This is a genomic window from Pseudomonas sp. PA-7-1E (genome assembly GCF_021605325.1).
In the GTDB taxonomy this organism is placed as follows: domain Bacteria; phylum Pseudomonadota; class Gammaproteobacteria; order Pseudomonadales; family Pseudomonadaceae; genus Aquipseudomonas; species Aquipseudomonas fluorescens_BV.
In genome coordinates, this window is sequence record NZ_WKFA01000003.1 from 171,106 (window position 1) to 228,319 (window position 57,214).

At 59.3% G+C, this 57,214-nt stretch carries 53 protein-coding genes (2 of these 53 running past the window's edge); 21 read left to right on the plus strand and 32 right to left on the minus strand.

Annotated features, from left to right (window positions below):
• Window positions 1–1,835, minus strand: partial view of a putative bifunctional diguanylate cyclase/phosphodiesterase gene (locus tag GIW79_RS03335; RefSeq protein ID WP_054896080.1) — the 5' portion only. It extends 1,039 nt beyond the left edge of the window; 1,835 of the gene's 2,874 nt are visible here — the first part of the coding sequence; its start codon is at window positions 1,833–1,835; its stop codon lies off the left edge, out of view.
• A 277-nt stretch (window positions 1,836–2,112) separates the two neighbouring features.
• On the opposite strand from GIW79_RS03335, the gene uvrD reads away from it, so the two are divergent.
• The 3 genes from uvrD (at window position 2,113) to GIW79_RS03350 (ending at window position 6,012) form a co-directional block, all read left to right on the plus strand.
• Window positions 2,113–4,296 (plus strand): DNA helicase II, encoded by a 2,184-nt coding sequence (gene uvrD / locus GIW79_RS03340; protein WP_236453498.1) that lies wholly within the window; start codon window positions 2,113–2,115, stop codon window positions 4,294–4,296.
• Between the two features lie 306 nt (window positions 4,297–4,602).
• The gene (locus tag GIW79_RS03345) at window positions 4,603–5,469 is read left to right on the plus strand and encodes a Tim44 domain-containing protein (RefSeq protein WP_003195740.1); all 867 of its coding nucleotides are present in this window, start codon (window positions 4,603–4,605) and stop codon (window positions 5,467–5,469) included.
• A gap of 135 nt (window positions 5,470–5,604) precedes the next feature.
• Entirely contained in the window at window positions 5,605–6,012 is a 408-nt protein-coding gene (locus tag GIW79_RS03350) for an SMI1/KNR4 family protein (protein ID WP_034129154.1), read from the plus strand.
• Window positions 6,013–6,094: 82 nt separating this feature from the next.
• On the opposite strand, the gene GIW79_RS03355 is transcribed toward GIW79_RS03350, so the two are convergent.
• Window positions 6,095–7,855 carry a cation:proton antiporter gene (locus tag GIW79_RS03355; protein WP_054896081.1) on the minus strand — a complete coding sequence of 587 codons (1,761 nt, stop codon included), beginning with the start codon at window positions 7,853–7,855 and terminating at the stop codon, window positions 6,095–6,097.
• Window positions 7,856–8,137: 282 nt separating this feature from the next.
• On the opposite strand from GIW79_RS03355, the gene GIW79_RS03360 reads away from it, so the two are divergent.
• Window positions 8,138–8,623 (plus strand): acyl-CoA thioesterase, encoded by a 486-nt coding sequence (locus GIW79_RS03360; protein ID WP_003195747.1) that lies wholly within the window; start codon window positions 8,138–8,140, stop codon window positions 8,621–8,623.
• Between the two features lie 133 nt (window positions 8,624–8,756).
• Here GIW79_RS03360 and pdxY read toward each other — a convergent pair whose 3' ends face one another.
• The gene (gene pdxY / locus GIW79_RS03365) at window positions 8,757–9,629 is read right to left on the minus strand and encodes a pyridoxal kinase PdxY (protein ID WP_003195749.1); all 873 of its coding nucleotides are present in this window, start codon (window positions 9,627–9,629) and stop codon (window positions 8,757–8,759) included.
• A gap of 117 nt (window positions 9,630–9,746) precedes the next feature.
• Between pdxY and GIW79_RS03370 the strand changes: the two genes are divergently transcribed.
• Window positions 9,747–10,142, plus strand: a complete 396-nt coding sequence (locus GIW79_RS03370) for a DUF3301 domain-containing protein (RefSeq protein ID WP_003195752.1) — start codon at window positions 9,747–9,749, stop codon at window positions 10,140–10,142.
• Here GIW79_RS03370 and GIW79_RS03375 read toward each other — a convergent pair.
• The 4 genes from GIW79_RS03375 to dksA are packed head-to-tail and all read right to left on the minus strand — an operon-like array spanning window position 10,136 to window position 13,424.
• Complete coding sequence (locus GIW79_RS03375) at window positions 10,136–11,098, minus strand: CobW family GTP-binding protein (RefSeq protein ID WP_236453496.1); 963 nt, start codon at window positions 11,096–11,098, stop codon at window positions 10,136–10,138. The two genes, GIW79_RS03370 and GIW79_RS03375, sit on opposite strands and share 7 nt — an antisense overlap.
• Window positions 11,099–11,142: 44 nt before the next feature.
• Window positions 11,143–11,787 carry a DUF1826 domain-containing protein gene (locus GIW79_RS03380; protein WP_236453494.1) on the minus strand — a complete coding sequence of 215 codons (645 nt, stop codon included), beginning with the start codon at window positions 11,785–11,787 and terminating at the stop codon, window positions 11,143–11,145.
• On the minus strand, window positions 11,787–12,992 hold the full coding sequence (gene zigA / locus GIW79_RS03385; RefSeq protein ID WP_197880277.1) for a zinc metallochaperone GTPase ZigA: 1,206 nt from the start codon (window positions 12,990–12,992) through the stop codon (window positions 11,787–11,789). Before zigA ends, GIW79_RS03380 begins: the two co-directional genes overlap by 1 nt.
• Before the next feature lie 27 nt (window positions 12,993–13,019).
• Window positions 13,020–13,424, minus strand: coding sequence for an RNA polymerase-binding protein DksA (gene dksA / locus GIW79_RS03390; protein ID WP_034129158.1), 405 nt, complete (start codon window positions 13,422–13,424; stop codon window positions 13,020–13,022).
• Between the two features lie 125 nt (window positions 13,425–13,549).
• On the opposite strand from dksA, the gene GIW79_RS03395 reads away from it, so the two are divergent.
• On the plus strand, window positions 13,550–13,918 hold the full coding sequence (locus tag GIW79_RS03395) for a hypothetical protein (protein WP_034129159.1): 369 nt from the start codon (window positions 13,550–13,552) through the stop codon (window positions 13,916–13,918).
• Here GIW79_RS03395 and GIW79_RS03400 read toward each other — a convergent pair.
• On the minus strand, window positions 13,915–15,126 hold the full coding sequence (locus tag GIW79_RS03400; RefSeq protein ID WP_236453491.1) for an N-acetylmuramoyl-L-alanine amidase: 1,212 nt from the start codon (window positions 15,124–15,126) through the stop codon (window positions 13,915–13,917). The genes GIW79_RS03395 and GIW79_RS03400 overlap by 4 nt on opposite strands.
• Before the next feature lie 128 nt (window positions 15,127–15,254).
• On the opposite strand from GIW79_RS03400, the gene folE2 reads away from it, so the two are divergent.
• From folE2 to GIW79_RS03430, 6 genes are read left to right on the plus strand one after another with little or no spacing between them, the layout of a single operon-like run.
• The gene (gene folE2 / locus GIW79_RS03405; RefSeq protein WP_236453488.1) at window positions 15,255–16,145 is read left to right on the plus strand and encodes a GTP cyclohydrolase FolE2; all 891 of its coding nucleotides are present in this window, start codon (window positions 15,255–15,257) and stop codon (window positions 16,143–16,145) included.
• A complete protein-coding gene (locus GIW79_RS03410) occupies window positions 16,142–16,810 on the plus strand; it encodes a metal ABC transporter ATP-binding protein (protein ID WP_054916966.1) in 669 nt (222 codons plus the stop codon). Before folE2 ends, GIW79_RS03410 begins: the two co-directional genes overlap by 4 nt.
• Complete coding sequence (locus GIW79_RS03415) at window positions 16,811–17,677, plus strand: metal ABC transporter permease (protein ID WP_054916968.1); 867 nt, start codon at window positions 16,811–16,813, stop codon at window positions 17,675–17,677. It begins immediately after the preceding gene.
• An 11-nt stretch (window positions 17,678–17,688) separates the two neighbouring features.
• Complete coding sequence (locus GIW79_RS03420; protein ID WP_034129164.1) at window positions 17,689–18,567, plus strand: metal ABC transporter substrate-binding protein; 879 nt, start codon at window positions 17,689–17,691, stop codon at window positions 18,565–18,567.
• Complete coding sequence (locus tag GIW79_RS03425; RefSeq protein WP_057975216.1) at window positions 18,564–19,124, plus strand: gamma carbonic anhydrase family protein; 561 nt, start codon at window positions 18,564–18,566, stop codon at window positions 19,122–19,124. Before GIW79_RS03420 ends, GIW79_RS03425 begins: the two co-directional genes overlap by 4 nt.
• A gap of 3 nt (window positions 19,125–19,127) precedes the next feature.
• On the plus strand, window positions 19,128–20,465 hold the full coding sequence (locus GIW79_RS03430) for a dihydroorotase (protein ID WP_236453485.1): 1,338 nt from the start codon (window positions 19,128–19,130) through the stop codon (window positions 20,463–20,465).
• Here GIW79_RS03430 and GIW79_RS03435 read toward each other — a convergent pair.
• Window positions 20,462–20,983 (minus strand): DUF3617 domain-containing protein, encoded by a 522-nt coding sequence (locus GIW79_RS03435; protein ID WP_014720569.1) that lies wholly within the window; start codon window positions 20,981–20,983, stop codon window positions 20,462–20,464. The two genes, GIW79_RS03430 and GIW79_RS03435, sit on opposite strands and share 4 nt — an antisense overlap.
• A 130-nt stretch (window positions 20,984–21,113) precedes the next feature.
• Between GIW79_RS03435 and cls the strand changes: the two genes are divergently transcribed.
• Window positions 21,114–22,553: a cardiolipin synthase gene (cls, locus tag GIW79_RS03440; RefSeq protein ID WP_236453483.1), complete on the plus strand. Its 1,440-nt coding sequence runs from the start codon at window positions 21,114–21,116 to the stop codon at window positions 22,551–22,553.
• A gap of 134 nt (window positions 22,554–22,687) precedes the next feature.
• On the opposite strand, the gene cfaB is transcribed toward cls, so the two are convergent.
• The 9 genes from cfaB to GIW79_RS03485 all read right to left on the minus strand — a co-directional run bounded on the left by cfaB (window position 22,688) and on the right by GIW79_RS03485 (window position 34,527).
• Window positions 22,688–23,872 (minus strand): C17 cyclopropane fatty acid synthase CfaB, encoded by a 1,185-nt coding sequence (gene cfaB / locus GIW79_RS03445; RefSeq protein WP_014720571.1) that lies wholly within the window; start codon window positions 23,870–23,872, stop codon window positions 22,688–22,690.
• Between the two features lie 87 nt (window positions 23,873–23,959).
• Window positions 23,960–24,748 carry an HvfC/BufC N-terminal domain-containing protein gene (locus tag GIW79_RS03450; protein WP_054896093.1) on the minus strand — a complete coding sequence of 263 codons (789 nt, stop codon included), beginning with the start codon at window positions 24,746–24,748 and terminating at the stop codon, window positions 23,960–23,962.
• The gene (gene bufB, locus GIW79_RS03455; RefSeq protein WP_236453479.1) at window positions 24,739–25,584 is read right to left on the minus strand and encodes an MNIO family bufferin maturase; all 846 of its coding nucleotides are present in this window, start codon (window positions 25,582–25,584) and stop codon (window positions 24,739–24,741) included. The genes GIW79_RS03450 and bufB overlap by 10 nt, the downstream gene beginning before the upstream one ends.
• A gap of 67 nt (window positions 25,585–25,651) precedes the next feature.
• Entirely contained in the window at window positions 25,652–25,903 is a 252-nt protein-coding gene (bufA2, locus tag GIW79_RS03460; RefSeq protein ID WP_003195792.1) for a BufA2 family periplasmic bufferin-type metallophore, read from the minus strand.
• A gap of 116 nt (window positions 25,904–26,019) precedes the next feature.
• Window positions 26,020–27,906 carry a cation-translocating P-type ATPase gene (locus GIW79_RS03465; RefSeq protein ID WP_236453476.1) on the minus strand — a complete coding sequence of 629 codons (1,887 nt, stop codon included), beginning with the start codon at window positions 27,904–27,906 and terminating at the stop codon, window positions 26,020–26,022.
• A complete protein-coding gene (gene hflK / locus GIW79_RS03470; RefSeq protein ID WP_003195796.1) occupies window positions 27,903–28,937 on the minus strand; it encodes a protease modulator HflK in 1,035 nt (344 codons plus the stop codon). Before hflK (GIW79_RS03470) ends, GIW79_RS03465 begins: the two co-directional genes overlap by 4 nt.
• Complete coding sequence (gene hflC / locus GIW79_RS03475) at window positions 28,934–29,935, minus strand: protease modulator HflC (RefSeq protein ID WP_161793234.1); 1,002 nt, start codon at window positions 29,933–29,935, stop codon at window positions 28,934–28,936. Before hflC ends, hflK (GIW79_RS03470) begins: the two co-directional genes overlap by 4 nt.
• 9 nt (window positions 29,936–29,944) lie before the next feature.
• A complete protein-coding gene (gene hflK, locus GIW79_RS03480; protein WP_054896112.1) occupies window positions 29,945–31,870 on the minus strand; it encodes a protease modulator HflK in 1,926 nt (641 codons plus the stop codon).
• Window positions 31,871–32,004: 134 nt separating this feature from the next.
• On the minus strand, window positions 32,005–34,527 hold the full coding sequence (locus GIW79_RS03485; RefSeq protein ID WP_236453473.1) for an RHS repeat-associated core domain-containing protein: 2,523 nt from the start codon (window positions 34,525–34,527) through the stop codon (window positions 32,005–32,007).
• Between the two features lie 430 nt (window positions 34,528–34,957).
• On the opposite strand from GIW79_RS03485, the gene GIW79_RS03490 reads away from it, so the two are divergent.
• From GIW79_RS03490 to GIW79_RS03515, 6 genes are read left to right on the plus strand one after another with little or no spacing between them, the layout of a single operon-like run.
• A complete protein-coding gene (locus GIW79_RS03490; protein ID WP_014720578.1) occupies window positions 34,958–35,578 on the plus strand; it encodes a CDP-alcohol phosphatidyltransferase family protein in 621 nt (206 codons plus the stop codon).
• A gap of 10 nt (window positions 35,579–35,588) precedes the next feature.
• Window positions 35,589–37,337 (plus strand): bifunctional alpha/beta hydrolase/class I SAM-dependent methyltransferase, encoded by a 1,749-nt coding sequence (locus GIW79_RS03495; RefSeq protein ID WP_198790692.1) that lies wholly within the window; start codon window positions 35,589–35,591, stop codon window positions 37,335–37,337.
• A gap of 2 nt (window positions 37,338–37,339) precedes the next feature.
• Window positions 37,340–38,638 (plus strand): phosphatase PAP2/dual specificity phosphatase family protein, encoded by a 1,299-nt coding sequence (locus GIW79_RS03500; RefSeq protein ID WP_089041557.1) that lies wholly within the window; start codon window positions 37,340–37,342, stop codon window positions 38,636–38,638.
• Entirely contained in the window at window positions 38,628–39,071 is a 444-nt protein-coding gene (locus tag GIW79_RS03505; RefSeq protein WP_054896098.1) for a hypothetical protein, read from the plus strand. The genes GIW79_RS03500 and GIW79_RS03505 overlap by 11 nt, the downstream gene beginning before the upstream one ends.
• A 9-nt stretch (window positions 39,072–39,080) precedes the next feature.
• Window positions 39,081–39,701 carry a lysophospholipid acyltransferase family protein gene (locus GIW79_RS03510; RefSeq protein WP_034129175.1) on the plus strand — a complete coding sequence of 207 codons (621 nt, stop codon included), beginning with the start codon at window positions 39,081–39,083 and terminating at the stop codon, window positions 39,699–39,701.
• Window position 39,702: 1 nt separating this feature from the next.
• A complete protein-coding gene (locus GIW79_RS03515; RefSeq protein ID WP_034129176.1) occupies window positions 39,703–40,635 on the plus strand; it encodes a phosphatidate cytidylyltransferase in 933 nt (310 codons plus the stop codon).
• A 168-nt stretch (window positions 40,636–40,803) separates the two neighbouring features.
• Here the strand turns inward: GIW79_RS03515 and GIW79_RS03520 are convergent, their stop codons facing one another.
• From GIW79_RS03520 to GIW79_RS03560, 9 genes are all read right to left on the minus strand, one after another.
• Window positions 40,804–41,169 carry a hypothetical protein gene (locus tag GIW79_RS03520; RefSeq protein WP_054916983.1) on the minus strand — a complete coding sequence of 122 codons (366 nt, stop codon included), beginning with the start codon at window positions 41,167–41,169 and terminating at the stop codon, window positions 40,804–40,806.
• A gap of 262 nt (window positions 41,170–41,431) precedes the next feature.
• Window positions 41,432–41,824 carry a DUF6957 family protein gene (locus GIW79_RS03525; RefSeq protein ID WP_062386179.1) on the minus strand — a complete coding sequence of 131 codons (393 nt, stop codon included), beginning with the start codon at window positions 41,822–41,824 and terminating at the stop codon, window positions 41,432–41,434.
• Between the two features lie 120 nt (window positions 41,825–41,944).
• Window positions 41,945–42,490, minus strand: a complete 546-nt coding sequence (locus GIW79_RS03530) for an arsinothricin resistance N-acetyltransferase ArsN1 family B (protein ID WP_062386180.1) — start codon at window positions 42,488–42,490, stop codon at window positions 41,945–41,947.
• Window positions 42,491–42,647: 157 nt separating this feature from the next.
• Window positions 42,648–42,998 (minus strand): copper-binding protein, encoded by a 351-nt coding sequence (locus tag GIW79_RS03535; RefSeq protein ID WP_062386181.1) that lies wholly within the window; start codon window positions 42,996–42,998, stop codon window positions 42,648–42,650.
• Complete coding sequence (locus GIW79_RS03540; protein ID WP_062386182.1) at window positions 42,995–46,153, minus strand: efflux RND transporter permease subunit; 3,159 nt, start codon at window positions 46,151–46,153, stop codon at window positions 42,995–42,997. The genes GIW79_RS03535 and GIW79_RS03540 overlap by 4 nt, the downstream gene beginning before the upstream one ends.
• Entirely contained in the window at window positions 46,150–47,631 is a 1,482-nt protein-coding gene (locus GIW79_RS03545; RefSeq protein WP_054916987.1) for an efflux RND transporter periplasmic adaptor subunit, read from the minus strand. The genes GIW79_RS03540 and GIW79_RS03545 overlap by 4 nt, the downstream gene beginning before the upstream one ends.
• Window positions 47,628–48,884 carry a TolC family protein gene (locus tag GIW79_RS03550; protein WP_054916989.1) on the minus strand — a complete coding sequence of 419 codons (1,257 nt, stop codon included), beginning with the start codon at window positions 48,882–48,884 and terminating at the stop codon, window positions 47,628–47,630. Before GIW79_RS03550 ends, GIW79_RS03545 begins: the two co-directional genes overlap by 4 nt.
• 100 nt (window positions 48,885–48,984) lie before the next feature.
• The gene (locus GIW79_RS03555; RefSeq protein ID WP_054916990.1) at window positions 48,985–49,326 is read right to left on the minus strand and encodes a hypothetical protein; all 342 of its coding nucleotides are present in this window, start codon (window positions 49,324–49,326) and stop codon (window positions 48,985–48,987) included.
• Between the two features lie 287 nt (window positions 49,327–49,613).
• A complete protein-coding gene (locus GIW79_RS03560; RefSeq protein WP_082060922.1) occupies window positions 49,614–50,252 on the minus strand; it encodes an antitoxin Xre/MbcA/ParS toxin-binding domain-containing protein in 639 nt (212 codons plus the stop codon).
• A gap of 127 nt (window positions 50,253–50,379) precedes the next feature.
• Here GIW79_RS03560 and GIW79_RS03565 point away from each other — a divergent pair, with 127 nt between their 5' ends.
• The gene (locus GIW79_RS03565) at window positions 50,380–50,928 is read left to right on the plus strand and encodes a 3'-5' exonuclease (RefSeq protein ID WP_054916991.1); all 549 of its coding nucleotides are present in this window, start codon (window positions 50,380–50,382) and stop codon (window positions 50,926–50,928) included.
• A 28-nt stretch (window positions 50,929–50,956) separates the two neighbouring features.
• Here GIW79_RS03565 and GIW79_RS03570 read toward each other — a convergent pair whose 3' ends face one another.
• The 5 genes from GIW79_RS03570 to GIW79_RS03590 form a co-directional block, all read right to left on the minus strand.
• A complete protein-coding gene (locus tag GIW79_RS03570; RefSeq protein ID WP_019816998.1) occupies window positions 50,957–51,439 on the minus strand; it encodes a Mov34/MPN/PAD-1 family protein in 483 nt (160 codons plus the stop codon).
• Window positions 51,436–53,220, minus strand: a complete 1,785-nt coding sequence (locus GIW79_RS03575; protein ID WP_019816997.1) for a HesA/MoeB/ThiF family protein — start codon at window positions 53,218–53,220, stop codon at window positions 51,436–51,438. The genes GIW79_RS03570 and GIW79_RS03575 overlap by 4 nt, the downstream gene beginning before the upstream one ends.
• Window positions 53,204–54,454, minus strand: a complete 1,251-nt coding sequence (locus GIW79_RS03580; RefSeq protein ID WP_019816996.1) for a nucleotidyltransferase domain-containing protein — start codon at window positions 54,452–54,454, stop codon at window positions 53,204–53,206. The genes GIW79_RS03575 and GIW79_RS03580 overlap by 17 nt, the downstream gene beginning before the upstream one ends.
• Window positions 54,455–55,621 (minus strand): SAVED domain-containing protein, encoded by a 1,167-nt coding sequence (locus GIW79_RS03585; RefSeq protein ID WP_019816995.1) that lies wholly within the window; start codon window positions 55,619–55,621, stop codon window positions 54,455–54,457. It abuts the gene before it with no gap.
• Between the two features lie 356 nt (window positions 55,622–55,977).
• The gene (locus GIW79_RS03590) at window positions 55,978–56,850 is read right to left on the minus strand and encodes a sterol desaturase family protein (RefSeq protein ID WP_019816994.1); all 873 of its coding nucleotides are present in this window, start codon (window positions 56,848–56,850) and stop codon (window positions 55,978–55,980) included.
• 158 nt (window positions 56,851–57,008) lie between these two features.
• On the opposite strand from GIW79_RS03590, the gene GIW79_RS03595 reads away from it, so the two are divergent.
• Window positions 57,009–57,214, plus strand: partial view of a cation transporter gene (locus tag GIW79_RS03595; protein ID WP_032872266.1) — the 5' end (the start) only. Its footprint extends 688 nt past the window's final position; only the first 206 of its 894 coding nucleotides appear in the window; its start codon is at window positions 57,009–57,011; the stop codon falls past the right edge of the window.

Genomic DNA, 57,214 nt, shown 5'->3' on the forward strand with positions numbered 1-57,214 from the left:
GCGAACTCATCACCGGACAGGCGCGCAATGGTGTCGGCCTCCGGCAGCGCGTTGATCAAGCGCCGCGCCATTTTCTGCAGCAGTTGGTCGGCCACTTCATGGCCCAGGCTGTCATTGAGCAATTTGAAGCGGTCGAGGTTGATATGCAGCAGCGCGAGGCTGCGACCGCCTTGGCGCACCCGCTGGTGAGCTTCGCGCAGCCGTTCGCGAAACAGCGAGCGGTTGGCCAGGCCGGTCAACTCGTCGTAGTGGGTGAGGTAGCGCATGCGCTCTTCCGACTCGCGCCGGGCGGACAGATCGGCGAAGAATCCTACGATATGACTGACGTTCCCCCGTACATCACGCACCACATTCAGCTGTAGCCATTGCGGGTACAGTTCGCCGTTCTTGCGCGTCTCCACCAATTCGCCCTGCCAGGTGCCGTGGCTGAGCAATGCCTGGCGGATCAGCGGGAAGTGGCGCCGCGCATCGCGACTGCTGGGCAGTTCCACGACGTTGCGGCCAAGCATGTCGTCGATGTCGAAACCGGTGACGCGGCTGAACGCCTGGTTCACGGCGATCAGCGCGTAGTTCGGGTCGAGGATCACAATGCCTTCGCTGGCCGCCTCGAACACCGTCGAAGCCAGGCGTTGCTGCTCCTCCACCGCCTTGCCGGCGCTGATGTCGCGGCGCGTGCCCAGCATACGGACGACGCGGCCACTGGGTGTGCGCTCCACGGCGCGCCCGCGGTCTTCGATCCACACCCAATGCCCATCGCCATGACGTATCCGGTACTCCACCTGATAGTCCTCGCTGCGGCCTTTGAGATGCTCTACCAGTGCGTGCTTGAGCAGTGGCAGATCGTCGGGGTGCAGGCGCGGTTTGAGGTGGCTGAGCATCGCCGTGACGTATTCGGGCTCCAGGCCAAACAACTCCTTGAGTTGCGTGTGGTGGACCTCGTCGGTTTGCAGGTTCCAGTCCCACAGGCCCAGTTCACTGGCTTGCAGGGCCATAGCCAGGCGCGCTTCGCTTTTACTCAAGGCGAGGCTGGCAGCATCCAATTGCTGGCTGCGTTGCGCCACACGATCTTGCAGACCGACCTGGGCTTCACGCAAGTTCTGCTCCACCTCGCGGCGCTGTTCGACTTCGCGCACCAGGTCCTGGTTCAACTGCTCACTGCGTTGCTGCGCCTGCTGTAAATGCTCGATCAGGGCCTGGTTCTGGAAACGGCGCAACAACCCGCGCTGGATCAGGCGGTTGACCTGCCACGCGACCAGGCTCAGGGACGCCAGCAGGATCAGCCCGAGCACGCCCCAGCCTTGTTGCTGCGGTGTGCCATTCCAGAACAGGTAGACGATGGCCGGCACCAGGCACGGCAAGGCAAACGACAGGTAGGCCCAAAAGCTCACGGCATAGGCCACGCTGGCCGACAAGGTGGCGGCGCCAATCAGGCCAAACACCCAAGCCTGATGCATGAAGCTGTCCGTGGGCACCAGGGCAATAGCCGCAACCGAGAGGGTCAGGCCACTGACCGCCGAGCCGAGCATGAACATACGGCGCCACACGGGCTGGGCCTGCCGGCTGGGCATGGCCGAATCAAAGGCCGCCACTTGAATCACGCGCATCGCCACCAGGGCGAGCAACCAGAGCAGCCAGACGCTGTCCAGCAGGTACTGATTGGGGTTCCACAGTAACCAGGCGCAGACCAGGCCGTTGACCAGCATCAGCAGCGTCGGCAGCAACGAGCCCTGATAGAGCAGGCGCGTGCGCTCAACCGCGATTTCGGTTGCATAGTGTTTACGGATGACCTGTGCCGGGGCCGGCGAGGGGCCAAACAGGTCGGTGCTAAGGGTCATAGGCGGTGTTCTTATAATGGTGAGCCCGAAACGTCGACGGAGCATACACAAGCAAGCGCCTGGGCCAAACTGCTACAAGTCATAAAAAACCTCCTGCGATTGGCCGCAAACCTTTGGCCCAGACCGCTTGAGCAAGACACGGCATGGGCTGCGGGCGATGACCAACCGGTCATCACCCCCGTCAGAATGTTCGCCCGTCGATAGCTTGCAGGCGTTTTGCATCGACCATCCGGCATTGGGATTTGCCCAGGCCCCCCAAGGCCCATAGAATGCGTCGATGCGCGATGATCTCTCTCTTTTGCTGAACTCTCTCAACGATGCCCAACGCCAGGCCGTAGCGGCCCCCGTTGGCCGTCAGTTGGTCCTGGCCGGTGCTGGCTCCGGTAAAACCCGAGTGCTGGTGCACCGTATCGCCTGGTTGATCCAGGTCGAAAACGCGTCCCCGCATTCCATCCTGTCGGTGACCTTCACCAACAAGGCCGCTGCCGAGATGCGTCATCGCATCGAGCAGTTGATGGGCATCAGCCCGGCGGGCATGTGGGTGGGCACCTTCCACGGCCTGGCGCACCGCCTGTTGCGGGCGCATTGGCAGGAAGCCGGCCTGAGCCAGACCTTCCAGATTCTCGACAGCGACGACCAGCAACGCCTGGTCAAGCGCGTGATCCGCGAACTGGGCCTGGACGAACAACGCTGGCCGGCGCGCCAGGCACAGTGGTTTATCAACGGCCAGAAAGACGAGGGCCTGCGCCCGCAACATATCCAAGCCAGCGGCGACCTGTTCCTGGCCACAATGCGCAGCATTTATGAGGCCTATGAAGCGGCCTGCGTGCGCGCTGGCGTCATCGACTTCTCCGAACTGCTGCTGCGTGCCCTCGACCTGTGGCGCGACAACCCCGGTTTGCTGGCCCATTACCAGAAACGCTTCCGCCATATCCTGGTGGACGAGTTCCAGGACACCAACGCCGTGCAGTACGCCTGGTTGCGTCTACTGGCCAAGGGCGGTGACAGCCTGATGGTGGTGGGCGATGACGACCAGTCGATCTACGGCTGGCGTGGCGCGAAAATCGAGAACATCTACCAGTATTCCGAAGACTTCCCGGACGCGGTGACCATCCGCCTGGAGCAGAATTACCGCTCCACCGCCGGGATCCTCAAGGCGGCCAACGCCTTGATCGCCAACAACACCGGGCGCCTGGGCAAAGAGCTGTGGACCGACGGCGGCGAAGGCGAGGCGATCAACCTGTACGCGGCGTTCAATGAGCACGATGAAGCGCGCTACGTGGTCGAAACCATCGAAAGCGCACTGAAAACCGGCCTGGCCCGCAGCGATATCGCGATTCTGTACCGTTCCAACGCCCAATCGCGGGTGCTGGAAGAGGCCTTGCTGCGCGAACGCATCCCGTACCGCATCTATGGCGGCCAGCGCTTCTTCGAGCGCGCCGAAATCAAGAACGCCATGGCCTACCTGCGTTTGCTTGAAGGCCGGGGTAACGATGCAGCGCTGGAGCGGGTGATCAACATCCCGGCGCGTGGCATTGGCGAGAAAACCGTCGAAGCGATCCGCGACCATGCGCGCCATGCCGATGTGTCGATGTGGGAAGCCATGCGCTTGCTGATCGCCAACAAAGGCCTGACTGGCCGTGCGGCGGGGGCGTTGGGGGTGTTTGTCGAGCTGATCGAGAACCTGGCCGCCAAGTGCGCAGAGATGCCGCTGCACCTGATGACTCAGACCGTGATCGAGCAGTCCGGGCTGATCGCCTATCACGAAGCGGAAAAAGGCGAGAAAGGCCAGGCCCGGGTAGAAAACCTTGAGGAACTGGTCAGCGCCGCCCGCGCGTTCGAAAACACCGAGGACGACGAAGAGCTGACGCCGCTCGCCGCCTTCCTGGGCCACGCCTCGCTGGAAGCCGGCGATACCCAGGCCGACGAGCATGAAGACAGTATCCAGCTGATGACCTTGCACAGCGCCAAAGGCCTGGAATTCCCTTATGTGTTCCTGGTGGGCATGGAAGAAGGCCTGTTCCCTCACAAGATGAGCCTGGAAGAGCCCGGCCGCCTTGAAGAAGAACGCCGCCTGGCCTACGTGGGCATCACCCGGGCGATGCAGAACCTGGTGATGACCTACGCCGAGACCCGACGCCTGTACGGCAGCGAAACCTACAACAAGGTGTCGCGCTTCGTACGTGAGGTGCCGAAGGGGCTGATCCAGGAAGTACGCTTGTCCAACAGCGTCAGCCGCCCGTTCGGCGGTGGCCAGCAACAGAACTCCAGCAGCATGTTTGCCGGTTCCGAAATACCGGAAACCCCGTTCAGCCTGGGCCAGCAGGTCAAGCATGCGATCTTCGGCGAAGGCGTGATCCTCAACTTCGAAGGCGTAGGCGCCCAGGCGCGGGTGCAGGTGAACTTCGCCGAGGGCAGCAAGTGGCTGATGATGGGTTACGCCAAGCTCGAAGCGGTCTGAGCTGATCACCTGTGGTCATAGATTGCTTCCGCTGGCGTGCGCAGCGCGCCCGTTTTTTGGGGCTGCTGCGCAGCCCAGCGGGAGCAATCTCTGGCCACAATAAGCCCACCATCATGAAACACTGCGTAACATGAAGATTATTGGCCCAGCCTTGTTTTAGAGGCGTGCGGGCCAATATCTGTAATTGGTCCTACAGACCCTTCGGATTTGGTCTTACGCAAAAGCCCGAAACATTATGCCGCTAGCCTCTGCCACGACACCTGTGCAACATGGCGCGCGTGCAATCCACAAATGGGAATTCCCTATATGAAACGTTTTCTTAGCATCGCCATGGCGTTGTGCATCGGCCTGACGATGAGCCTCGACGCCAACGCCAAACGCTTCGGTGGCGGCAAAAGCTCGGGCGCGGCACCGACTCACCAGACCAGCCAAATGGCTCCATCCGCCGGTGCCGGCGGTGCTGCGGCTACTGCAGGCGCAGCCGGTGCCGCTGGCGCTGCTGCCAAGGCCGGCGGTGCTTCGCGTTGGCTGGGCCCACTGGCCGGCATCGCCGCCGGTGGCCTGCTTGCGTCCATGTTCATGGGCGACGGCTTCCAGGGCATGCAGATCTTCGACATCCTGATCATGGGCGTCATCGCCTTCCTGGTCTTCCGCTTTATCGCCGCCCGTCGCCGCAAGCAGCAGGAGCACCTGGCTCCAGCCGGCGCGCCGATGCAGCGTGAAGCGTTCGAACAGAAGCCTGCCATGGGTTCGATCTTCGGTGGTTCGGCAGCCCCTGCCGCCCGTCCGGTGATCAACGCACCGGCTTGGTTCAACGAAGAGCGTTTCGTCGAAGCGGCCCGCAGCCACTTCCAGTCCCTGCAACAGCACTGGGACGCCAACGAAATGGACAAGATCTCCGAGTTCGTGACCCCGCAGTTGCTGGAGTTCCTCAAGCGCGAACGTGCCGAGATCGGTGACGCCTTCCAGTCGACCTACATCGACGACCTGCGCGTACAGCTCGATGGCGTGGATGATCGTGCCGACAAGACTATCGCCACCCTGACCTTCAGCGGCGTGTCGAAGTCCTCGCGCTTCGACCAGGGCGAAGTGTTCAGCGAAAGCTGGAATATGGAACGCGCCCAGGGCGACGACCAGCCATGGCTGGTCGCCGGTATCCGCCAGAACGGCTAATACCTGCGCGTTTGAGCAAGCGGTAACAAAAACCCCGGACATGTCCGGGGTTTTCTATTTCACGGTTGCACTTATAGCGAGCTACTGTATAAAACGCCCCTATAAACCGCGCCATCTAGCAAGAGGATCCCGGCCGTGGAAGAAATCATCGAACAACTGCGTGAAGCCAACGAACCGGTCCCGGTTCCTTTGGAGCTGCCTGACGAAGACCTGCTGGTGGAAATCGAGGAACAACTGTTCATCGACATCCCCTTTGTCTTCCGTGAATTCCTGCTGACCGTCAGTGACGTGGTCTACGGCAGCCTGGAGCCGGTGACCGTCACCGACCCACAGTCCCACACTTACCTGCCAGACGTTGCGGCCAACGCCTGGGATGCCGGTGTTGACCGCAGCCTGATCCCTATCTGCCAGGACGGCGACGACTACTATTGCGTCGAAGAAGACGGCACCGTCGTGCTGTGGTCCGGTGAGGAAGAACTGGTTACTGAAGAAACCTGGGAATCGGTGTGGCACTGGGCACGGGACGTCTGGCTGGAAAGCTGAGTCCCCTGACCTCTGGCAACCGGCTTTTGTGGCGAGGGAGCTTGCTCCCGCTGGGCTGCAAAGCAGCCCCCGCCAACGCCAGTCAGTGTTCCGTATCCTTGTGGTTATCCAGCGTCTCCAGCAACGCAACCTGCATCCGCGTATGCACACGGATAAACCAGCGCCAGAGCACTGCAGCCACCGCCGCCGTGACCACGGCAATCAACACCAGCAACTTGTTGGTCGGCAGAATACTGGCCGACAAGGCTGCCAATAGCAGGAAGATCACCAGCAGCGACAAGAGGGGGATCAGCTCCGCAATCACCCTTCGCACACGTTGGGTATGCCTCCCGGCCATTTCTGGTTTCACGCTCATCTCCGCCAGCAGCATCGACAGCGCCTTGAGCTTGCGATACGCCGCAATCAGAAACGGCAACGACACCAGCAGCGCCCCGCCCCAGATCAACGCCTTCTGCCAACTCTGATCGCTGACCCAGCCCTCCAGATACCCACCGATGCGCCCTGCGAAAAAGCTGCCGGCAAAGAAGATTGCGATCACCAATGCCAGGTTTACCCCGACTTGCAGGATGATCTTGCGGATCATCGCGGCCAACATCGCCCCCTCGCCCTGGGGCTGAATGCTGCGCAGCCATTCGCCATACATGCCGAACACTCGGCTCATACGCTTGGGCATCACCGCCGCGATCTTCAATGACAGTGGGTCCGCGCCACGAATCAGGTAGGGCGTCAGCAGCGTGGTGATCGCCGAAACGGCCACCGCCACGGGATACAGAAAGTCGCTGGTGACCTGCAGGGTCATCCCCAGCGCCGCGATGATGAAAGAAAATTCGCCAATTTGTGACAGCCCCATACCCACCCGCAGCGAGGTGCGACCATCGTTGCCGGCGATAAACGCACCCAGCCCGCAAGACAGCATCTTGCCCAGCACCACGGCCACAGTGATCACCGCAATGGGCCAGGCGTATTGCAGCAGGATCTGCGGATCGATCATCAAGCCAATCGCCACGAAGAAAATCGCGCTGAACATGTCGCGAACGGGTTCGATCAGGCGTTCGATCTTAATCAACTGCCGGGATTCAGCCATGATCGCGCCGATCAAAAAGGCCCCGAGCACCATGCTGTATTCCAACTTCACCACCAGCAGGCAGAAACCAAAGCACAGCCCCAATACCGTGATCAGCAGCATCTCGTTGCTTTCAAACTTGGCCACATAAGCCAGCAGGCGCGGCACCAGCAAAATACCAATCACCAGCGCAACGATCATGAACAGCGAGAGCTTGCCGACTGTGGAGAACACCTCGCCGGAGCTGACCGTGCCACTCACGGCGATGCTCGACAGCAAGGCAATGATGCCGATACCCAGGATGTCCTCGACAATCAGCACACCGAAAATCAGCTGGGCGAACCGCTGGTCTTTCATCTTCAGGTCGTTGAGAGCCTTGACGATAATGGTGGTCGAGGAGATTGCCAGGATCGCGCCGAGGAACAGCGAGTCCATGGTGCTCCAGTCGAACCAGCGGCCGATCTCGTAGCCGATCCAGATCATCAGCACGATTTCCAGGAACGCCGCGATAAACGCCGTGGCCCCGACTTTGAATAGCTTGCGCAGGCTGAATTCCAGGCCCAGGCAGAACATCAGGAAGATGACCCCCAGCTCCGCCAGGGTCTTGATCGTGTCTTCATCGTGGATCAGGCCAAACGGCGGAGTGTGGGGGCCGATAATGAAGCCGGCGACGATGTAGCCCAACACCACCGGCTGCTTGAAGCGGTGAAACAGGATGGTGACCACCCCTGCCACCAGCATGATCACGGCCAAGTCCTGGATAAAGCTGATGGCGTGCATGGCGAGGGGCTCCTTGAGGGTGCCGGCGCTTTTCCCACTTCCGGCCTCGCCTTTGAAGGGTCGGAAAAGTCTGCCTTGATCGTAAGAAAAGCCCTGAGAAGGGCTTTTGAAGGGTAACACCGCGACTTCTGCTGGAAAGCCGGTGCAATATATGGAAACAGATCGCTGCGCGCGTGACGGCGAGCCGCCTGACGGCGTCCCGTTAGGGATGGCGCTGCAAAGACTTTGAGTACCCGCAGAGGTGCCTCCCCCCAACCAATGCCTACAACCCGTGAGTGTGCTATGGAACCCGGAAACGCCCAGCTGTCGATGACGGTACTGATGACCCCTGACATGGCCAACTTCTCTGGCAATGTGCACGGCGGCACGCTGCTCAAGTACCTCGACGAAGTGGCCTATGCCTGCGCCAGCCGTTATGCCGGTCGTTATGTGGTCACGCTGTCAGTAGATCAGGTAATCTTTCGCGAGCCGATTCATGTCGGTGAGCTGGTGACCTTCCTGGCGTCAGTCAACTACACCGGCAATACGTCGATGGAAGTGGGCATCAAGGTGGTGACCGAGAATATCCGTGAACGCTCGGTGCGCCATACCAACAGCTGCTTCTTCACCATGGTGGCCGTGGACGACCAGCGCAAACCTGCCGCCGTACCGCCGTTGCAGCCGCAGAACAGCGAAGACAAGCGCCGCTTTGTGCAGGCTCAGCAGCGTCGGCAGATTCGTCAGGAACTGGAAAAGCGCTACCGGGAGATCAAAGCCGACGCGCCGTAAACTACAAGCGGCGACTCAACTCAAAAACGTGTGGGAGCGGGCTTGCCCGCGATAGCAGTGGTTCAGTCGACATCGCTTTGACCGAGACTCCGCCATCGCGGGCAAGCCCGCTCCCACATTGGGTTCTGTGTCATTACAGGCTGATCGGTGTGGCTTCGAAGCGCACACGAGGGTGGGCAATACGGTCCTGGGCCCGCACCAGTTCCAGTTCATAACTGGCGCAAGCCTGGGTTTCCAGCAGCACTTCATGCACGGCCGCGGCGGTGAATTCAAAGGCAGCCACCAGGCTATCACCCAACAGCACCCGCGCCAGAAACAGGCCCGACGTCAGGTCGCCCACGCCCACTGGCTGACGCGGAAACGCCAGCAGGGGCCGGCGTAAGTGCCAACTGCCGTCGGCCGTCACCAACAGCATTTCAAACCCTTCTGGCAGTTTGCCTGGGTAATCCAGGTGCTTGACCAACACCGCTTTGGGTCCGCGCGCCAGCAATGCTTTGGCCATCGCCAGGCAATCGAACAGCGATTGCGGCTTGCGCCCGGCAAAACTATCCAGCTCCAGTTGGTTGGGGCACAGGAAGTCCGCCATGGCGGCGGCTTCATCCAAGAGGAAATCGCTGACCTCCTGCGGCACGATGCAACCCTTTTCCGGGTGGCCCATCACCGGGTCGCACAGGTACAGCGCCTTGGGGTTGATCGCCTTGATGCGCGCCACACCGCTGAGGATGGCGCGGCCCTGGTCGGCACTGCCCAGGTAACCGGACAGCACCGCATCACAGTTGCCCAGCTCGCCAATCGCGGCAATACCCTCTACCAGCGCAGGAATTTGCTGCGGCGCCAACACTTCGCCCGCCCACTGTCCATACTGTGTGTGGTTGGAGAACTGCACCGTGTTGAGCGGCCAGACGTTCACCCCGACCCGCTGCATAGGGAACACGGCGGCGCTGTTTCCGGCGTGGCCGAAGACCACATGAGACTGGATCGCAAGCAGGTGAGGTGTACGTTTCATGCGGGAGATTTCCGTAAAACCGTTAAATTTCTGGCCGAGCAGTATGCGACTAAACGCAGCCTGTACGACAGACCGGCGACACAGTTAAGCTGCGCTCACTTTGTTGGAGTTCATGTAATGCTGACCCTGGGAAACATCTTCGTTTTGATGCTGCTGGCCACCGGCGCCGCCTGGGTTTGGCACAACCACGGCCTGCGTGAACGGGCGCTGGCGCGGGTCAAGCAGCATTGCGCCAAGCTCGATATCGAGCTGCTTGACGGTGCCGTGGCGCTCAAACGCATCGGTTTCGTCAAGGATGCCAATGGCCGCCGACGCCTGGCGCGTATCTATAATTTCGAGTTCACGGTGACCGGCGAAACTCGGCATGCCGGGGTCATCACCCAATTCGGCGCCCACAGCGCGCAGATCGAACTGGCGCCCTACCCGTTCGAAACCAAGGAGCCGCTGCCCAGCGCCGAGATCATCGAATTGAGCCAGTGGCGCCAGGACCACGCCAGCAAGAAACATCAGTAACGGCAGGCTGCCAGGGCGCTTTGCAATGCGGCCACGTTCTGTGGTGCGCTGAAGATCAACTCAACACGTGAATCGCGCCGCCAAGCGCTGGGTTGCCAGTGCAGTGGGCTGTTATCCACAGCGTTGGCAGACACCCAACCCTCAACGCTGTGGATAACCAATTTGGCACGGCGCCAGTCGATACTCGATAGCCACTGATGCAGACGGCTGACATCGAATCGCTGGCTTGGGTGCCAGCGCCAGCCGATGCTCCAGCCGCCCTCCTGGCTCTGACTCAGACAGATCGGCAGCCCCGGGTCGCTCCAGATCGCCGGCATTTGCCCCACCGCTTCAGGCACGCCGAGATTATCCACCGCTACTTGGGCCTGCGCTTTCAAACCGGGCAACCGGTCGAGTGGCAGTTGCGCCTGGCGTGTCCAATGGAGCGGGCAATCGGGTAATTGCGCTTCAATCGCCTGACGTTGCACCGCAGTCAGCGTCTCGTCCTTGTTCAACACCAGCAGACCGGCACTGGCTAACGCCTCCTGTTGTGCCTGCGGCAACGGCCTGCCCGCCGCCAACGCCTGGGCATCGAGTACCAGCACGCAAGGCTGCACGGCCAGCACGTCTTGCCATGGTGCGTGCCGCAGTTGCTTGAGCAATTGCGCCGGATGGCCCAAGCCTGAGGGCTCGATAAACAACCGGTCCGGCTTAGCCTTACGCAACAAGCGGCCCAGCCCTACCTGGAACGGTGCACCGTTCACACAGCACAAACAGCCGCCAGCCACCTCGCCCAAGGCGATGCCGTCATCGTCTTGTGTGAGTAGGGCTGCGTCCAGGCCGATCTGGCCGAACTCGTTGATCAGCACCGCCCAGCGCTCGTTGGCCGGGCGCTGGGCAAGCAGGTGCTTGATCAGGCTGGTCTTGCCGGCGCCCAAGGGCCCTGCAATCACATGGGTAGGAATGTTCTGCAACATGAGAGGCATCGTTCAGGCCGTGTAGAGCGTTTGATCCTACGCGGTTATGCCAGCCAATCCAGCGTCAGGATCAACCGTCGCTCATCGGCCTTGAGCGCTGGCGAGCGGTGGATCAGCCCATGTCCTTCATTGCCGTGCCATTTGGTGCCTTTAAGCAGCGCCACTTCACCGCAATGGATCTGCTCGATGCGCTCAGTGGGCTCGGCATCCGCCTGGCTCAATGTGCGCCGGTCCATAACGCCTTCGCGCAACCATTGGCTACCGATACCGGCGTAGGTGGTGATCAGCCGAACCGGCACGTGATCGACGTGAAAACGCGGACACATGGCCTTGTCCAATAGCCGTAAACGCACGCCGATGCGCTTGGCGCCCAGCAGGCAGGCGAATGCACTGACCAGCCACGACACATCGGCGATAAACCCATCGTAGCCTTCAAGATCGCGACAACTGGACGCCAAACCCTGCAAGTTCGGCACGGAGTCTTCGCTAACCAATTCGACCACCATGGACTCGGCCAACGGTTCATTGAGCGCCACCAGCAAAGCGCCAAACTCAGCGATATGCAGGGGCAGTTGGCGCTGCCAGATTGCCAGGTTGACGCCATCATTGAGGATGTCGGACAGCGCCAGCGGCGTTTCTCCACAGCTTTGGCGGATGACAGGGCGTAGGGGAATGACCGGGGCCAGCATCAGGCGACCTGCTCGTACCAAGGGCCAAACGGGTCGGGTAGCTGGCGCCAACCTTCGACACCCAGGGCCATTTCTTCATCAGTGAGCAAGCAGGCGTCCAACTCGGTACGCATCTGGGCAAAGTCGATGTTTTGCCCGATAAACACCAGTTCCTGACGGCAGTCACCCGTGCTCAACTGCCAGTTAGCCATGATCGCCGCCACGCTTTCTTCGTCCTGAGGCCACTGGCTTTTCGGCACAAAGCGCCACCAACGCCCGGCAAACCCATGGCGCATCAACCCGCCCGCCTGGGACCAACTGCCCGCATCCTGATGTTTGCTGGCCAACCAGAAGAAACCCTTGGAGCGCAACAGCTTGCCGTTGACCCAGGGGCGGTCGATAAAGTCGAAAAACCGCTGTGGATGGAATGGCCGGCGCGCACGGTAAGCAGTGGACGCTATGCCGTATTCTTCGGTTTCCGGCACATGCTCACCGCGCAATTCCTGCAACCAGCCCGGGGCCTGGGCGGCGCGTTCGAAGTCGAAACGGCCAGTGTTGAGGATTTTGTTCAGCGGCACTTCGCCCATAACCATCGGGATGATTTCCGCCTGGGCGTTGAGGCGCTCGAGGATGGCCATCAGTTCTTCGCGCTCACGGCTGCTGATCAGGTCGATCTTGCTGATCAGGATGACGTCGGCGAATTCGATCTGTTCGATCAACAGGTCGGTGATGGAACGTTCATCCTCCTCACCGAGGGTTTCGCCCCGTGAAGCCAGGCTTTCGGCGGCCTGGTAGTCGAGCAGGAAATTCATACCGTCGACCACAGTAACCATCGTGTCCAGGCGTGCAATGTCGGCCAGGCTTTGCTCGTTTTCATCGCGAAAAGTGAAGGTTTCGGCCACGGGCAAAGGTTCGGAAATACCGGTGGATTCGATCAGCAGGTAATCGAAACGACCTTCTTTGGCGAGTTTTCCCACCTCTTCAAGCAAGTCTTCACGCAAGGTGCAGCAGATGCAGCCATTGCTCATCTCCACCAGCTTTTCTTCCGAACGATTGAGCGTGACATCACGCTGCACCTCGCTGCCGTCGATATTGATTTCGCTCATGTCGTTGACGATCACCGCCACCCGCAGGTTTTCGCGGTTGCGCAGGACATAGTTGAGCAGCGTGCTTTTACCGGCACCGAGAAAGCCGGACAACACGGTCACAGGGAGACGATTGGGCATCAGGTATTCCTCATCAAGGTTGGCCGGTCAAACTGCCCGTCTATGGCGTTCGCGCAGCTCTTCACGTTCTTTGGCTTCGATACATAAGGTGGCGGTGGGACGCAGCAGCAGGCGTTGCAGGCCGATGGGTTCGCCGGTTTCACGGCACCAGCCGTATTCGCCACGAGCCAGCAACTCCAAGGCGTCGTCGATCTTGTCCAATAGCTTCTTTTCACGCTCCAGCAGGCGCAGTTGCCATTGGCGTTGCTCTTCGGCACTGCCGATATCCGCCAGATCGCTGTTGGTTTCCTGCTCGCGCAGCGCCTGGAACTCTGCGTCGATACGGGCTTGCAGGTCATCGCGCTGAGCCAGCAGCAGTTCGCGGAAGAAGCGCTGCTGGGCCTCATTCATGTAGTCGGCCGCTGGTTGGGCCAAAAGGTCGTGTTCGGTCATGGAAGCGGTTCGCGGGTCGGGCTGTGCATTTATGTTATAGTATAACAATACAAATAAGCCAATCCCTCTTGCTCGCCGCGACGAAGGGCGCAATGCTGGGTCACCTGCCTATGTTGAGAACCTCGATGAAATACCTGCTGTGCGCGCTGCTATTGGCAGTCGCCGGGCCTGCCTGCGCCCAGGCACCCAGCCTGTTGGCCAACTGCACACGCAGCGCCAACCTGCTGGCGTGTGTGGACCCGTTGGGCAATGCCTATAGCGTGGCAACCGTCGGCAGCACTACGTATCTGCGCGGTTTCGAAGTGATCGGCAAACGCTATTGGGCGCAGACCAACAGCCGTTATGGGCAACTGACGTTTTTTACCGGGTTGGCATCGGATGGCGAGGCGTGGGTCGGCTACACGCGGCGCGTGGGCTGGACCACCATCAACCGGTTTTCCAGCTCAGGGGGCGCCAGCGCCAAGTTCACTTGCAGCCGAATGACCGGCTGTTAGACCTGGCTGTTTTTCTGCGCCTGCACCCAGGCCATGTAGCTGTTCATGGGTGGGTTCTTCTGGAAGTAACGCTTGAGTCCTTCGAAAAGGCCATCCGCCACCGCCTGTTGATGGCGCGCCGTCACCAGCCGCTGGGCATCCCGAGGGTTGGAAATGAAACCCGTCTCCACCAGGATTGAAGGCACGTCCGGTGACTTGAGCACGGCGAACCCCGCCTGCTCCACACGTTTCTGATGCAGGCTGGTGATGTTTTGCAGGCTGCCCAATACCGAGCTACCCAGTTGCAGGCTGGAGGCGATGGTCGCATTCATCGACATGTCGAGAATGACCCCGGCCAGCATCGGGTCCTTGTCCTTCAGATTGAGCAAGGTGGTGGCGCCCAGCAAGTCGGCGCCATTTTCGCGTTGGGCCATGAAGCGGGCCGTGGCGGAGGTGGCGCCCCCTTCAGACAACGCATACACCGAAGCGCCCGACGCGGTCAGCCGTGGCGCGGCGTCGGCATGTACCGAAATAAACATATCGGCCTTGTGCTGACGGGCGATGTCCACGCGCTTGCGCAGCGGCACGAAGAAGTCGTCGTTGCGCACCAGTTTTACGTCAAAACCCTTTTCGCGCTTCAAGCGTTTAGCCAACAACTGGGCAATCGACAGCACCACATCTTTTTCGCGCTGGCCCTTGGAGCCAATGGCACCTGGGTCTTTGCCGCCATGGCCAGGGTCGACCACCACGATTATGTCGCGCTTGGGATGCGCCTTGTCTACCGGCGTCACCAAGAGTGCCGGCTCTGCGGCGATTTGACGGGGCGCACGGGTCGCGTTGGTCAAATCCAACACCAGGCGATGGCCTTGGCCATCCTGGGGCGGCAGCACGAAGCTGTTGAGCTGCATGGGCTCGACCAGGTCCAGCACGATGCGCGTATCGCTCTTGCCGAAATGCCCGGAACGGATCGAGATAATCCCACTGTTCTTCAACGCCAATTGGGAAAAGTCGCCGCTGAGACCGGCGCCACTCAAGTCGATGATCAAGCGGTCCGGTGAGGCCAGGGAAAAGGTCTTGTATTGCACCGGGCCGCTGAGGTCGAACACCAGGCGCAGCTTGTCGTTTGAGCGCCACAGGCGTGCATTGCGAATCTGCGTGGCGTAAGCCCCCAAAGGCAAGGCAAACAAGGGGCTGACCAGCAGCAGGTTGAGGAGCTGACGTCGGTGCATGGCATATACCGCAGATAAAGGAGTGTCCCTACTCGATATGACTGAACAAAGGCTGGAGCAGAAAATTCATCGTAGCTCGTATTGTTATACTATAACATGTCGAATTATTTCCAACGATGGACCTGCTTATGAATGCGCTGACTCTGCCGGACATTGCCGCGCAGGCTTCACGCCAAGCCTTGCCACTCGACTGGGTGGGTATGTGCGGCATCGCCTTGCCGATCCTGATTGACGGTCAACGCCTGGCCGCCACCGCTGATGCGGGCGTAAGCCTGGACGACGGCACGGCCCGTGGCATTCATATGTCACGCCTGTACCTGGCTCTGGAAATGCTCGATCAACACCCGCTGACACCTGCACTGCTGCGTAATGTACTGCAGCGTTTTCTCGACACACATGAAGGTTTATCTAAGAACGCTTACTTGCGCATCAACACCCAGTTGCTGCTTAAACGACCCGCCCTGGTCAGTCCGCTAGCCGGCTGGAAGAGCTACCCGGTGAGCATCGAAGCGCGTCTGGAAAACCAGATGTTCCACGTGGAACTAAAAATTGACGTTACTTATTCCTCAACCTGCCCTTGCTCCGCCGCACTCGCCAGGCAGTTGATTCAGCAGCAATTTGTGGATGATTTCGCCAACACGCCGTTGCAGCACGAAGCGCTGCTGGCCTGGCTCGGCAGTGCCAACGGCATCGTCGCCACACCCCATAGCCAACGCAGCAGCGCGCAGTTGCACGTTCAGTTGCAAGGTACTGACCTGCCGATAATCGACTTGATCAACGCTGCCGAAGCCGCGCTCGGTACCGCCGTACAAACCGCGGTGAAACGCGCAGACGAACAAGCCTTCGCCCTGGCCAACGGGCAGAACCTGATGTTCTGCGAAGACGCCGCTCGCCGCCTGAACCTCGCCTTGAAACGCTCGGATGCCATCAAAGCCTTCCACCTCAAAGTGATCCACGCCGAAAGCCTGCACGCGCACGATGCCGTGGCTGAAAGCCACTGGACGAGAGACTTTGCATGATCACCTGTAACTCTTTGCGCTGGGGTGCCCCAGGGCAACCGCTCACCCCGGCACTGGATTTGACCCTGGAAAAAGGCAGCCTCACCGGCATCATCGGCGCCAATGGCACAGGCAAGAGCAGCCTGCTCAAAGTCATCGCCGGCCTGCAAAAACCGCTGGCGGGAAAGGTCATTGTGGATGTTCCACGCCGTGGCGGCTTGGCCTTCCTACCCCAGCAGCAACACTTGGACCGCCAGTTCCCTATCAGCCTGCAAGAGCTGGTCGCTGCCGGTTTCTGGGGCACCCAACACACCGCGCAACAACGCAGCCAACGCCTGCACGCGGTACTCGAAGACTGGTGCCTGACTGGCTTGGAACATCGACCGTTGATGGCATTGTCCGGCGGCGAATTGCAGCGCGCCCTGCTGGCACGCATGAGCCTGGCCGACGCATCCGTCCTGCTGCTCGACGAACCTCACGCAGCCCTCGATGAGGACGGTCAGGCGCTGTGCTGGAAACACATCCATGCCTGGCACAACGAAGGCCGCACCCTGGTGATCGTCTGCCATGACCTGGCCGCCGTGCGTCACCACACCCAGCACGTACTGCAGATCAAAAACACCGGCTGCCTATTCGGCCCCAGCAAAGAGCTGATCCGCCCGCAACCGCAGATGCAGGTGGCCTGAATGCACTTCACTGCCCACTTATGGATGCCGTTTCATGAGTTTGTCTTTATGCGCCGCGCACTCATCGGCGGTTTGGTACTGGCTTGCAGCACCGCGCCGCTAGGTGTGTTTTTGATCCTGCGGCGCATGAGCCTGATCGGTGATGCGGTGGCCCACGGCATCCTGCCCGGCGCAGCCCTGGGTTTCTGGTTCGCCGGCCTGAGCCTGCCCGCGCTGACCCTCGGCGGCCTGGGTGCAGGCCTGAGCATGGCCGGCCTGGCCGCGTGGATCACCCGCCGCACCGGGCTGCGCGAAGACGCCAGCCTCGCCGCCATCTACCCCATCTCTTTGGCCGCCGGGGTGCTGATCCTGGGCCTTGCCGGCAAGCGCCTGGACCTGCTGCACCTGCTGTTCGGCTCCGCCCTGGCCGTGGATCAAACCACACTGACCGGCATGCTCTGGGTCTCGGGTTTCAGCCTGATCGCCATGGCGCTGATCTACAAACCGCTGCTGCTGGACACCCTCGACCCGCTGTTCCTGCAAACCGTCAGCCGCCTCGGCCCCCTCGCCCATGGCGTGTTCCTGACCCTGGTGGTGCTGAACCTGGTGATCGGTTTCCAGGCCATCGGCGCGTTGATGGTGGTCGGCTTGATGATGTTGCCGGCCATCGCCTCACGCTTCTGGAGCCGACGCCTTCCAGTGCTGATCGCGGTATCGGCGCTGCTGGGATGCCTGTCGGTGTGGTTGGGCCTGCTGCTGTCGTTCTACTACTCACTGCCCAGCGGCCCGGCGATCGTGCTGGTGGCAGGCGCTGGGTATTTGTTGTCCGTGGTATTCGGTCCGGTGCACGGTTTGTTGCGCCGCCCGCCTTTGCTCACATCCCAATGAGGTGTTTCCCGATGCGCGCTCTACTCGTGCTGTTCAGTCTGCTGTTGCCGCTTTCGATGGCCCACGCCGCCGACAAACTCCAAGTGGTCACCAGCTTCAGTATTCTCGACGACATCACCCACCAGATTGGTGGTGAGCATATCCAGATCAGCAACATGGTCGGCCCGGACGCCGACGCCCATACCTATGAACCCACGCCGGACGACGCCAAGGCACTGCTCAAGGCCAAGGTGATCATTAAGAACGGCCTCGGTTTCGAGCCGTGGCTGGACCGCCTGGTTACCAGCACCGAAACCAAGGCAACGGTGGTCACCGCCAGCAAAGGCGTGATTTCCCACACCATGGACGAGGATGGCGAAACCATTCCCGACCCGCACGCCTGGCACAACTTGGCCAACGCCGAGATTTATGTGAGCAACATCACCAAAGCGCTGGTAGCCGCCGACCCTGCCAACAAGACCGCCTACCTGAGCAACAGCCAGGCCTACCTCAAGCAAATCCATAGCCTGCTGGACGAGGCCAAGGCCAAGTTCGGCGCCCTGCCACCGGGAAACCGCCGCATCGTCACTTCCCATGACGCCTTCGGTTACCTGGGCCAGGCCTATGGCATCCAGTTCCTCGCGCCCCAGGGCTTGTCCACCGAACGTGACCCTTCGGCCGCTGAAGTTGCCGCGCTGATCACTCAGATTCGCAAGGACAAGGTCAAAGCCGTGTTCATGGAAAACATCAAGGACTCACGCCTGCTCAAGCAGATTGCTGACGAAAGCGGCGCACAGATCGGCGGCACGCTGTACTCCGACGCTCTCGCTGCAGAAGGCCCGGCCAGCACCTTTATCGGGCTGTTCGAATACAACCTCAACACCCTGTGCGCCGCACTGAGCCAGCCATGATCCGCAAAAATCCTTCCGGCGACCTGCCGGTGATTGCCGAATCGGCCTACGTCGACAAGACCGCGATCATCTGCGGCAAAGTTATCATCGGTGAGAACGTGTTCGTCGGCCCTTACGCCGTGATCCGCGCCGACGAAGTGGATGCCAGCGGCGCCATGGACCCGATCACCATCGGCGCCAACTCCAACATCCAGGACGGCGTGGTCATCCACTCCAAATCCGGCGCAGCAGTGACCATCGGAGAATTCACCTCCATCGCTCACCGCTCCATCGTCCACGGCCCCTGCACAGTGGGCGACCGCGTGTTTATTGGCTTCAACAGTGTGCTGTTCAATTGCGTCGTGGGCGATGGGTGCGTGGTGCGCCACAACTCGGTGGTCGACGGCCGCGACCTGCCCGCCGCTTTCTACGTGCCCTCCACCACGCGTATCGGCCCCAACACCGACTTGTCGCACTTCCCGCCGGTGAGTGTCAGCGCCTCGGAGTTTTCCGAAGACGTGGCACGCACCAACGTCGACCTGGTGCGCGGCTACAAAGCCCTGCAAAACGAGTTCTGAACCATGAGCCGCCTGCTGATCCGCAACGCCCGCCTGGTCAACGAGGGCCAGGTATTCGACGCCGACGTACTGATCGCCAATGGTCGTATCGAGAAGATTGCCGCCAGCATTCAAGGCGATAACGAACCGGTGGAAATCGATGCCAACGGCCAGTGGCTGCTGCCAGGGATGATCGACGACCAGGTGCACTTTCGCGAGCCCGGCGCGCCGGAAAAAGGCAGCTTCTACAGCGAATCCCGCGCGGCGGTGGCCGGTGGAATCACCAGCTTCATGGACATGCCCAACACCCACCCGGCCACCCTGAACTTGGAAGCCCTGGCCGATAAAAAGCGCCGTGTCGCCCTGCACTCAGTGGCTAACTACGGCTTTCATTTTGGCGTGAGCAACGACAACCTCGACACCGTTGCCGCCCTAGACCCTCGTGAAGTGGCTGGGGTCAAAGTGTTCATGGGCGCCTCCACCGGCAATATGCTGGTGGACGACCCACGCATTCTGGAGCGCCTGTTTGCCGAGGTGCCAACCATTCTGCTCGCTCATTGCGAGCACACGCCCAGCATCCTGGCCAACGAGCAGCGCCTGCGCGAACGCTTCGGCGAGCATATTCCCGCCGTCGCCCACCCGCTGATCCGCGATGCCGAGGCCTGTTATCGCTCGTCATCGTTTGCCGTGGAATTGGCCAAACGCCATGGCACGCGTCTGCATGTGTTGCATCTGACCACCGCTCGCGAACTGGCGCTGTTCGAAGACAAGCCACTGGCCGACAAGCACATCACCGCCGAGGTCTGCCTGCACCACCTGCTGTTCGATGACCGCGATTACCACCGCCTCGGCCACCAGATCAAATGCAACCCGGCGATCAAGACCCGCGCCGACCGCGACGCACTGCGCCTGGCGTTATTGAGTGATCGTCTGGATGTGATTGGCACCGACCATGCGCCGCATACCTGGGCGCAAAAACAGTTGGCCTATCGGCAAGCCCCCTCAGGCTTGCCCCTGGTGCAGCATGCCCTGCCAGCGTTGCTGGAGTTGGTGGCCGACGGGCATTTGCCCCTGACCACTCTGGTAGCCAAGACCAGCCACCGCGTGGCCGACCTGTTTGCCATTGCTGATCGCGGCTACGTGCGCGAGGGCTACTGGGCCGACCTGGTACTGATCAAACCGGAGCCTGCTGGCAAGCCGGTCAACAGCCAGCCTATTCTCGCCCGCTGCGGCTGGACACCCTTTGCAGAACGCAGCTTTCGCCACAGCGTGAGTACCACACTGGTCAGCGGCCACCTGGCCTGGCACAACGGCCAGGTGGTCAACAGTTGCCAGGGCTTGCCCCTGCAGTTTGGGCGTTAAGCGCGGGGTTTGACCGAACCGCAATCGTTGCCCAGCCACTGAGCGTGGCTGTCCAGGCTACCCTTCTGCTGGATCCCGGTGGCATTGAAGGTACCGTTGACGCTGGTGGTGAATTCTTTCTGGCTCTGGAACGTTGCCACCCCAGTGCCCTGGGCTTTCGGGCAACTGAAACGGAATTTCCACTGGTTGCCGCTCTTGTCGGTGACCTCCTGTTTGCAGCCCGATTGAGGGTCGGTCAGGGGGATCGAATCGGAGGCCACCTGAGCCGGGGTCAGGCACACCTGTACGCCTTTACCGGCCATGTTGATGCCTTGCTTTTCGAGCATGGCGCGCTGTTCAGGGGTCATCTGTTGCTTGAGTTGACCGAGGATCAGCGACAAGTCCGGCAGGTCCTGGTTATCGACTTTCATATTGCTGGTGGTCAATTCCCACAAGCCCGGCGCCAGCATCTGCGCCTGCGCCGCCACAGGCAGCGACAAACCAACAACCATGGCCAAACCAAGCAGACGAGCATTCATCGGGTAACTCCTGGGTAATTGTGGGCGTTAGACGTCGCAAAGCAGCCAGTGTTGCATGGCAAATAAAATAGCGACATTCACAGCCGTTCATGGTCTGTTACGCACTGGACTGCCCGGAGTTACGACGTTCATGGATTTCTTTGGCCCGCACCTGCTCGCCTACGTCATTGCCACGCTGCACTTTCTCGGAACGCTCGCCGCGATCCACGCAGTACTGACCGTGCGCACCGCCCAAGGCTCGATCGCCTGGGCGTTGTCACTGATGTTCATGCCCTACCTGACGCTGATCCCCTACCTGATTTTTGGCCGCAGCACCTTCGACGCGTACATCCAGGCCCGTCGCCAGGCCAACCAGGAAATGCACACGGCCATCACCGAACTGAACTGGCGCCCGTGGGTGGAGGAAGCGCTTGCGGCGCGCAACTCCAGCGCCTACGCCTCCTTGCGCGCCATGCCCAAGCTGGGCCGCATGCCCTGCCTGGCCAACAACGAAGTGCGCCTGTTGATCAATGGCGATGCCACCTTCGGCGCGATCTTCGAGGCTATTCGTAACGCAAAGACCGCCGTGCTGTTCCAGTTTTTCATCATTCACGATGATGAACTGGGCCGCCAATTGCAGACCCTGTTGAAGGAAAAAGCCGCTCAGGGCGTGGCCATTTACGTCCTGTACGACCGCATCGGCAGCCACGCCCTGCCCCATCGTTATGTGCAAGCGCTGCGTGACGCAGGCGTGCAGGTCAAGGCATTCGCCACCCGCAGTGGCTGGCTCAATCGCTTCCAGGTCAACTTCCGTAACCATCGCAAGATCGTCGTGGTGGACGGCATCTCCGGTTTTGTCGGCGGGCATAACGTAGGCGATGAATACCTGGGTAAAAAACCGCCCCTGGCGCCATGGCGCGATACCCATGTGCAGGTCACCGGCCCGGTGGTGGCGTGCCTGCAGGAGTCGTTTGCCGAGGACTGGTTCTGGGCCGCACGGGAACTGCCGCCACTGATCCTGCCGGATGCCTACCCGGAAGACGGCGTGCTCTGCCAGTTGCTCGCCAGTGGGCCAGCGGACCCTTATGAAACCTGTTCGCTGTTTTTCGTCGAGGCCATCCATGCGGCGACCGAGCGCGTGTGGATCACCAGCCCCTACTTCATCCCCGACGAGGCGGTATTTGCCGCCCTGCGCCTGGCGGTATTGCGCGGAGTCGATGTGCGCCTGCTGCTGCCGTCACGGCCCGACCACCGCATCGTATATGCCGCGTCCAGCCTGTATGCCAACGAAGCGGTGCGAGCGGGCGTGCGGGTGTTTCGCTACACGCCGGGCTTTTTGCATCAGAAGGTGGTGTTGGTGGACAGCGAAATCAGCGCCATTGGCAGTGCCAACATGGACAACCGTTCGTTCCGGCTGAATTTTGAAGTGATGCTGCTGACGGTGGATGAAACCTTCGCCAACCAAGTTGAGCAGATGCTGCTGGACGACTTTGCCCTGGCCCATGAAGTCAGCCACGAAGAAAGTCGCGAGACCCGTCGCCTGCAACAACTGGGGATGCGCATTGCACGCCTGATCTCACCCATCCTCTAACCACCAACACAAAATCAATGTGGGAGCTGGCTTGCCTGCGATAGCGGTGTTGTTTCAGTCGACTCATCCGGTCCTGATACAACGCTATCGCAGGCAAGCCAGCTCCCACAGTTTCGATCTTCAGTGTCTGGTGGTCAGCGGTAGAGGTCTTCCCGCGTCCACGGCAGTTCATGCCCGCCATCGGCATGGGGTTTCACTGCCAGTATCTGGTGCAGATTGATCCAGCCTCGGGCAAACGCATAAGCGCAGCCAGCCAGGTACAGCCGCCAGATGCGTAGCGCCTGTTCCGGTACCATCTTCGCCGCTGCTTCCAGGTTGTCTTCCAGACGTTCGCTCCAATGGTCCAATGTGCGGGCGTAATGCATACGCAGGCTTTCGACATCGACCACTTCCAGCCCTGCTTCACTGATCTCGGCGGTCATCATGGCCAGGTGCGGCAGTTCGCCGTTAGGGAACACGTAGCGCTCGATAAACTCGCCGGCGCCACGGCCTACAGGGCGGCCATCGGTGTGCTTGGCGGTAATGCCATGGTTCATCACCAGGCCACCTTCACGCACTGCGCCGAACAGGGTCCGGCAGTACTGCGCCAGGTTGGCGTGGCCGACGTGTTCGAACATGCCCACGCTTACCACTTTGTCGAAACGGCCGTCCTGGGGCAGGTCGCGGTAGTCGAGTAATTGCAGGTCGACCTGGTCTTCCAGGCCTTCGGCTTTCACCCGCTCCTTGGCCAGCGCCAGTTGTTCCTTGCTCAAGGTGATGCCGAACACCTTGACCCCGAACTCCCGCGCGGCATAGCGCGCCAGCCCGCCCCAGCCGCAGCCCACATCCAGCAGATATTCACCCGGCTGCAGCCGCAACTTGCGGCACAGGTGGCGGAATTTGTCTTGTTGGGCCTGGTCGATCGACTCGCTGCCGGTTTCGAAATAACCGCAAGAGTAGGCCATGTCCTGGTCCAGCCATAGCTGGTAGAACTCGTTGGACAGGTCGTAATGGTAGGAAATGGCCGCGGCGTCGGTGGCCTTATCGTGAATCGAGCGCACCGGACGACTCTCCTCGTCGTCATCGACCAAGGCGTGACTCAACTCGTCACATACCCTGATCACTTCGGTGATGGAGCCTTCCAGCTCCAGCTTGCCCTCGACGAAGGCTTCGCCCAGTGAGTCGAGCGTTGGATGGGTCAGCCTGGATACAACCGTGGGATCCTTGACCACGATGGTGACGCTGGGCTCGGGGCCCAAGTTGAATTCATGGCCGTCCCAGAGTCGAAGACGCAGCGGTAGCTGAAGATTCTGTAAGGCCGGTGGAAGTTGCGCGAGCATGAGTAGTCCCCCCTTGTTTCAGACGTCTGCTGTGAGGGTAGACCATGCCAAACAAAGTAGGAAGCTATCGAATGAATAGCCCCCCTTCTATGGCGCTCGGCGCTCGAGCAAACCTTCCTGGACCCACTGTTTCAGCCAAGTGGCCGCTTGCAGCGACGCCCCCTCTGAATAAGTGACCGCCAGCTCAATACACAGTTCTGAAAAGTTCCAGCCCATGGTCACCATGCCCGACAGCGCACAGGCTTCAGCGGCTTCCAGGCTGCGGTAGTGGCAGCGGTTCTGGTTGCGCCACACCAGGCAGATTTGCGCCGGTTCCAGCGCCTGGCTGCCGGGGAAATCCGACTCATCCTTACTGGCTCGCCAGATCGCCACTGTGTTGAAACGGCAAAGCAGCTGCTGCACCGAAGGCGCCAGCGCAACCTGCAAGGTGGGCCAGTCTTCAGGCGCCAAATGCGCCATGTCATTCAAGGTCAGCGGCTCCCCTTCGGCGGCGTCAAACGCCAAGGTGAACGCCCACTCCAGGCGTGCCAACTCAGCCAAAGGCGCACTTTGCGCAGCCATCAAATGCTCAACGATAAACATCGCAAAGCGCTCGCCCAACCAGCGCACGCTGTAATGGGCCGACGGATAACGGCGGATGTAGGCCTCGGTCAGTGAGCAAAACTGCTCATCTCCCAGCCAATACCAGATGGCACCGAAGTCATGGCGCAGTACCTCTTGCAGACGCGACAGGTAAGCGTTGTGGTAAATCGCCAGGCCGGTGTCCACATCCAATGTCGGCCCTCCCAGCAAGGTGGCGGCAAAGCCACTGCTGGCCGCGGGCGCTTCGGATAATAGATGCTGTTCAAACGCCAACTGCCAGTCGATCAGGCGCATAACGCTCTCCGGGCCAAGGCGCTGGCACCCAACTCACGGGCTTTGTTCAACTCGGTGAGCAACTCTTCGAAGGGCGGAAAATGGTCATCGCGTTCCAACAAGGTCGACACCGGGCCCAAATGCTCCAAAGTTTGCTGATAAAGCGCCCACACCGGGTCGCACACTGGATGGTCATGGGTATCGACCACATAGTCGCCATAATCCATATGCCCCGCCAAGTGTAGTTGGCGAATGCTTTCGGCTGGCAGGTTACGAATGAACGTCCAGGCATCAAAGCCATGGTTGCGTGCGCTGACGTAGACGTTGTTGACGTCCAGCAGCAACTGGCATCCGCTCAGGTGGGCCAAGGCGTTGAGGAACTCCCACTCGGTGAATTCATCCGCCTTGGAACGCACGTAGCTTGAGACATTTTCCAGCACCAGCGGGCGCTGCAACACGTCCTGCACCTGACGCACGCGGCCGGCCACGTGGTAGAGGCTTTCTTCGGTGTAAGGCAGGGGTAACAAATCATGTAACTGATGCGCGCTGCCGCGGCTCCAGCACAGGTGATCGGAAATCCACGCCGGCTGAATGCGCTCTGCGAGCTGTTTGATGTGGTTCAGGTAATCCGTATCGAGGGCATGTGGCCCGCCGATGGACAACGACACACCGTGCATCACCAAGGGGTAACGTTCGGCTATCGCATCCAGGTAGTACAAGGCCTTGCCGCCCTGCACCAGGTAATTCTCGGAGATCACTTCGAACCAATCCACGGCCGGCGACTGTTCTAGGATCTGGTGGTAGTACTCACTGCGTAAACCCAGGCCGTAACCCAGACTTGGAAGGAACGCGGACATGACTCACTCCAGGGCAAAGTGTCCGCAGCGGTAGCAGGCAGCCGCCGCGGTTGCACTTGTTTGCCGGTTACTCGCCGACTTTACCGCCAGCGGCGTCGCAGGCCGATTTGGTCATGGCCTTGAAGCCCATCCCTTTACACTCGCCCTGGCCCTTGCACGCGTGGTCCTTGGTTTTGCAGTCGTTCATACCTTTGCAGGAGGTCACGCCGTAGCAGTGAACGGTGGCGTCTGCCGCTTGTACCTGGGTGGCCACACCCGCGAACAGAGAAGCAGCGGCCATTGCGAGGGCGGCACCAGCAGCAGCGGATTTAATGCTCATTGTTGTATTCCTCATGATCAGTAGTGGAGCCGGTCCGAACGGATTGTTCAGTCTCGACACAGCACTAGAGTGAGGCCTCCTGTCGGCGTTACAGCCGTGAGCAAATATTTCTGAAATTATTCGTCGAGTTTCAACAGCGGCTCCTGGAAGCGCAGTAAACGCCCGGCGTTCCCCAATACCAGCAAGGTGCTGAGGTTATGCAGCACCGCCGCGATCATCGCGCCCGCCGCCCCCAGCCAGCCAAATGCGGCGAACACCACAATGGCCAGTGTCCAGCCCAAGCCAATGATCACATTGACCTGCAACGTCTGCCGACACTGGCGACTCAAGCGCACACAGGTGCCCAGGCGGCGCAAGTCGCTGCCGATCAACACCACGTCCGCCGAGGCCAGGGCGATGTCCGCACCGCCCGCGCCCATGGCCACGCCGACCACGCCGGCCTTGAGCGCCAGGGAGTCGTTGATGCCGTCGCCCACCACCATTGGCCTGAAACCACTGCTGATTTCGCCCAACACGCGGTTGAGCTTGTCTTCCGGCAGCGCTTGGGCTTCGACATCACTGATGCCCACGTCCAGCGCCAGACTGTCGGCCACGCTTTTGCGGTCGCCGGTCAGCAGCAGTTGGCGGCCCAGGCCCAAGTCACGCAGCTCTTGCAGGGCCTGGCGCGCTTCGGGTTTGACGCTGTCGGCCAACAGCAGCCAGGCGAGGAACTCGCCGTTCAACGCCAGCCCGGCAATCGGGCCATCATGGGTGGGCACGGCGGTGGTGACGATGCCCAACTGTTCAAACAACTCCGGCCGTCCCAGCGCCGCTTCGCCCTGCTCGGTCTGGGCGACCACGCCCAGGCCCTGACGCTCGCGAATGTCGCTAAGCACCCGCATCTGCTCCTGGGTCGCCAACCCCGCCAACGCTCGGCTGACCGGATGACTGCTTGCCGAACCGAGGCTGGCCGCCAGGTTCAGCAGCGCTTGGCGATCCGGCGCGGCGGTTTCGATGGACTGCAAACGCAGGGTGCCAAAGGTCAGGGTGCCGGTCTTGTCGACCACCAGCGATGTCAGGTCGGCCAGTTCTTCCAGGAACGCCGAGCTGCGAATCAGAATGCCATGGCGCGCCGCCACGGCGATCCCCGCAATCGCGGTGGCCGGCGCCGACAGCACCAAAGCGCACGGACACGCCGCCACCAACACCGCCAGCATCGCCTGCGCATCGTTGGTGACAAACCAGGTGACCGCCGCCAGCAACAGCACCAACACCATATAGCTGCCGGCGTAGCGCTCCAGCAGCCGGGTGATCGGCGGCTTGGAACGCTCGGCGTTCTGCATCAGCGCAATGACTTTGCCCAACGTCGATTCGTTGCCGGTACGCGTGACCTCAAGGCGCAGCAGGCCATCGAGGTTGATCGCCCCACCAAACACCTGCACGCCCACGCTGGCTTCCAACGGCACCGACTCGCCGGTGATCGGCGCCGTGTCCAGGCTCGCCTGGCCGGACAACACCACGCCATCGGCCGGCACGCGGTCACCGGCACGCACTTCGACGATATCGCCGGTGTTCAAGGTGCCGTTATCCACTTCGGTGATGCTGCCGTCCGCCTGCACCAGGCGGGCGTGGCTGCGGGTGAGTTTGCCCAGGGCATGGATCGCTTCCTGGGAGCCAATCACGCTGCGCTCTTCCAGCACATGGCCAAAGATCATGATGATCGGCAGCAACGCGGCGGTGAGCAGATCACCGGTGGCCCAGGCGCCGAGCATGGCCAGGGCGATCAATTGGTCGGTGATGCCGTGCAGGCTCGGAAAGCGCAGGCTGTACCAGGCCGAACGCATCACCGGCACCGCCACCAACAGGGATGCCACGCCCAGCAGCAACTGGCTGACGCCGCTCTGGTCGGGCGCGAGCCAGCGCCACACCAGGCCCAGCACGAGCAAGCCCAGGGCGAGCATCGCCAAGGTCAATTGCCGGGCAGCGCTGCGCTGTTCGGCAGAGGTCAGCATGGGTGCGCTCATTGTTCGGCTCCCTGGATGATCAAGCGGGAGTCGTCTTTGGGGTCGACGGTGGTCACTGAACCGGCCTGGCCGAGAATCTTCGGCAAGCGCTCACGGTACAGACGCAACAGCAAACCGGGATCTTTGACCTGGGCCAGGCTGGCAACGGTAGCGGTCTGCGCCTGGGCATTGGCCAAGCGCTCGCTGGCCTGGGCATGGGCGACTTGCACCTGGCGATCAGCTTCCTGGTTGGCGGTCTGGGTGAGTTTTTCCGCTTCAGTGCGGGCGTTGGCCACGGCTTTATCGGCTTGCTGGCTGGCGGTCAGTACCGCGTTGAACGCATTCACCGCAGGCCCAGGCAGGCTCGATTGCACATCGACGCGGGTGGCTTCGATACCCAGCCCCAAGCCGCTGGCCGCCAACTCCGCCAGGCGTTTGTTGATGCCTTGCACCAGGTCGCCGCGCAGCCGCTCACGCCGTTCGGCGGCGCCATTGTCGCTGCCGATCAGTTCCGGGCGGGCTACCAGGATGGTGTCCAGATCCCGCGCAGCGGTGAGGGCCACGGCGCTGCGTGTCACCAGCCGATCCAGGGCCGGCAGCACGTGGTCGCCCTGCAACACAAAGGCGTAGGGTTCGGTCACCTTGTAGAACACCCGCACGTCCAACTGCACCACCCCGGCATCGCCGGTCAGCAGGTAGCCGGAGCCGGCCAGGGCATCGCTCAAGGGGGTGGCGAAACTGGCCACGCGATCGGCCTGCAGCGCCGCATCGGAACGCAGCAGGTTTTCCACCCGCCGTTCGATCACCCGGTCGGCCGCTGGCAGCAGGACGACTTGTTCGAAAGGCTGCGGCCAAGCCAGCAACAATCCGGCGTTCTGAATGCGATCGAGGGCGCCAAAATGCAGGACCACGGCGCGATTCTGCGGGTCGATCTGGCGCACATTGGAAAAGGCCCAGGCCAACGCCGCCAATACAGTGACCGCGTACAGTGCCAGGAACGTCAGGCGCCCGGCCTGGATCCACGGGCTGTCCGGGCTTTCAGGCTCGCTCATGGCTGCAGGTCCTTCGGCCCATCCACCAGTGCGCGAAACGGCGCGGCGTCGGTGCGCAGGATGATCTTGGTCCCCGGCGTGACCACCGTGCCCAAGGTATCCAGCGAGCGCAGCAGGTTGTACAGCTGCGGATTGCCAGCGTAGGCGCGGCCATAAATCTGCGCAGCTTCAACCCGCGACTGCGCTTCGATGTCGGCGGCTTTCACGGTGGCATCGGCCTGCATGATGCGCGCATCTCGCTCGGCAGCGGAGCGGATCTGCGCCGCTTCGCGCTTGCCCACGGCGGTGCGTTCGGTGGCGATGGTTTCACGCTCGGCGCGCATGCGGTCAACCGTGGCGGTGAGGGTCACCGACGGCAACGTCAAGCGCTCGATACCGACCTGCGCCACGCGCACACCATAGGTGGTGAGCAATTGTTGATCAATCTGCTGGCGCAACTGCGCTTCAAAATCGGCAATGCGCACTTGGCTGGCGTCGGTATTGATCAAGCTGGAGAGGTCAAAACTGGCCGCCGTGGTTTCCAACGCCGAGCCGACGAAGGTACGAATCTGCCGCGCCGCCTCATCCGGCTGGTTCTGCACCGCACGCATAAAACGCTGCACGTTGTCGGCATCGCCCTGCACCTGCCACGCCACATAGGCCTGCACAATAATCCGCAAGCCATCGCGGGTGCCCACATCCTGCAAGCCGCTGGACGTGGTGCGCAGGCGCAGGTCCACCGGGATCGCTGCTTCGAACGGTGCCGGCCAGCGCCAGCCCAGGCCCGGCTCCAGCAGCACGCGCGCAGGGTTGCCGAAGCGGGTAATCACCGTGGCCTCGCCGGAACGCACTTGCACCAGGCTCGCCGCTGCCACGGCAAACAGCACCAGCAACACCGCCCACGCCATGCGCCGCCAGGGAAAAGGCCCGGTCGCCTGCTCATCGCCGTGATGGTGATGGTGGTGGCCGTGATGGTGGTGATGACCGTGATCATGATCGTGGGAATGAGCGCTCAACAGACGAACTCCTTATTGAACGGCTTTGCGCGGCGCCGACGGGTCGGCGGGCAAGGTAAAAGAACGTAGATCGATCGTCGGCGCACTGTCGGCACCCAAACGATGATCCAGAATAAGCAGCTTGGCCTGGGCCAGGCCCTGGCTCAGTTGGCCCAGGTACTGTTCCAGCACGAAGGCTTGGCCCGCAGCGGCGTAGGCTTTTTGTTCGGCGGCAAAGCGCAGGTTCGCTGCTTGGGCGCCGGCATTCACTTCGCGGGCACTGGCCTGGGCCTGATCGCGGGCGGTACTGGCTTGAAGCAGCGCCTGGTTGGTCTGTTCGCTGGCGGCACCGCGTTCACGGGCGATCAAAGCCTGGGCGCCAATCTGCGCGGCTTGCACACCGTGATAAGCGTTGGCGGCCCCGGCCGGCGGATGGATCGCCTCGACCACCGTGGCGAGGATTTCCACACCGCTGTCGAGGGTTTGCAGGTCGGCTTGCACGCTGCGACCAATCTCGTCGGCGAGGCTGGTGCGCTCCTCCCCGAGTAGTTCATCCAGGGTGCGCGAGGCAAAATCGTGCACCAGGATGCGGCTGGCGGTGCTGCGGATCAGGGTCGGGATATCCGCGCTGTTGTAGGTGGCGGCAAGCGCAGCCTGATCGGTGAGGCCGATGCGGTAGACAAAGCGCACGTCCATATTGACTATCTGGAAGCCCTGCTTGTCGCCGCTGCTGCTGGCAATAACCTGGGATTTGTCATTCACATGGCTGGCGTCCCACAGGCGGTTGGCGATCAACGGCGCCGGGCCTTCGGCTGCGGCCAACTGCGGTGTGGCGGCGTCACTGACGCTGGTCGCCAGCTCATGCACCACGCCGTTTTCCACGTTCAGTACGCGGCCCAACGGCCACGGCAAACCCGCATGCAGCCCGGGGCCGAACACCTCAACCGGTTTACCAAAACGCTCATAAATCCCACGGCCTTGCAGGGGCACTTCATGCACACCGGTCAGCGCCCAACCTACCGCCAGCACCACCAGCAACACCGGGAAAAACGCTCGGCGCATGTAAGTGAAGGCCCAGATCTGGCGCAGGTCGATGCCAAAACGGTTGTGCAGTTCATGCTGCAACGCCAGCAAGGGTTGCGGCGGCCAACGCAGCAGGCCGGCGATAAAACTCTGCGCCATCAGGCGCGGTTCGAGACGCGGCTGGCGCGGGCTGAACAGCGAGAGCACGCCCCTGAGCAGGAATTCCAGCGCGACCAGCGCCGGCAGGAGCCCGATGAAGGTGGCCAGGCGCAGCGGCCAGACCGACTCCGCATTGGCAAACAGCAGGCAGATCGCGCTGAGCACCAGGCAGATAATTGCCATCCGGCTCAACTGCGCCAGTTGCGAGGCTTCCGGCCATTGGGCGGCAGTTTCCTGGGCCAGGCGGCGTTCGAATACCAGCAGGCCAAACGCCAGGGCCAATGCGAGCGCTGCGCCAATACTTGCCGATTGCCCGATGGCAGCAGCGGGCAAGCCCAGGTTCCAGAACTGCAGGATGCTGACCAGTGCCAGCAACGACCAGCCGCCCAACCACAGCACCGGTGCGCCAATCTGCGCCAACAGGCCGTTGCCGAACCGGTTGATCAGGCCCTTATGCCAGGGTGTGGGCTCGATGGATTGTTCGACCGCTTCGCCGCGCGGCACTTCCAGCGCCTGGGCACGCCAATCGGCCACCCACCAGGCCGACTGCAAGCCGGCCACCAGCAGCAGCAAGGCCGACGCGCAGTTGATCAATACCACCGGCCAGATCGACACGGGTGCAAACAACGCTACGAACAGCGCCAATATCCAACCACTGAGGGCCAGGGTTGTCAGGCCGATACCGGCCTGGCGCAATCGACGGGCGTGGAACAGCCCCTGCTGAAAACGCGCGAGGCCTTCAACCGAAGCCCCGTCAGCCTCTAGATCCACTTGCATCTGCTCAACGCCCACTTGTACACAATTCGTTACGATATAACACGAAGCGTGAAATTTTTGTTCTCAACCCCGTTCGCACATTTAGGTCGAGGAGCACTCGCAAAATATCCGTCGGCTGTCCGGCCTTCACAGAGTTACCTCAGGGCACGTCGGGCACTGCTACCTTGAATGACTCTACGCATGTTTCGCCAAACACGATGGGCAACCCGTGAGACAGGGTTGCGCGCCGCACGGCGCAAGTCTCGCTCTACTGCTCGAGTCAAAGCCTCCAGGGACGGGCTCCTAACCATCGGAGCGGGTTCGAGAACAGGCTGAGGCTCGACATGAACCTCTATGATGTCAACGTCCGCCCCCAGTTGATAATCGTAAACTTCCTGTCGCGTGATACCCGTAGCACGCAGGCCGAAAGCAGTCATGATTCTCTGAGTTGAACGGCCATTGCCCTCACTGGCCAAAAACCGCTCCAGCATGCCTTCCTGCTGCTGCGTAGCAAGCAGAGCCTCATTGTTTTGAACGTTCCAGCGCACAATGGCTTGCGGTAAAACACCGTAAAAATTGTTATGCCTTGAAATCATTTCATACTGATGCCAGGTAACGTCGGTAGCATTGGGCCCCTCTACTGGCGCACGGTAGTTTTCCATCAAGCGCCAGCGGCCGGGCAAGAATTCGTTTCTGAACCGATACCTGCCTGGGATTGAAGCAGACGTGTAAGTAGACTCAACGCGGTGCTCGCCATACATACGGTGAGTCATGCTCCTCTCCACGGCGTCCCGGCGCTCGGCGGCGACGTGAGCATCCACGTCACGACGCCGGAATGTCTCTGGATTCTGTCGATAAGCCGGAACATGGGCACTGGAGGAATTATCCGAATAGTCGTCGGCGACTTCCGGAGCCCTGCCATCGTGGTCTCGATACCGGAGCGGATTATTTCGGACCATTCGATACAGATTCAGCCCATCGATTTCGCCCGAGGGATCCGGGTTGATCCAGCGCATCAGCCATGGCGCATAGTAACGCGAACCGTAATAGTACAATCCGGTCGCATCCCGCTCTTGGCCTGAATAACGGATGGTCTTGCCATTAACATGAGTCTGACTTCTGGCCGCCCACCACGCTGTACCACCGAAGGGGTAATACCCCTCATGACTGATCACGTCACCATATTCATCGAGTTCCAACGCAACGCTGCCCAGATGGTCATCAACGTTGTAGCGCCACTGTGGGACAGGTAGTCTCTTGCGACCGTTCGCTCGCCAGTTTAACCGTCGAACTTGACTGCGCCCTAACGCCACGCTGATGACATGCAGGACTTCTCCCGTCGCCGTATCGCTGTGTATCTCCAAACCCGGCAGATACATGACCTGGGCCACATGCTCAACAGACTTTGCCTGCCACACTCGTACCTTGCGTCCACGCTGCCCAGTGCCATGGTAGAAATACCGTTCGTTATCCGCAGGCCCCGCCTTGCGCAGCACCTGGGTGACTTGGTGCAATTGATTACGGGCGTCCCATGTCATCCTCTGCGCGCCGTCCAACATCAACAAATTGCCGTTTGCATCAAACCCATTGGCTAAATCCGGTGGATTCATCTCATCGGCCATGTACATGCTTCGATTACTACGCTCGGCTGTCTTCATCATGCGCAAGGGTTCGCTGCCATGCTTGAGCGTGATTAGATTTCCGCCGAGGTCATAGGTGTAAACCTGCGTGTAGTTACGCAACCGACTCGCGTCACCTCCTCCTGGTAGTACAACACCGGGCAGGCCAGGCTGAATGCCGGCCAGGACGCTTTCCCGTCCGGTGGCCTCAATCAAATGGTAAAGCGTGTCGTAGCGATAAGTGCTAACGGGGACAATTCGTTGAGAATCAAACCATTGGGTTGGTTGTGCCCGGTCCTCCAAGCATTGCAGGTTACCCACGGGGTCCCACTGATAATGTAGGTCCTGGAGTACTTTATCCTGCCGGATTGTGTTCAGTCTTAATAGTCGCCCACTGCGGGCGTCGTAGCCGGGCCGGGAAATGACACCATTACCCGCCAGCTGGGATTCGACTTGACCACAAGCGTTATAGCGGACCGCGCTGAGCAGCAATTGCTCCGGTTTTCCATCCTCAGTCAGACTGGATTGAACCAGTTCACCCGCCACGTTGTAGCAATGGCTCTGCACATTCGCCAACGCATCGGTTTGGCGGAGCAACTGATTCAACGCATCGTGATGCCATTGCGTGAGATACCGCATTGCCGCGCCTTGGTGATCTGTCTCCAATAACGCGTCGCGCTCATCCAAAGACTCAGGCCAATCCGCGGGTACCAATGCCTTGAGAAACTGTTGAGTCTGGCCTGCAACGTGCCCCAGCAAACCGTAATCGACAAAAACCTGGCTGCCGACCCCATCGTCATGCCGAACCAGCCGACCGCAACGATTGCCCATTTCAGTCGATGATCCGTACGTCAGCCGCTCGACGAAGGTCTGGAGAGTGGTCGCTGACTCTTCGCTCACACTAACCTGACGTATTTGGGAGTCATAGCACACCCGCCGGACAGTACCCCGCCCATCCCAACTATGCAGCGTTTGAGCTGCGTCGCCCACAAGGTTGACACGCCAGCCCGCATCTACGCTTTCAACACGCAACTGCTGGCCCGACAGACTATGGGTCATAACTTGGTTGGGCTCCCCTGTTTCACCACCCGTTGCCCACAATCGCGTGTCCCATTGTGCATGCACTCGACCAAGGACATCGCGCGAATACCTTTCGGTACGTGCCTGCAGTGCCTCGTCTAATGTCTGTCGGTGATACGCAACGACCGCTACTTGCAACCTACGCGCGTCTGTCACCCTCAGAGTCGGTGTCTGTCGGTGCAAAGTCGAAGACATTTGCGACCCTCTGCGTGTGTAGAGATGTAACTATAGACACGAACTCGATCACCTGCTGTTGAGGCCCATAGGACGCTCCCACAAGCGGTGATTGATTATGCTCAAGAGCGTGACTAATCCCCTATAAACACGAGCCATCACTGGTGTCGGCTGCGATTAGTCGGCACACTTCAGACAGTTTTTCGCGGGTTCACGGACAAGGAAGCGCCCCCCCATGATTTCCATCTACCAACTCAAGCCGCGTTTTCAAAACCTGCTGCGGCCTCTCGTGCAGCGCCTTTATGACAACGGCACCACCGCCAACCAGATCACCGTGCTGGCCGGGGTTGTTTCCCTGCTGGTGGGGCTGTTGATCGCGGGCTTTGCCCAACACCTCTGGCTGTTTGCACTGATCCCGCTGTGGATGATTGTGCGCATGGCGCTCAATGCCATCGATGGCATGCTGGCCCGGGAATTCGGCCAACAGTCGCGCCTCGGTGCTTACCTCAATGAATTGTGCGATGTGATCGCCGACAGTGCGCTGATCCTGCCCTTTGCATTGATCCCCGATGTGAGCCTGGCGCCGGTGCTGCTGGTGACGCTGCTTGCGGTATTCAGCGAATACGCCGGAGTGCTGGGGCCGATGGTGGGCGCGTCGCGCCGTTATGACGGGCCCATGGGCAAGAGTGATCGGGCGTTCGTGCTCGGGGTGCTGGCCACGGGCGTGGCGCTGGGCTGGCTCGGCGCCGGTTGGGTGGAGGCGGTGATGTGGCTGGTCGCCGCCCTGCTCGCCTATACCTTGGTCAACCGGGTGCGTCAGGGCCTCAAAGAACAACAATCTCTCCCTTCTGCATAAGGATTTTGCGATGCGCGAACAGCAACAGCACACCTTCAGTACCCATGATGGCGTCGAGCTTTTCTATCGGCACTGGCCGGCCACGGCAGGTGTCGGGCCGCGCAAGGCGATCCTGTTGTTCCATCGCGGCCATGAGCACTCGGGGCGTATTGCCCACCTGGTGGATGAACTGGGCCTGCCTGAATTCGACTTCTTCGCCTGGGACGCCCGTGGCCACGGCCAATCCCCAGGCGAGCGCGGCGACAGCCCCAGCTTTGCCACCAGCGCCCGCGATGTGCAGACTTTCTGTGACCACATCAATGCCACCTACGGCATCGAGGAGGAAGGCATCGCCGTCATCGCCCAAAGCGTCGGCGCGGTGATCGCGGCCACCTGGGTTCATGATTACGCGCCAAAAATCCGCGCCCTGGTGCTCGCCTCGCCAGCCTTCAAGGTCAAGCTGTACGTGCCCTTCGCCCGCCCCGGCCTGGCACTGATGCGCAAGTTTCGTGGCAACTTTTTCGTCAACAGCTACGTCAAGGCCAAGTTCCTCAGCCATGACCCCGAACGCGTGGCGTCCTACGACAGCGATCCACTGATCACCAAGGCCATTTCGGTGAATGTGCTGCTGGGCCTTTACGAAGCGGCCGACCGGGTTGTCGCCGACGCCCAGGCGATCCAGGTGCCGACCCAACTGCTTATTTCGGGCTCCGACTTTGTGGTGCACCGTAAACCCCAGCAGCAGTTCTTCGACCGCCTCGGCAGCCTTAAAAAAGAGCTGCATATCCTCCCCGGCTTTTTTCACGACACCCTCGGCGAACGTGATCGCGCCGTGGCGGTGACCAGCGCCAAGCGCTTTATCTTGCAGAACTTCGCCCACCCGCTGGACCGCGCTTCTTTACTGGATGCAGACAAACTTGGCGCCACGTGCGCCGAATCCGAATCCCTCGCCGCGCCGTTGCCACGCAATTCACTGCGCGACCTGTACTGGCGCATGACCCGCGCCAGCATGGGCCTGGGCAAGAACCTGTCGGATGGGGTGAAGCTGGGCTTCGACACCGGCTTCGATTCCGGCAGCACCCTGGACTACGTGTATCGCAATAAGCCTACCGGCAAGGGCGGGCTGGGGCGGATGATCGATACCAACTACCTCAACTCCATCGGCTGGCGTGGTATTCGCCAGCGCAAGCTGAACGTCGAAGAGCTGCTGCGCCTGGCCATGGCCAAGCTGCGTGATGATCACCGCGAAGTCCGTATCGTCGATATCGCCGCCGGCCACGGCCGTTACATTCTTGAAGCCTTGCAGGGCGTCTCGCCGTTGCCGGAGTCGATCCTGCTGCGCGACTACAGCGATATCAATGTGCGCGACGGTGGCGCGCTGATTCGCGAAAAGGGTTTGGGGGACATCGCCCAGTTCGTCAAAGGCGACGCGTTCGACCGCGCCGACCTGGCCGCCCTCGACCCCAAGCCGTCCCTGGCCGTGGTGTCTGGCCTGTACGAATTGTTCGCCGATAACGCCATGGTCGGCGGTTCACTGGCGGGCCTGGCCGAAGCCGTGGAGCCAGGTGGTTACCTGGTCTACACCGGCCAACCGTGGCACCCGCAGTTGGAGCTGATTGCCCGTGCGCTTACCAGCCACCGTCAGGGTCAGGCTTGGGTGATGCGCCGGCGCAGCCAGGCGGAAATGGACCAACTCGTCGAAGCAGCGGGCTTTCGCAAGATCACCCAGCGCGTGGATGAGTGGGGCATTTTCACCGTGTCCCTGGCACAGAAGATCTGAACATGCGCGAAACCGGTTTATTGAAACCTGCGATGCTTTGGCTGCTGCTGTTGGCACCGCTGTTTTTCAGCACCTACGGCTTCGCCACCTGGGTCACCAGCCAGCGCAGCGACGTCGGCACCCTGGTGTTCGGCTGGGAAACACACATGCCGTTCTGGGCATGGACCATCGTGCCCTACTGGTCCATCGACCTGCTTTACGGCTTCTCGTTGCTGCTACCCAACACGCGTCATGAGCTCAAACAGCATGCGCTGCGCCTGCTGAGTGCGCAGGTGATAGCCGTGAGTTGCTTCCTGATCTGGCCACTGCGCTTCACGTTTGAGCGGCCGGAACTGGACGGTGTGTTCGGTTGGTTGTTTGCGGTGCTGGCCGGTTTTGACAAGCCCTTCAACCAGGCGCCTTCGCTGCATATCGCGCTGCTGGTGATCCTGTGGGTGATGTACCAACGGCATACTCAAGGATTCTGGCGTTGGGTGGTGCACGGCTGGTTCGCGCTAATCGGGGTTTCGGTGCTGACCACTTATCAACATCACTTTATCGACTTACCCACAGGCGCCCTCGCGGGGTGGTTGTGCGTGTGGTTATGGCCGATGGAGCACCCGAGCCCCTTACTGAATGCACGGCTGACGCGGGATAACCAACGATGGCGGCTAGGGATACGCTATGGGCTGGGCGCAGTGATACTGACAGTGCTGGCCTGCTTATGCGGTGGCGCTTGCCTGTGGCTGCTATGGCCTGCGGTTTCTCTGGGGTTGATCACGGCCAACTACCTCGTACTCGGCGCGTCGGGCTTTCAAAAACGTGAGGATGGCCACCTTACGCCTGCGGCACGCTGGTTATATGCACCTTATCTGGCGGGCGCCTGGATCAATTCGCGGCTGTGGACGCGCAAACATCCTCAGGCCGATCCGATTGTGGATAACGTCTGGCTCGGGCGTATTCCTGCCACCCGCGAGCTGGGTTCATTCAAGGCCATTGTCGACTTATGCGCCGAACTGCCGATTAATCCACAGGGCCGTGCTTACGCCTGCGTGCCCGTGCTGGACCTGATCGCCCCAACCCCCGACGAATGCTTGAAAGCGGCCCACACCATTGAACGCCTGCAAGCGAGCGGCCCCCTGTTGGTGTGCTGTGCCCTCGGTTACTCACGCAGCGCCACCGCCGTCGCCGCCTGGCTGTTGAACACGGGGCGAGCCACCACGGTTGAGCAAGCGCTGGCTATTATTCGTACAGCGCGGGCCGATGTGGTCCTGCACCCCGAACACCGTCAAGCATTGGAGGGTTTGCCAAATGCCTGCTGATATGGAACTCCAGGTCGTCGCCAGCCTGTTGCGCCGCGGCCGCTCCCTGGATCAGTTATCCACAGGCCTGACGCTGCTAGGCGTGCTGTTTGGCCTCGCCCAGCTGCTGTTGGCCAGCATTTCCACCATTTGTCTGCTGTTGGCCCTGTGGATGATCGTGCTGGGCCTGCTGCAAAAGTATTGGGCGCTGCGGGTGGCCTTTGACGCCGACCTGTTCGCCCTGCTCGCTCGCGACACCACCCGCACGCCAGACCTGGACCAGGCCCTGCAAACCCTTGGCCTGCAATCGCCCAAGCGAGCCGGTCGGCCATGGACTGAACGCCGTCGCGGCGCCCTCAAACTGCTGCGTAAACAAGCCTGGCTGCTGGGCGCGCAAGCGCTGTTGACCCTGGGCGTCATTCTCGCCAGCCCTTGGCTACCTTTCGCCGGATAAGGAATTCCCATGTTCGAACCCGTGGTCGCCACGCTGATTACTTCCATGGCCCGCACCGTCACTGGCGCCCGCAGCCTGTGGCTGGGGTGCGCGCCGGTCCCGGTGCAGCGGATCTACTTCGCCAACCACAGCAGCCACGGCGACTTCGTCCTGGTGTGGGCATCACTGCCGCAGAACCTGCGCAAATTCACACGCCCGGTGGCTGGCAGTGATTACTGGAACAAGAGTGCGCTGCGCCGCTACATCATCAATCGAGTGTTCAATGGCGTGCTGATCGACCGTGAGCGCAAGGACCCTGTGGACAACCCATTGCAGCCCATGCTTGCGGCGTTGGAGGGCGGCGATTCGCTGATCATTTTTCCCGAAGGCACGCGCAATCTGGAGGATGGCTTGCTGCCGTTCAAAAGCGGTTTGTACCACCTGGCAAAGAGTTACCCACAGGCCGAGCTGGTCCCGGTGTGGATAGCCAACCTGAACCGGGTTATGCCCAAGGGCCGCGTATTGCCACTGCCCTTGTTATGCACCACCAGCTTCGGTGCCCCCCTGCAACTGGAAGAAGGCGAAGACAAAGCCGACTTCCTTGCCCGCAGCCGCGACGCCCTGCTCGCCCTTGCCCCGGAGCATTCCTGAGATGGATAGCCAAACCCTGATGTTATTTGGCGGCATCGGCGCGATCCTGGTCATCGCCTCGCTGATCGGCCTGATCCTCAAGCTGCGCACCCGTGGCAGCCCGAATGCCGTGATCGACAACCTCAACGCCCGCATCAACGCCTGGTGGGTGATGGTGGTGGTGATCGGCATCGCGTTCTGGCTCGGCACCGGCGCGGTGATCCTGCTGTTCTACGCGGTGTCGTTCTACGCCCTGCGCGAGTTCCTCACCCTCACGCCCACCCGACGCAGCGACTACCCGGCCCTGGTGGCCGCGTTCTACCTGGCCCTGCCGCTGCAATACCTGCTGATCTACGCCGACTGGTACGGGCTGTTCTCGATCTTCATCCCGGTGTACGTGTTCCTGCTGCTGCCGATCCTCGCCTCCCTGGGCGGCGACAGTACGCACTTTCTGGAACGGGCATCGAAGGTGCAATGGGGGCTGATGATCGCCGTGTTCTGCGTGTCTTTCGTCCCGGCACTACTGACCTTGGACATACCGGGCTACGAAGGCCGCAACCTGCTGCTGATCGCCTATCTGGTGATCGTGGTGCAACTGTCGGACGTATTGCAGTACGTGTGCGGCAAGCTGTTCGGCAAACGCAAGATCGCGCCCAACCTGTCGCCATCGAAAACCGTGGAAGGGTTTGTGGGCGGAATTCTGCTGTCCTCCTTGATCGGCGCGGCGCTGTGGTGGACCACACCGTTCAATCCCTGGCAGTCGTTTCTGATCGCGCTGCTGATCAACTTGCTGGGGTTTGCGGGAGGGATTGTGATGTCGGCGATCAAGCGTGACCGCGGTGTGAAGGACTGGGGGCACATGATCGAAGGACACGGCGGGATGTTGGATCGGCTGGATTCGGTGTGCTTTGCGGCGCCGATCTTCTTTCATCTCGTGCGCTACTGGTGGACCTGACCCACCCCTTTCTCAAACCCGATGGAGATCAAAATGTGGCAGCTGGCTTGCCTGCGAAAGCGGTAGTGCAGTAACAGATGCAGCGACTGACACGCCGCCTTCGCGGGCAGGCCCGCTCCCACAGGGGATATGCGCCTACCTGTAGGTTTTATGGTGCTTTCAATGCCTCTAGCCAATGATCTCGATATAACTAGACTCTCCGCCTCCGGTCGCACCCGATAGCCAGCCCCAAACGAAACTCAGGGTAGTGCGCCCTGCGTGATCAACACCTAACGTGCCTCGTGACCACCCTGCGAGCAGCTCCCCGTCCAGGGTGACGCACTGATAAAGCAGCTCGATAGTATCTGGGCCGGTCACCCGCCCGACCTGCGTTCCCAGGCGAATTCGGCCCCCCTGATAAATGCTCGAAATCACCCCGTCTTCGACTTTGTAATGAAACACGGTGCCGGTACCGGACAAGCCTTGCGCGTTATTCGCGACCACAAACCGACGATTGTGCAGACGTGCGTGGACGGTAGCAGAAGGGCTTTGCATCAATACGCATCCTTGAATTGAGCGAATCCAGAACGAAAAAAAGGGGCTGTTTAAAACAGCCCCTTGGTTAACAACAACATAGTTTGACACAGCACCTCGCGTAAATCGGGGTCTGTACAACGACTCGGGGTAGAGACAACAGCAATATAGACTGACACAGATGGACTGAGCTTCAAATACAGGGTCCGGCTTTTCACAACATAGTTTGACACGAACAGTTAATGTAAGCAGTCATGAAGGGGGATCGCATAAGCTGAGGCCTTCAACACAAGCTCAATGCGATGTTTAAGTCTGTGCTCACCCTACGGCCGGCGCCAATAAGCACATAAACCGTATTTTTCGTCTCAAATAAGCACGCGTGAGTGAAGGAAACCCCCAACGTTGTTCTGACCCAATCGCCAGGTTGGAAGCGGCCTCTGCTGTCTTGGATAACGGTTAAAGCGTAAACCAGAGCAGGGATTAGCTCTCTATCGGCGATCGCTTGCCGCTGAGACGTTGTAACGTCGAGATCTAATATCGCCCATTCAGAAACAAGACAATAGGCACGGAAAGGAAAATGCAGATTGGCGAGTGCCACAGCATCTGAATTGGCGAGTTGGCACCCGCCTATTTCCTCACCTGCGGAAAGCACTGAGATAAAATCATCCAAATTCATCCGTTCCTCCAGTCGATCAATACACCGACTCGAACGAGAATCATCAATCAGCATAGCTCCAAGTGAACCGCCCGGTTTCAATGCCGACGAATAGCAGCAACGTCATCTCACCCTTGACCTTTACACTCCCTCTACCTCAATGAATGGGATGATTTCTTTAGGTGGCGTCACCGCACAAAGCGGTTTGCGCCAGTAGCCCACGCTATGCCACTGGCTGTGCTTGTACCCAACTTCGGGGTAGGTGCCGATGTGGGTAAATCCGAGCGCTTCATGGATACCTATGCTTCCTGCGTTAGGTAAGGCAATGCCGGCATAGGCTGCATGAAACCCCTGTTTTTCGAGGAGCGGTAGAAGTCGCTGATAAAGCGCACGACCAAGTCCTTTTCTGTGTACCGCAGGGTCGATATAGACGGTGACGTCTACCGACCAGCGATAAGCTTCCCTGGCTCGATGCTGACCTGCGTAAGCGTATCCAACGACCTTGCCTTCTACCTCTGCGACCAGAAAGGGATATATCGGCACTGTTGCGGCTATTCGTGCTGCCATCTCATCAACCGTCGGTGGTATCAACTCGAACGAGATGACTGTGTCCAAAACCATTGGCGCATAGATGGCCTGGACGGCAGATGCGTCATCAGATGTCGCAACCCTCACTTTGTAGTTCATGTCTTTCTTTGCTGCCCCGTAAAGAATCGTGTTTGAAGGGCTGCCACTTGCCGGGTTTTCAGCCCTTTAGAATGTCGCGTTAGATCCGTGAGCTTCGCTTGGAACAGCGCGGTTACCAGCGTGACGATGCGTGCAGGTAACCGACAGCATTAGTAACTCATTTTTTTATGGAAACAATCGTTCCTTTACCTCCTTCGACCCGAAAGGTGAATGACACACGATCTCCTACCTTCAACCCTGCCAATTGGTCATCCGACACGGAAAAGGCCATGGTCATCGGCGGCCATTGAACAGCTGGGACGGCACCGTGAGCGAGTGTCACGGTATGCTTCGCAGGATCAATGGCCTTGATCGTGCCCTCGGCATCGGCGACAGCCATCTGCCTTGATTCCTGCTTCATTTCCATGCCTTCCATACCGTCCATTTTCATTGCTGACGTGTCTTGTGCATGGGCAGCGAAAGAGAGCACAACCGCAGTGCTGGCAACTGTAATAAGGGTCAGTTTCATACGACATTTCCTTTCAGAGTTACGGGTTTGCTAGGTAGATTTCGACGACGCATTAAGCGATAGGCCGCCGGGATGACAAACAGGGAAAGCAAGGGCGCAGTTACCATGCCGCCGACCATTGGCGCGGCAATTCGGCTCATCACTTCGCTGCCGGTACCACTGCCCAACAGTATGGGCAACAGGCCCGCGATGATGACAGCCACAGTCATAGCTTTGGGACGCACCCGCTGCACAGCGCCTTCACGAATCGACGCCACTAGTGCATGTTCAGAGTTATCGCCAAGGCCCACACGTTCAGCCCAAGCATTCTTCAGGTAGAGCAGCATGATCACGCCGAACTCTGCAGAAACCCCGGCCAGTGCGATGAAGCCGACCCCCGTTGCCACCGACAGATTGAAACCGAGCAAATAGAGGAACCATGCCCCTCCGGTGAGAGCAAAAGGGAGTGTGGCCATGATCAACAGGGCCTCATCGAATCGAGCGAATGTCAGGTAAAGCAGCACGAAGATGATCAATAGCGTGGCCGGTACGACCAGCTTTAGTCGTGCGTTAGCTCTTTCGAGAAACTCGAACTGCCCCGAGTAGCTCAGGCTCATACCAGGCTGCAACTTGACCTGTTGATTGACGACCTGACGAAGATCGGCGACCACGGAGGCAATGTCCCGACCACGCACATCGATGTATACCCAGCCCGAAGGCCGCGCGTTCTCGCTCTTGAGCATTGGTGGACCGTCAGTGATTTTTATTTTTGCCACAGTACCGAGGGTGATCTGGATGCCTGACGATGTGTAAATGGGCAATTGTTCCAAGGCTCCCGGTGAGTCACGCCACTCTCGCGGATAACGGACGCTGATCGGAAAACGTGCGAGCCCCTCAATGGTCTCCCCGATATTTTCGCCTCCGATAGCACCAGCCACGATGGACTGCACATCAGCGATATTCATGCCGTAGCGGGCGGCTGCATTACGATCGATATCCACATCGATGTAGCGGCCACCGGTCAGGCGCTCGGCCAACGCGGAGCTGACACCGGGCACATTTTTGGCTGCCTTTTCAACCGCCTGGGTGACCGAATCGATTTCCGTCAGGTTAGTGCCGGCAACTTTCACCCCGATGGGACTTTTGATCCCTGTGGCCAGCATGTCGATGCGGTTGCGAATCGGGGGTATCCAAATATTGGTCAAGCCAGGCACGCGTACCACGCGGTCCAGCTCCTCCACCAATTTTTCCTGGGTCATGCCTGGGCGCCATTGCTCATGCGGTTTGAACTGAATCGTGGTTTCAAACATTTCCAACGGCGCTGGATCAGTAGCGGTCTCAGCACGACCGGCCTTGCCGAAAACGTGTTCAACTTCAGGGACTGTTTTGATTAGGCGATCGGTCTGTTGCAGCAGTTGTGCAGCCTTCTGCACCGACAACCCCGGCAGGGCTGAAGGCATGTAGAGCAGATCCCCTTCGTCCAGTGGTGGAAGGAACTCCCCACCCAAGCGAAACATTGGCCATAGCGCACTGACAAATACCAACAGCGCCACCAGCAGAGTAGTTTTCGGACGGCGCAGAACTGCGTCCAACGCGGGTTGGTAGATCCGTATCAACCAGCGGTTTAAAGGGTTATGTTGCTCACTCGGAATTCGTCCCCGAATCCAATAACCCATCAGCACCGGCACCAACGTCACCGACAATCCCGCCGCTGCCGCCATGGCGTAGGTCTTGGTAAACGCCAGTGGGCCAAACAATCTTCCTTCCTGAGCCTCCAATGTGAACACCGGAATGAACGACAGCGTGATGATCAACAGACAAAAGAAAAGCGCGGGGCCGACCTCGGCCGCTGCATCGGTCATCACATGCCAATGCTGCTCACCCTTCAACTCCTGCCCAGGATGAGAGGTGTGCCAGAATTCTATTTTCTTGTGTGCATTTTCAATCATCACCACTGCGGCATCGACCATGGCACCGATAGCGATAGCGATCCCACCCAAGGACATGATGTTGGCGTTGATGCCCTGGTACCGCATGACAATGAATGCAATCAACACCCCCACAGGTAGCGAAATGATTGCCACCAAGGATGAGCGCAGGTGCCAGAGGAAGATCCCGCACACCAGGGCAACGACGATGAACTCTTCCAGCAGCTTGTAACTGAGGTTGTCTATTGCGCGGTCGATCAGCTTGCTGCGATCGTAGGTTGTTACGATTTCTACGCCTGCTGGGAGACTGCTTTTCAACTCATCCAGTTTGCTCTTCACCGCCGTAATGGTCTCGCGAGCATTCTTACCGCTGCGCAAAATCACTACGCCACCGACGGTCTCGCCTTCCCCGTCAAGTTCAGTGATGCCTCGTCTCATTTCCGGCCCAAGCTGAATCGTGGCGACATCGCCAAGGCTTACAGGCACACCGCCTGATTCCAACTTCAGCGGGATCGTCCGAAAATCGTTGAGCGTCTTTAGATAACCCGAAGCTCGCACGATAAACTCGGTTTCGGCCATTTCCAGCACAGCACCACCGGTTTCCTGATTGGCCTTGCCGATGGCTTCAGTCACCTGTGCCTGAGTGATCCCGAGATTGGCCATCTTGAGCGGATCGAGCTGTACTTGGTATTGCTTGACCATGCCGCCCACGGTGGCCACTTCCGCAACATTGGGCAGCGTCTTGAGTTCAAACTTCAGGAACCAATCTTGAAGCGCACGAAGTTGCGCGAGATCGTGCCCACCAGTGCGATCCACCAGTGCGTACTGATAGATCCAGCCCACTCCCGTTGCGTCCGGCCCCAGTGCGGGCTTTGCGCTGGCTGGCAACCGGCTTTGTATTTGACTCAAATACTCCAGCACCCGAGAGCGAGCCCAGTACAAGTCGGTACCATCTTCGAACAGCACGTAAACAAAGCTGTCGCCGAAGAAGGAATACCCGCGCACGGTCTTGGCTCCAGGTACTGAAAGCATGGTGGTGGCCAGCGGATAGGTGACCTGATTCTCGACAATCTGCGGTGCTTGTCCCGGATAAGGGGTACGGATGATCACCTGTACATCGGAGAGATCCGGTAGTGCATCGATTGGTGTGTTCTGAACTGACCAGATGCCCCAAGCTGTGACGAAAAGTGTCGCCAACAGCACCAAAAAGCGGTTGGCAACAGACCAACGGATGAGGGCAGCGATCATGGCTGACCTCCCGTTTTATCTAGACGTTCGACACGCAATCCATCGTCGGTTTGGCTCACCGCGACCCGAACCTTGTCGCCCGTTTTCAGACCCTGAATCAGGGTAGGATTGGCAAGTGGAAACGTCATCGTCATGCCCGGCATGCCCAGTGTCTTGAAGGGGCCGTGGGCGAGTGTGACTTCTTTATCGTCGATTTCGACGATCTGCCCGTCCGCCTCATGCAGACCTGAGGCTGCTGCGATACGGGGTGGTACGTCTGCTGAACTGGCCACGATACCCTTTAAACTGGCCTCCGAATCGAGCAGAAATTGGCCCGAGGTAACTACCTTCTGACCTTCATCCAGACCTTTAACAATTACTGTCTTGCCACTGCTTTCCTGCCCGAGCTGCACTTCAACGGGGCGATATCGGCCAGCATCTTCGGCTAGCATCACCAAGGCACGTCGACCGGTGCGAATGACGGCCTCGCTCGGCACCCACACCACACCCTGCTCAGTTGAGCTGCTCAAGCGCACTTGCGCCGTCAAACCGGGCTTTAGGCGACCGTCTGGATTGGGTAGTTCGACCCGTACGCGCAGGGTGCGGCTATCCGCATTGGTGTCCGGCAGAATTGTGCTGACAGTGCCATTGACCTTGGTCCCAGGGAAGGCCGGCAACTGCGCCTCGACCTTTTGCCCCTCGGCGATGGTACCCGCGTCGGATTCAGGAACGGACACCGCCAGCCAGACACTGCTCAGACCATTGACCCGCGCCAGTGTCTCGCCTGCCGCGACGGTCATGCCTATGCGCAGGTTGAGCTCTTGCAGCACCCCGCCAATCGGGCTGGTCAAAGTCAGATAAGGTTGGACCTTACCGCTACGTTCGACCTGGGCAATCACTCCCGGCGGCATTCCACTAAGCAGTAAGCGCTGCCGCGCAGCGGCGAGCAAGTCGCGATCACCGTTATTTTTCAGGGCCAGGAACTCAGTCTGAGCCGCCGCCCACTCGGGCACCAGAATATCCGCCAGCGCCGCATTGGCTTTGAGCAGATCACCGGGTGCATGGGCGTAGACCCGCTCTACAAAGCCTGGAGTACGAGCCTGGATAACCGCAACATCCCGTTCGTTAAAGGCGAGGATGCCACTCACATCAAGGCTGGATGCAAACACTCCACGGCTGACCATCGCCGAGCGCAGACCGAGATTCTGCGCCACGCTCGGATCGATGCTGACCGTCGCTTGATCGTTGCCGCCACTGGCGTATTGCGGAACCAGCTGCATGTCCATGAACGGCGATTTACCCGGTTTGTCGAACTTCTGTTGGGGGTACATCGGGTCATACCAGTACATGGCTTTGCGTTCATTTGGTGCGTTTTGATTTTGCTCAGACGAAGCGTCCCGTACTTCGCTGACGCGTTGAAGTGCTAGCCAGTAACCACCGGCGATCCCCACTGCCATTGCAACGCCTGCCAACAAAACCCCACTCTTTTTAAGGCTCATTGGCTGGCCTCTCCATACGCAAAATACAGTCGTGCATTGATCAGTGCTCGCTGTTCCTCCACTTCGACTTGTTTGAGACGAGCCTCGATGAGTTCACGTCGGGCGGCGACAACCGCATTCAAATCGCCTTTACCGGCGCGGTAGCTGGCCATGCTGAGTTCGACTTTTTCTTTGGCCAGCGGCAGCAGACTTTGCGCATTGCGCTGGACCGCACGATTGAGCCGTTCATAGTCAGCCAGTACACTTTCCAGTTGCTCGGTATGCTCGCGTGACAAGGCTTCGCGCTCGGATTCGAGTTGGTTGACTTCGGCTTCTCGTGCGGCAATTTTTGGGTTTTGCCGGGTCTGCGGAAACAACGGCAGATCCCAGGAAAGTTGCACGCTGACCATGTCGCCGAACTGCCGATCACGGTGCTGATAATCCACCTCCCAACTCCAGTCGGACTTTTTCTCCGCCTGCGCCTCGCGCACCTTGGCTTGCGCTTCACGGGTCATCGGCCCGTACGCGGCCAGCTCGGGATGATGTTGCAGTTTATGGGGCAAGCCTGACGTATCGATCGGCCACTGCGGAAGACTTCCCGCCGGCGTTGCGTTGGCGGCCGGACCAATCCAGCGTTTCAGCGCCGCGCGCGCTTGAGCACGCTGGCGTATCAGATCGTCTTGCTGCTCGGCCAGTTGCGCCGCTTCCTGCTTCGGTGTCACGGCATCGGCCGGTTGTGCGCGACCGCCGGCAATTTGCGCGCGGACAGTGTCGCTCAGCAAGCGGTTCTCCTTGTAGAAGTCCTGGAACAGCGCGTCTTTGCGCTCTATTGAATAGCTGCTGATCCAAGCCAGCGCCGTGGCTTGGCGCACGTTCAGGCGTTCGACCTGACGCTCGGCAGCGGCACGCTCAACCCCTGCGTTCGCCACCTCGATCCGCGCCCTGCGCTTGTCACTATTGGGCATGTCTTGCCTGACCCCGACCATTTGCATGGTCATGAAGTCATCATTGACGCTCCAGCGATCTGGGCCGCCGATGGGATAGTTCTGCAGACCAGCGAGCAACTTCGGGTCAGGTAGCTCACCCGCTGGAATGGCCGCACTGCTGGCAGCCTGAATCTTTGCATCCTGTGCAGACAGCGACGGCGCGGTGTTTTCGGCCAGCCGCAAGGCCTCTTCGAGCGTCAGCGAGGTAGCGAAGCTCGGCAAGGCCAGTACGCTTGCCGCCAGACCGGCCACTAGGGACCAACCTGTGCAAAAGCACTTGGGGTTCATGTTTGCGATTCCTGCGATGATCCGCTGAGCGCTTCAAAAGGCCTGCGCACAGCCATGCCATCCCGTTAAAAACAGGATGAGGTTCAATAACGGACAGGAATCAGACGCGGGGCGGTCGCCATACACCGGATGGGGTGGACAAAGGAACGGAATCGCTGGAAAAGGCCAGCACGACGGGGCTGAGCAGAGTCACGGGCGGCTTGACGATCGAAACTTGTAGCATCCCGCCCGTCTTGCACTCCTGACCCGGTTTGCAGGGTTTCCCATGCTCGGTCGGGCTCTTCATGTCATTGCAACAATCCATGCCCATGTCGTCCATCATCGCCATGCCCGTGGCTTTCATCGGGCACGGTTCTGTCGGTGCCTGCACCCCCGCCATCCCGCTGAGGGGAAGCGCCAGGCTGATCAAGAAAATAAGACAAAACCGCAGGTAGCGTTTCATGAGGTTGGAGTGTAGCCGTCAGAATTGGCGCGAACAATTAATTAACGCTGGCTTTCAGCTAGCGCATGCGAGCCGCTTAATAACGCACGATGTAAGCCCATCAGCATTAAGCCTGCATTATTTTTTCAGTTACCTTTTGACGCAGCACGGATCAGCGCGCTATCTGAAGGTCGGCGAGAAAAATATTCAATTCTGTAGCGCCCGACTTTAATGGAGCGCGCCGCCTTAGCAATGCGTGCTGTGCTCGCATAATTACTTAGGGTTGGTTCCACTCGGCTGCGGTGGAACTAGAATGAAAGGCCCTCAGACACCTGAATCAGCATTTCTTCGACTAGATGTGTGCCAATGGTTGTAGTGACCATCGCTGATGGGCTTTCACCCAAAAAACGGGCTTTGGGCTTGGAAAGCCATTGTTTGGCCTTGCCTTTGTCACCGAAGATCACCTCGGCCAAGGCGCTGATGTGTGCAAACCGGAACAGGCGATCGCTCTCATGCAGCGTCAAGAGCTGATTGGCTGCCAACCTTGTTTTGAGCGCTTTTGGTTGAACGATTCTGTCGCGTTCTTCATTGCTAAGGGTCCCACTATCACACAGCACATGGACCAGACAGGCCGGGAATCCAGCTACTATCATGTGGTGAATGTCCAGACACGAAGCATTGACAGAGATATCAAGAAGGGCCTCCAGACGCATGCGGTAAGCATGATAGACATCCTGTCGCAGGATGCCAGCAAACATGGGCAGCACCGATGTTAAGTTGTGCATGGGCGTTAGCATTATTGTGCCATTCGCTACCGTTAGCTCCAGATCGTCCCCAATACCTAACCCCATTTGGTCAAGCAACTCTGGAGGCAGCTCAATGATGATGTCGCCAGTACCGTCCTCAGTATTCTGGCATTTGGCTACCCACCGCTCAGTTTCACTCATGATCGCCTGGCCCTCATCAAAGCCATCAGAGAATGACACACATCATTATGCTCGGGCGCAGAGCTGACCAAAGGAACGCGCAATACGCTGGTAGCGTGATCAGGCAATTACACGAAAAGGATATGACATGAACGCTGATGAGCTATACGTTTCCGTCGACGTCGAGACGTCTGGGCCTATACCAGGCGAATACAGTCTGCTTTCCATTGGAGCTTGCCTTGTAAACCAACCTGCAACGTCCATCTATCTTGAACTGCGACCTGATAGCCCAAAACACGATCCAGAAGCACTGGCAGTATCGGGGCTGAGTCTGGAAAAGCTGGAGCACGAGGGCCTCGCTCCGCGAGAGGCGATGCTGACACTTAGTGAATGGCTGAAATCGTCCTGCCAAACGGGGCAGAAGGTCATTTTCGTAGGGCTAAACGCACCGTTTGACTGGTCATTCGTCAATTACTACTTCCACAAATATTTGGAAACCAACCCCTTTGGTTTCACAGCTATCGACATGAAGGCCTACTTTATGGGCGCTGTAGGTTGCAATTGGCAGGAAACAAAATCATCCAAAATGACCGCTGCGCTGAAGCCAATCAGCGAACCCAACCATAACGCATTGGATGATGCCCGCTTTCAGGCGGAGCTCTTCGCCCTAATGTTAGCGGGTAAAGGTAACCGCTGATCCGCCTTCCACCGCACGGACTTGAAGCTCATCCGACCCAGGTTGCCTCAATGTATCTGCCGTCCCTGAATGACCAAGCCTTGATACCTTCTGGTTTTTCGGACTTGCCGACAATAACGGCTATGGGGTGCGGCAGATCCTGCGTGTAACGTGCAGCAAATTTGGAAAAACTTCCGATGTCTGCCGGAGATATCACTGGAATGGATTGGGGATGCGTATGCCAATAGCCCACTAGACGTAACCCTTGTTCGTTGGCAGCCTGGATCTCCAGACGGCATCGCTCCGCATCCAATTCTAGCCAAGACCAGCCTGACCGATCAGCGCGATGAGGCAACGTGGCCGAGGCCAGCAGCAACCCTTTGGGATCAACCGGATTGACGAATAACTGTCCCCCTCGCTCCACGCCAAAAAGGCCCTGCCGATGACTATTCAAGATGTCCGCGACAGCTTGGGACACCAATAGCTCGGAATTAACTTCCGGCCATCGCCAGCGCCACGCAATATCCGTCATACCGTTTCGTCCTTATCTTCCGGCCATCCGCGCTCGAGTAAAATTTGCTGCGCCCCCTCTGGCAGTTCGGGCCCATGGTATTGGCCTCCCAGGCTCGGCACATCTTCAGGCCTGTAGATACTGCTGACCCAAGATGCAGTGGCAATGTTGCCGGTCAATGCGCGTAAGGCCGTGTGCGAAACCATAGAGGCGATATTGGTCATCCCCAGCGAGCCGCCTGGGATAAAGCTCTCCCCACAAGCGGGCAATGGAACCACACCCCCTCCCGGCCACTCTGTAAATTTATGCAAGAAATCGCCGACGTCCGTGAATAGATGACGGCCATCAAAGGTGCCGGCTGGTGCGAATAGCGCATGGCCTACCTGGGTGTACGGTTCGCTCCAGGCTTGTAAGACCCCCCAAGGAACGCCGCTGGATTTGGCTCGCCATACAGTGACCTCCGACTGCCAGTCTGCTGTCGTGATCACCACCAGATCTGCATTATCGAACACTTCTGGTTTGCTGCTCATCACCACTTCGGCGAATGTCGAATAAGCGGTGCATTCTGTCGTCGGGAGATCTAACAGAATCTTGTCCCTCAACGCTGACGCTTTCAATCTCCCTAGGCTATCCGCTCCCAGAACATGCCTTCCCAGATTGGCTGACACCAAGGTGTCAGGATCGATGAGGGTAAGGTGGCCAACACCGGATCGTGCCAACTGTATTGCCACCGCACTGCCTAGCGAGCCAACACCAACGCAAACTACCCGAGCATTTTCAAGGCGCTGTGCAGTGCCGCTTTTATCGCGGGACAGAATGGACGCTCGATCAAGCACGTCCAGGGCAGTTGCTCGGACGAGCGCCGGAGGATGTGCATTTGCGATCGCTGGCCTGCGGCGCGCTGTACGCAAGCCAAACTTTGCCCCCCGCTCCTGCTGTACGCCAAGCGAGCGTACATTGAGGCAATAAGTTGGAGAATCCGTCCCCCCTGGAAGCTCTAGAACAATCCATCGACTTGCCAACGTTCCATGCTGCTCAAACCATGCCAGCAATTGCTCGGCATCGTCTGGTTGAAGATGTGGTGTTAGCCACAGCATTAGATCTTCTGGATCCGGGGTGCGGATATCCGGATAGGTCTGAAGCTTGACGTAAAAACCGGGAGTTTCGGCCGCGCGAATGACAGCGGAGCGCCCGACAACCCGTCGGTAATGCCCTTTGAGTGCAGCTACGTTCGATGCTAGCCAAACCGTTTCCTGTCCGGATGGCACAGCCCGGCGCGGATCGCTGAGCGCAAACAATTGCGAGGCGGCCTGGGGTCGATCCAAAAGTAAGAGGTTCTGGAATGACTGACCGTGCTGGAAAGACCAGTAGGTAGTGATCTCATTCTGAAATTCGATATCGCGCGTTGCCTGGCTTGATCCCATCTTGGACAACGAAACGATCTGGGCTAGGCGATTAAGGCTGTCCTCTACAACGACCTCCGGGGAGCCCATAATGGGGCGTTCCTGAAAGCCATGAAGGCAAAGCCCCGACTTGGTGGCATGCGGCCAGACCAGCCACGGAGAGGGTTCGACGTTCAGTCGCAAAAGCCCACGGGGGAAGTTGGAGGGAAAACCAATACGCAGTCGCCGCTCCTGGCCCGTGTAATCGATGGGCAAGGGAAAGTGAAAGGACGCCGCTTCGTCAGCCCGCATGGGTGCGGGCTGGAGCAATGCATCGGCAGCATCCTGACCTAGGGTATTTCGCAGTGCGGCGATTCCGCGCTGCAATGGCGTCGTAATAGGATCAGCCAAGGCGTCCAACTGGCTTTACGCTCGACTGAGAGGTTCCGCCACCGCTGGCTCCTCCGAAGAGCGAACCCATCGAAGCAGAGTTTCGAGTAGTGCCATCCGGTCGGCCGGGCATGGTCCAATTCGCAGGGATCTCATTGTTCACTGCCGAAATGAATGCCGGTGCAATACCGAAATTCTTTTTCACTGCTTCTGCAAAGGAATCATTGGATTCAAAACTTTCCAAACCCAATGATACGGATGCACTGGCGTCCGCATGCCACTTGGCAAATGCTTGTCGATAGCCTTGCCCCTCGCCTGGTCGATTCCACTTTTCTGCAAAGTTTTCGCCGTTATCGGCAGGGTTGCAGACAAAGCAATCGTTACCTCTATGCGCGATGTGCTGCGGCATTCTACGAACGATTTCCAAAATTGCATCGAGCGGAGCCAAAGGCTTCGACTGTGATTCCTTCACGACATCCAGGTATGCGTGAGTGGCCAAAGTGGTTATGACAGCGGATATGGGGCGAGTATCAGCGCTCCTTGTGTTGATGGCCCATTCATCGCGATGCCGCTTGAGCAGCTTTATGGTCGCACGCAGGGGATCTTGATCGATGTAATCCTGATAATGCGGCAAAGGATCTTGTGTCGCGGCATCGAGCATCCGCTGGCTTTTGGCAACTACCAAGCTTTCCAGAGAAATTTCCTGGGCAGAGGCAACCTGTAACCAATTCGAGTACGGGATAGGGCTGCTTGCTTTCCACCCTGTGACCCGATCCGGAACCTCCAGTTTACCCTCGCCGTTGGCTTCGCCATTTCCGTTGATCGCACGTGCGGGGGTGACATCGATGTGGAAGCCTGGATTCTCGTCGGCATAAACAATCCGGATGCCACGACGTAATTGCTTAACTTCTTCCTGAACGCGGGAGCCTTCCCTAAAACGCTGCTCAATCGCTTCTAGAACTTCCTTCGCACTAGCGCCTTGAGCGTGAGGGAGCCAGATAATCGCGTCCGCATCAATGGTGTCCAGATCCGCAGGCGCACCGGGGATTGGCTTGATGGTCGTTTTCAGCCGCATCGAGCCTTGAACGAAGATATGGGCCTCAGCGAGGAGCGGGTTGTCGGAGGCCGAGAGGATTTTTTCCAGTTGGGAGTAGCGGTCATTGATTTTCTGGTACTGCGCTTCCGACAGCGAGATTTCCCGCGCGGCGCGAAGCAGAAAATATTCCCAACTGCTGCGCTTGGTCTGTTCGTTGCTCAACAGCATTTACCTAGCCTCCTGGGCCATCGAGCCCAATTGCAGTGTTTGCGTAAACCGATCTTGGTTTTCTTTGTCCCGATCAAAGATCAGGTACGTATGTTGATGCTGCGTTGTGAGCAACGCACCAAACTCGATGGCCAATGCCGCAGGAATAGCGGCGAAGACGTGGATAGGTTCAGGAGTCAGAGCTTCAAGCTGGCTCAGCCGTATTTGAAGTGCGTCACGAAAGGCATGAATCACCCGACGGTTCTGTACCATCGCATAGCTTGGTTCTGGGATCGACAGCTCTGCAATACGTGCACCGGGCAGAGCGTCGGTCACGTCGCGAACCGGGACTTGCGCAGAAATGGAGAGCACAAGCGCCAGTGGCCCGTCGCCGTCGGAGGGAGGTGTAAACAAAAAAGCGGGCGGCTCAGCGGACTGATCGGGCCAGCGCAACCGATGCTCGCGGTGGAAGGAGAAGATCAAGCGTTTGGAACGGTCGCCGATACCCTGGCCCAACATCATCAATGCCGGGATATCGGCCAAGCCCACTACAGCTAGTGCAGGCGCATCGCCGTAGGTGCCGCCGCGACGCTTGAGTTGCTGCTCCAACTCATACTGGACACTGTCTTTGATGTTCTGCCAATAGGTCGCGTCCCTACCTCGCGGTCCGGGTGCAGGGAAAGTGATTTTAATGCCTTGATCGAAGGCCGTTAGTCCTTCAGCCGACATCGCAGTCAACAGATCGCGAACGGGAATGTCGTTGATCGTCTGGAAATGCTGACTCAGGACGATGAGAGGAATGGCTCTACCACCATCGGGGGTCGTTGCGGCGAGTCGGATGCGTTCCAGGTACGCTTGGTGTAAACCACTCAAATCATTTTCAGGATACCCGTCTGCATCACGATCAATTTTGTCATGACAACCTGGGCACAGGAGCATCAGATTAGCGGTATCGTTAGTGTGCGCCTCAGCATCATGATCCGCGCGTCCCCGAGGGCCTTTGGGACTGGCGGGCAGAATATGCGCCACTTCGCCCCATCTCATTGGCTTGCCAGCACGATAGTCGAACGTCAGATCCGTACCGCACAGTTCACAATGACCAGCGGTCTGTGTCCATACGATCCGCTTCGTCTCTTCATTTGTGTTGAAGCGCCCGCTTGCGGGCTTAGCATCTTCTTGTTCTGCCATTCCGACCTACCCCCGAGAAACATCCATGATTAAAAACGATGATGGCAAGATAAGATCATCTTAAGGCCATTTGCTTTGATTTCAAGAGCGATTCGAGGGTGATGGGCGCTGGATCGGCTTCGAACCGGACACTTTGTGACTCAGCGAAACGAAGTGATGGCCGCATTCGTTTTGGGCAAGTGCTGGGAATGGGGTGCTGAGCACAGCGTATGTATTGAAATTAGGGAATTTATGCGAAAGACATAAACTCCCTAATTTCGATACATACCTTCCTCATACCCTACGACGTTCGTCACTACACGACCCTACAACACATGGCAGTAAATGCGCGAATAGGCGTTTCGTGGTACGCAACTTCAGATCATATGGTTCTGAGGCTTGCGCCTAAACGGCGCGATTAGCTGCGCACGATAGCCTGTTGGAAAGTCTCGCTCTTTTAGCCCTACCTGCGCATCACCGAGCTTGTTTGCTGCGTCATAGAAGGTTCCAAATAGGTGATCCCAAATAAGTAAAAACTCTCCGAAGTTGACCTGGGCATCTTCGAACTCTCGCTTATGGTGCCAGCGATGTGTCTCGGCGACTCCAATCACGTTGCGTAACCAGCCCAACGAGTAGTCCAGGTTCGAATGCTGGAAGGCTAAATGAACGGTCAAGATGCTGAACCAAGTCGCGATAACGGCCGACGGCGCACCTGAGGCGAGCAGAACCACCAGCCCCGGTCCGGCCATTAGCGCCGCATGCAGCGGATGTCTGCGCTCCCCATTCATCCAATAAAGGCGATCAGCGCTGTGATGAATCATGTGCATACGCCACAGCCAATGCACCCGATGGCTGATGCGATGCATGACATACAGGCTTAAATCGAGGACGGTTGCGACCAGAACCAGCTGTAACCAGAGGGGACTCTCGCTGGGAAAAAGGCGAACTGATGCCGGCACCGCATCGCCAAGCTTGGCGAGGACTTCAGCAGTGAACTGAATGACAGAAAGGTTGACCAGCATATGCAATAAATCGGTCGAGGTGTCTTGATGATCTTCGAGCCAGGATTGACGAAAGGGTTGGAATTGCTCCAGCGCGGCGATCGTGAACAAGCTCACAATAGCGATCAGGAGTGTTGTGGGCCATGGCGGAATCCCGGTGTAAAGCGCCCAAACCATGAACGCAGCGGTGCCACCAAATATGAGCGGATAGCTCATCCAACGTATGACGTATCGGAAAATAATGATCATCGCTCACCTCCTTTTAGGAAGCGAAGACGATAAGTCACAGGCTGGCGTTTGGATTGAACGAAAGAGCTACAATCGAATGATGAATATCCTCGCTTGACCTTATAGCGGCTAGAAGGTTTGTAATCGACAGGATCAAGTGTATTTAGAGGAGCGGCCCCATGAGTTCGTGTGACAAATCCTGTGGCTGTGGCCCGGCTTCAGCAGGCCCAGAAGCAGCAGCTAAGCCATTAAATGAAGGGACATGGATCAGCAAATTTTCAGTACCAAAAATGGACTGTCCTTCCGAAGAACGGATGATCAGACTCGCGCTGAATGGCTTGCAGGAAATAGCTTCACTTTCTTTTGACCTATCCGGTAGACAGGT

Coding starts and splice junctions, on each gene's coding strand:
- GIW79_RS03410 (WP_054916966.1), top strand. CDS start 16,142: ATGATCACCTGTAACTCTTTGCGCTGGGGTGCCCCAGGGCAACCGCTC.
- uvrD (WP_236453498.1), top strand. CDS start 2,113: ATGCGCGATGATCTCTCTCTTTTGCTGAACTCTCTCAACGATGCCCAA.
- GIW79_RS03520 (WP_054916983.1), bottom strand. CDS start 41,169: ATGCAAAGCCCTTCTGCTACCGTCCACGCACGTCTGCACAATCGTCGG.
- GIW79_RS03535 (WP_062386181.1), bottom strand. CDS start 42,998: ATGAAACTGACCCTTATTACAGTTGCCAGCACTGCGGTTGTGCTCTCT.
- GIW79_RS03345 (WP_003195740.1), top strand. CDS start 4,603: ATGAAACGTTTTCTTAGCATCGCCATGGCGTTGTGCATCGGCCTGACG.
- GIW79_RS03435 (WP_014720569.1), bottom strand. CDS start 20,983: ATGAATGCTCGTCTGCTTGGTTTGGCCATGGTTGTTGGTTTGTCGCTG.
- GIW79_RS03505 (WP_054896098.1), top strand. CDS start 38,628: ATGCCTGCTGATATGGAACTCCAGGTCGTCGCCAGCCTGTTGCGCCGC.
- GIW79_RS03395 (WP_034129159.1), top strand. CDS start 13,550: ATGAAATACCTGCTGTGCGCGCTGCTATTGGCAGTCGCCGGGCCTGCC.
- folE2 (WP_236453488.1), top strand. CDS start 15,255: ATGAATGCGCTGACTCTGCCGGACATTGCCGCGCAGGCTTCACGCCAA.
- GIW79_RS03485 (WP_236453473.1), bottom strand. CDS start 34,527: ATGACCCATAGTCTGTCGGGCCAGCAGTTGCGTGTTGAAAGCGTAGAT.
- GIW79_RS03430 (WP_236453485.1), top strand. CDS start 19,128: ATGAGCCGCCTGCTGATCCGCAACGCCCGCCTGGTCAACGAGGGCCAG.
- pdxY (WP_003195749.1), bottom strand. CDS start 9,629: ATGAAACGTACACCTCACCTGCTTGCGATCCAGTCTCATGTGGTCTTC.
- GIW79_RS03570 (WP_019816998.1), bottom strand. CDS start 51,439: ATGACGGATATTGCGTGGCGCTGGCGATGGCCGGAAGTTAATTCCGAG.
- GIW79_RS03525 (WP_062386179.1), bottom strand. CDS start 41,824: ATGAATTTGGATGATTTTATCTCAGTGCTTTCCGCAGGTGAGGAAATA.
- GIW79_RS03540 (WP_062386182.1), bottom strand. CDS start 46,153: ATGATCGCTGCCCTCATCCGTTGGTCTGTTGCCAACCGCTTTTTGGTG.
- GIW79_RS03565 (WP_054916991.1), top strand. CDS start 50,380: ATGAACGCTGATGAGCTATACGTTTCCGTCGACGTCGAGACGTCTGGG.
- GIW79_RS03465 (WP_236453476.1), bottom strand. CDS start 27,906: ATGAGCGCACCCATGCTGACCTCTGCCGAACAGCGCAGCGCTGCCCGG.
- cfaB (WP_014720571.1), bottom strand. CDS start 23,872: ATGCTCGCGCAACTTCCACCGGCCTTACAGAATCTTCAGCTACCGCTG.
- GIW79_RS03375 (WP_236453496.1), bottom strand. CDS start 11,098: ATGTTGCAGAACATTCCTACCCATGTGATTGCAGGGCCCTTGGGCGCC.
- GIW79_RS03490 (WP_014720578.1), top strand. CDS start 34,958: ATGATTTCCATCTACCAACTCAAGCCGCGTTTTCAAAACCTGCTGCGG.
- GIW79_RS03560 (WP_082060922.1), bottom strand. CDS start 50,252: ATGAGTGAAACTGAGCGGTGGGTAGCCAAATGCCAGAATACTGAGGAC.
- bufB (WP_236453479.1), bottom strand. CDS start 25,584: ATGTCCGCGTTCCTTCCAAGTCTGGGTTACGGCCTGGGTTTACGCAGT.
- GIW79_RS03355 (WP_054896081.1), bottom strand. CDS start 7,855: ATGCACGCCATCAGCTTTATCCAGGACTTGGCCGTGATCATGCTGGTG.
- hflK (WP_054896112.1), bottom strand. CDS start 31,870: ATGCAAGTGGATCTAGAGGCTGACGGGGCTTCGGTTGAAGGCCTCGCG.
- GIW79_RS03510 (WP_034129175.1), top strand. CDS start 39,081: ATGTTCGAACCCGTGGTCGCCACGCTGATTACTTCCATGGCCCGCACC.
- GIW79_RS03585 (WP_019816995.1), bottom strand. CDS start 55,621: ATGGCAGAACAAGAAGATGCTAAGCCCGCAAGCGGGCGCTTCAACACA.
- GIW79_RS03380 (WP_236453494.1), bottom strand. CDS start 11,787: ATGCTGGCCCCGGTCATTCCCCTACGCCCTGTCATCCGCCAAAGCTGT.
- GIW79_RS03495 (WP_198790692.1), top strand. CDS start 35,589: ATGCGCGAACAGCAACAGCACACCTTCAGTACCCATGATGGCGTCGAG.
- GIW79_RS03555 (WP_054916990.1), bottom strand. CDS start 49,326: ATGAAACGCTACCTGCGGTTTTGTCTTATTTTCTTGATCAGCCTGGCG.
- GIW79_RS03545 (WP_054916987.1), bottom strand. CDS start 47,631: ATGAGCCTTAAAAAGAGTGGGGTTTTGTTGGCAGGCGTTGCAATGGCA.
- GIW79_RS03450 (WP_054896093.1), bottom strand. CDS start 24,748: ATGCGCCTGATCGACTGGCAGTTGGCGTTTGAACAGCATCTATTATCC.
- GIW79_RS03370 (WP_003195752.1), top strand. CDS start 9,747: ATGCTGACCCTGGGAAACATCTTCGTTTTGATGCTGCTGGCCACCGGC.
- GIW79_RS03360 (WP_003195747.1), top strand. CDS start 8,138: ATGGAACCCGGAAACGCCCAGCTGTCGATGACGGTACTGATGACCCCT.
- GIW79_RS03580 (WP_019816996.1), bottom strand. CDS start 54,454: ATGCTGTTGAGCAACGAACAGACCAAGCGCAGCAGTTGGGAATATTTT.
- bufA2 (WP_003195792.1), bottom strand. CDS start 25,903: ATGAGCATTAAATCCGCTGCTGCTGGTGCCGCCCTCGCAATGGCCGCT.
- GIW79_RS03425 (WP_057975216.1), top strand. CDS start 18,564: ATGATCCGCAAAAATCCTTCCGGCGACCTGCCGGTGATTGCCGAATCG.
- GIW79_RS03550 (WP_054916989.1), bottom strand. CDS start 48,884: ATGAACCCCAAGTGCTTTTGCACAGGTTGGTCCCTAGTGGCCGGTCTG.
- GIW79_RS03415 (WP_054916968.1), top strand. CDS start 16,811: ATGCACTTCACTGCCCACTTATGGATGCCGTTTCATGAGTTTGTCTTT.
- GIW79_RS03400 (WP_236453491.1), bottom strand. CDS start 15,126: ATGCACCGACGTCAGCTCCTCAACCTGCTGCTGGTCAGCCCCTTGTTT.
- dksA (WP_034129158.1), bottom strand. CDS start 13,424: ATGACCGAACACGACCTTTTGGCCCAACCAGCGGCCGACTACATGAAT.
- zigA (WP_197880277.1), bottom strand. CDS start 12,992: ATGCCCAATCGTCTCCCTGTGACCGTGTTGTCCGGCTTTCTCGGTGCC.
- GIW79_RS03515 (WP_034129176.1), top strand. CDS start 39,703: ATGGATAGCCAAACCCTGATGTTATTTGGCGGCATCGGCGCGATCCTG.
- hflK (WP_003195796.1), bottom strand. CDS start 28,937: ATGAGCGAGCCTGAAAGCCCGGACAGCCCGTGGATCCAGGCCGGGCGC.
- GIW79_RS03530 (WP_062386180.1), bottom strand. CDS start 42,490: ATGAACTACAAAGTGAGGGTTGCGACATCTGATGACGCATCTGCCGTC.
- GIW79_RS03500 (WP_089041557.1), top strand. CDS start 37,340: ATGCGCGAAACCGGTTTATTGAAACCTGCGATGCTTTGGCTGCTGCTG.
- GIW79_RS03420 (WP_034129164.1), top strand. CDS start 17,689: ATGCGCGCTCTACTCGTGCTGTTCAGTCTGCTGTTGCCGCTTTCGATG.
- GIW79_RS03590 (WP_019816994.1), bottom strand. CDS start 56,850: ATGATCATTATTTTCCGATACGTCATACGTTGGATGAGCTATCCGCTC.
- cls (WP_236453483.1), top strand. CDS start 21,114: ATGGATTTCTTTGGCCCGCACCTGCTCGCCTACGTCATTGCCACGCTG.